Source organism: Dactylosporangium darangshiense (genome assembly GCF_039537565.1).
Taxonomy (GTDB): domain Bacteria; phylum Actinomycetota; class Actinomycetes; order Mycobacteriales; family Micromonosporaceae; genus Dactylosporangium; species Dactylosporangium darangshiense.
Map to the genome: position 1 here is coordinate 1 of NZ_BAABAT010000041.1, position 57,259 is coordinate 57,259.

Sequence of the window (57,259 nt, forward strand, 5' to 3'; positions counted from 1 at the left end):
CGCCGGTCGGGGCGGGCGCGGTGCCGCCGGTCTTCGACGGGATCGGGATGATGCCGTACTCGAAGCCGGCCTTCTTGGCGTTGCCCAGCTGCCAGGTGCCGTTCTCGGCGAACGCGAACTGGCCGGTCGCGAACTCCTGCCAGCTGGTGGTCTGGGTGTTGTTGATGACCGAGTTCGGCGCGTAGCCGTTCTTCAGCCAGTCGTTCCACAGGCTCAGTGCCGACACCGCTTCGGGCGAGTCGAGCTTGCGCAGGCCGGCGCCGGAGCCCCAGTACCACGGCAGGAACTGGAAGCTGCCCTCCTCGGTGCCGATGGCCGAGAAGGTGATGCCCTTCTTGCCGGCCGCCTTGACCTTGCCCAGGGCCGCGGTCAGCGACGCCCAGTCCTTGACGGCGGCCGGGTCGACGCCGGCGGCGGTCAGGACGGCCTTGTTGTAGTACAGCGCGAGGGTGTTGGCTCCGATCGGGATGCCGTAGGTCTTGCCGCCGGTCTGGCCGGCCGCGACGAGGTTCGGGGCGATGGCCGAGATGTCGAGCTTGTTGTCGTCGGTCGTGGTCAGCACGCCCGCCTCGGCCAGCGTCGAGACGACCGGGTTGTCGACGATGAGCACGTCCGGCGAGTTGCCCTGCTGCGCGGCCAGCAGGGCCTTGTTCGTCAGGTCGCTGGTGTCGTAGCCGGTGCGCTTGACGGCCACGCCGGCGTCGGTGCCGCATTTGCCGAGCAGCTGGACCCAGGCCGACGCGTCGTCGTACTGCGGGTACGGGTCCCAGATCGTGTAGGTGCCACCGGCGGCGGAGCCGGACCCGGTGTCGCCGCCGGAGGTCGAGCAGGCGGCCAGCCCACCGAGCAGGGTGAGCGCTAACAGGGAAGCACGCAGCTTGGTACGCACGAGAAGCCCCTTTTGGCAGTCGGGGTGAACGGGGGTGTGTCGCGAATCGGTTCGCGAATCGGTTCGCAGGGACGATAGGCACGGCGACACCGCCGGGTCAAGCCCTCGTTGACAGCTCGTCCGCAAGCGGCCTAGGCTCGGCGCGAACCGATTCGCTGGAGGGTCATGAACATCGGCGAGATCGCCAAGCGCGCAGGCGTGGCCCGCAGCACGGTGTCCTACGTCATCAGCGGCAAGCGGACCGTGTCCGACGAGATCCGCCGGCGCGTGCTCGCGGTCATCGAGGAGCTCGACTACCGCCCCAACGCCGCGGCGCGCGCACTGAAGGAGGGCCGCACCCGCACGCTCGGCCTGGTCATCCCGCCGGCGAGCCAGCGACTGACCGACATGCAGCTCGGCTTCGTCGCCAGCGTCGTGGAGGCCGCCGCGCACGCCGACCTGGACGTGCTGCTCTCCCCCTCCGGCGGCGACCACGAGCGGTCCTTCGAACGCGTCATCACCGGCCGGCGGGTCGACGGCGTCATCCTCATGGAGATCCGTCTCGAGGACGACCGCGTCACCCGGCTCCGGCAGGCCGGCCTGCCGTTCGTCACGATCGGCCACACCGCCGACGCCGGCGACGTGTGGTGGATCGACGTCGACTACGCCACGCTCATCGCCCGGTGCGTGCACCACCTGGCCGACCTCGGCCACCGGCACCTGGCGTTCGTCAACCGCTCCGCCGAGCTCGTCGCCGCCGGATACGGCCCCGGCCACCGCGCCCTAGCCGGGTTCGGCGCCGCGGTCGCCGAGCGCGGCCTGACCGGCGTGGACATCTGCTGCCCCGACGAAGCGGCGGGCGGCGAGGCGTGCGTCGAGCGCCTGCTCGACGCCCACGCCGACGTCACCGGGATCGTGACCATCAACGAGGCCGCACTGCCCGGCATCCAGCGCGCGCTGCAACACGCCGGCCTCGCCGTGCCCCGCGACTTCTCCATCGCCGGCGTCGCGGGGCGCCACTGGGCCGAGGACTTCCGCCCGCCGCTGACCGCGGCCGACGTGCCGGCGCTCGAGATGGGCGACCAGGCCGTACGGCTCCTCCTGGAGCGCATCGCCACTCCCGAGGCGCCGCCGCGCCACGTCCTGCACGCCCCGCCGATCTCGCTGCGGGCCAGCACCGGCCCGGCCCCGTTCCGCTAGTTCAGGCAGGGACAGTTGTTCATCAACGCCTCGACGTTGTCGACGTAGTTCCAGTTCGGGATGCCGGCCCGGCCCTTCGTCGGGTCGATCGCGCCGGGCCCGTAGTTGTAGGCCGCCACGATGCTGTCCAGCAGCGACACGCCGCCGGCCGGCGCCGGGACGCTCAGGTCGTAGCTGGCCTGGTAGTAGGCGTCGCCGAAGTACTTGACGAGCCAGGCCAGGTACTCCCCGCCGATCATGACGTTGCCGGTCAGGGTGTTCAGGTCGTACGAGCTGCCGAACCTGTTGTTCATCCAGGTCGCCGTGGCCGGCATGATCTGCATGGTCCCGACCCCGCCGTCACACGCGACGATCGTCGACTGCCAGCCGCTCTCCTGCCACGCCACCCCGTACAGCAGCCTCGACGGCACCCTGATCGACGGCGCGCTCGTCGGCCAGAACTGCTTGGCAGCGGCCGCGTCCAGGGCGGCGCGCACGTCGGCCGCGGGCGCCTTCGGGCCGGTGTAGGTCGGGCACTTCGCGCCCGGCGCCGGCGAGCTCGGCGGCGCGGCGGGCGGATGCGGCGCCGGGGGCAGCGACTGGGACACCTTGGCCGGATCGCGCGACGGCACGACCGGCGACTTGGTCGTGGTCGGGCGGTGCGACGGCGCTGCGCTGCGGCTGGCCGAGGGCCCGGGCTCGGCCTGCGCGAGCGCGGCCACCGGCTCCGGCGCCACGCTGGTGGATTCGGCAGGCCCCGCCTGACCGGCACTGTCGTTGTTGCCGCCCCCGCAGGCCGCCACGGCCAGCAGAGCCGCCGCGATCACGGCGCACACCGCTGTTGTCCGTCCGACACCCGGCACGTTCGTACCTCCGTTTACATCAAGGCGCGCTGATCACGATTCGATCGAGAGACGGCGCGCGACCGTCCGGGTTGCCGAACGTCACGCTGTTCGGACCCTTCTTGAGATTGATCGCCACCGCGGTCCGGACGCAGCAGTCGGCGCCCCCGGTCGCCGTGACGCTGACCGATCCGCCGCCGGCCACGGTGACCACGGCCGTGCCCGAGCCGCCGGTGCCGCTGTTCACCAGGTACAGCGTGAGCGTGTACGTCCCGTCGCTGGGCACGGCGACATCCGCGAAGGTGAGGGTGCCGTTGCGCTTGGCACCCGGCCCCTGGCGGCCGAGATTCTGCACGATCCGTCCGCCCGACGCACCGGCGTAGGCGACGATCTCGGCCGGCCCGCCCAGCTCGGCCGAGGCGGTCTCCGCCTCCAGGCCGATCGGCTGGAACGCCGGTCGGGTGGACGCGCGCGACGGCGTCGGGGACGCACGCCGGTCGAGGTGGGCCTCGCCGCCGTCGGCGGACTCCTCGACGGTGGCCGGCTCGCTACCGGGAGCGATGACCGCCTCCTGGCCCGCGATGCCGCGGTTGCCGGACGGCGCCGAGCACGTGGCGACCGTCGCCGCAATCGCCGCGCACAGCACCAGCCCGCCCGCGGCCACCCAGAGCCGACGATGACCGCCGCCGCCCTCGCGCCGGTGGTCCGGCGGCGCGGGCGTCGCATTCCCGTCGTCGTCCTCGACCTCGACGTCGACCGGGTCAGGCGCGGCCGGTGGCGCGACGGTGACGCTGCGCGCAGGACGGATGGCGGGCTCAGGGAGCCAGCTGCCTATGCGCAGCCGACTGCCACCCCCGCCGTCACTGGTCACGAAGGGTGAATCTAGCCCCTTCCGGCCGGCCGTGCCGACCCGGACCACCTGCGACGATGAGGAGTAGCGCGGCGAGCGCGCGCCCCGCTTGTTAGCCGGACAATGTCGCCGCGACCGTCCGAACACGATGGCGCAACGCCGCGCGAGCCTCAACCGGCCCGCGCCGGCCGCCGGTTCCACCTCGCGGACCGCGGTGACGTCACCGGCGCGGGTGCGCTTCAGGCGGACCGTCGCGGCCGACACGACCAGCGACACATCCAACGGTGCACCGCGCAGGGGGCATACCCAATCATGGCGGACGGCATGCGGAGATGCTTATATTGCAATGCTTTCAGTCGCGGCCGGGCGGTGTGAGCACCTAACCTGTGCGCGATGGAAGACACCCGGACGCGAGGCCGCGGGCTCGAGCTGCTCGCCGTGCTGCTGGTCGCGGCGGTCGTCGCCCGCGGGTGGGTCGGTGGCGCGTTCGGATCGCCGCGGGCCCAGGAGTGGGTGACCGTGTTCGTCGCGATCGTCGTGCAGGCGATGCCGTTCGTGGTGCTCGGCACGCTGCTGTCCGCGGCGATCGCAACGCTGGTGCCGGAGCGGTTCTTCGCCCGCGCGCTGCCGTCCCGGCCGGCCCTCGCCGTGCCGGTGGCCGGGGTCGCCGGGCTCGCGCTGCCGGGCTGCGAGTGCGCGTCCGTGCCGGTCGCGGGCGCACTCATGCGCCGCGGCGTCACACCGGCCGCGGCCCTCGCCTTCCTGCTCGCCGCGCCGGCGATCAACCCGGTGGTGCTGGCGGCGACCGCGGTCGCGTTCCCGGGCCGGCCGGCGATGGTGCTCGCCCGGCTGGTCGCGAGCCTGGCCACCAGCCTCGCGATGGGGTGGCTCTGGCTGCGGCTGGGGCGCGACGAATGGCTGCGCACGCCGAGGCGCGCCGCGGTCGACGGGAGCCGGGCTTCGGCATATTTCGCGGCGGTACGCCAGGACGCCGCCGATGCCGCCGGCTTCCTCGTCATCGGCGCCGCCGCGGCCGCGTGCCTCAACGTGCTGGTACCCCAGCGCTGGCTGCACACGGTCGCCGAGCATCCCGCCGTCGCCGTCGTCGCCCTCGCGGGCCTGGCGGTGCTGCTGTCGATCTGCTCCGAGGCCGACGCGTTCGTCGCCGCGTCGTTGTCGCAGTTCTCACTCACCGCGCGGCTGGCGTTCCTCGTCGTCGGGCCGATGGTCGACCTGAAGCTGTTCGCCATGCAGGCGGGCACGTTCGGCCGCCGCTTCGCCGTCCGCTTCGCCCCGGCGACGTTCGCGGTCGGCGTCGCCCTGGCCGTGCTGACCGGCGGCGTGCTGCTGTGACGGGCCGGGGCGGGGTCCAGTCCGTGGTGCTGCTGCTGATCGGCGGCGCGCTCATCCGCACCGCGTGGACCGGCACCTACGTGCGCTACGTCAAGCCGGGCCTGCAGTGGTACCTCATCGTCGCGGGCGCCGTCCTCGTCCTCGTCGCCGCGGTCAACCTCGCCCGCCTGTTCGGCACCGCGGCGCGCACGGGCCACGAGGAGCACGGGCACGAGCACGGCCGGTTCGAGCCGTCCTGGCTGGTCGTCGCGCCGGCCCTGGTGCTGCTGCTGGTCGCGCCGCCCGCGCTGGGCTCCTACGCCGCCTCGCACGGCGGGACCGCCCTGGCCGCCGCGGGCACGTCCGACTTCCCGCCCCTGCCCGACGGGGACCCGGTCCGGGTGTCGCTGCTCGAGTACGCCGCCCGGTCCGTCTTCGACGAGGGCCGCACCCTGCAGGGGCGCAACGTCACGATGTCCGGGTTCATCGTCATCGACGGCGACCGGCGGTACCTCACCAGAATGATCATCACGTGCTGCGCCGCCGACGCCCGTCCGGTCAAGGTCGGCCTCGCCGGCGACGTCCCGCCCGGGACCGCCGCGGACACGTGGCTGGAGGTCACCGGCACGTACACGCCCCGGACCGACCCCGACCCGATCGACGGCGAGCCGATCCCCTACGTCGCCGTCGGCTCCGCGCACGCGATCCCGGCGCCGAAGCAGCCGTACGAGACATGAGGGCGCCGGCACGCATCCGCCTCGCCGCCGCGGCCGCCACCGCGGCGGTCGCCGTGCTGCTGGCGCTGCCGACGCCGGGCGCCCCGCCGGCGGTGCGGGCCCCCGCGGCCGACACGCTCGCGAGCGCCTGGCCGGGCGCGCGCACCGTCGACGTACCGGCGACGCTGCCCGACGGCACCACCTTCACACCGGCGGCCGTGCTCGACCCGCACACCGTCGTGATCCAGATCGCCGACGCGAACCCCGACACCGCGACGCTAGCCCTGCTCGACCCGGCCGATCCGGCGAACCCGAAGCGCCTGGAGACGATCCCGATCGCCGGCGGCGGCTCGGTCGACGCCGTCGCCGTCGACGCCGGGCAGGTGTACTGGATGTCGAGCGTCGCCGACGACCAGGGCAGCAGCCGCGGCACGCTGCACCGCGCCGACGCCGCCGGGCGCGCCGCCGTCCTCACCACCGACACCGGGCACGCCACCTTCACCGGCGGCATGCACGACCTGCAGGTCGCGAACGGCCGCATCTGGTGGACCGCCACCCGCGGCACCACGGTGCCGACCACCGACGTGCGGTCGGTCGCGCTGACCGGGGGTACCGTCGACGTGCGCCCCTTGGAGGGCACCTATCACCTCGCGGGCTGGCCGTGGGCCACCGACGACGGCATCGGCGGCCAGCCTGTTGCCCAGCTCGACCTCGTGACCGGGCAGCGCAGGACGTTCACGGAGCCGCCCGGCCAGGACGTGTACTGCGGCGCGACCTGGTGCCGGACCGTGATCTCGACCCAGCAGGGCTCGGTCGTGACACTGCGCCGCACCGACGGCACCGGCCAGACGCCGCGGATCAACGCCGACGGCGAGGTGCCGCTGTTCGTCGACGTCGCGGCGCTGGACCGCTTCGAGTTCCTCAGCGCGCCGATCTCCACGCAGGCGGCCACGACCAGCGAGCGGCTGAGCGTCTACGACCTGGCCGCCGGCCGGCGGGTCGGCATCGCCGTGGCCACCGCCGAGGGCCTGGCCGGGACCTGGTTGTGGTGGGCCACCGGCGACAACGAGACGATGACCTGGCACCTGCTCGACCTTGCCACCCTCACCTAATGCGCTGACCACGAACGTTCACGGTGTTGGACGACACGCCCGCTTCTGTGGATATGGCGCACCGCGCGACCTGCGGCATGCGCGGAAGTCGGCCCGTGCCGCAACCGGCCGCCGACTGTCACGACTAACGAGGCCCAGCGCGCTCGATCGGCGGCCTGAGCGTGCACCTCGGTCGAAAGGACGCGACGTGTCCATGTCGATGAGCTCAAGGCACCCGGTGCATGCACCGGGTGCCTTGAGCAGCAGCGCGGCGACCCGTGGTCGAAACGGGGACGGGGTGGAAGGTCGTGAGCCACCCGCTCTGCCTGGCCGGAGCCTCCTCCGGCTCTCTGAGCTACCGCCGCGTCAGGCCCACCTTCTCCGATCTCGGCGCAGTCCGCAACCTCATTCAGGCCTGACCGGAGAAGACACCGGCGTCCCGCATCACGGCGGCGAGCAACGGCGACGCGACGACCACGCCGTGGACCAGATCGGGTGCGGGCTCAGGCAGCTCGGTGCGGTCCTGCCGGTACGGCTGCGTCCATCCGGACCGCTCAGGATCTACGCCATGCCGCTCACAGGCCCGCCGCACCAGCCCGGCGGGGCAGTCGTCATCGCCAAGGACCACGTCCCACGGTAGCGGCAGGTCCGCCCACACGCGGACATCGATGTGCTGGTCGTTGCCCTCCCGAGCGTGCCAGGCCGCAACGTCCGCAGCGACGAGCGCGGGAACCTTGCCCGGGCAAGAGGCCTCCACGAGGTCGTCGTAGCCGAGTCCGCGGGTCAGGTTCAACCACCCGGTCCGTGCCTGGTTGAACGCACGCGACGCGGCGTTCCACGTCAACGACGACCTCCTCGCCGTCCCGCGCGCCCGCGCGAGCTGATCGCTAGGCCGATCAAGGCCACCAGGGCACTGGCTACCGCGCCGGCGGCACGCCGTTGGCCCGTTCAGGGCGCCAGGGTGGACAGGTCCAGGCTGTGCCACGCCGCGGCCGGGCGGGCGCCGGTCGACCACCACAGCGTGTGGTCGCGGGCCATGACCTGGTCGACGCCGTCGGCCACGGTGACGAGGCGGCCCGTCGTGAGGTCGACCAGCGCCAGCCGCCGGGACGCGTCGAACGCGTCGCGGGTGCCCGCCTGGGTCACCGCCTCGAACCGGTCCAGCAGGGCGACCTCGGGCACGGCCGGGAAGGTGCCCACTCCCCCGACGCGGCGGCGGCCGGTGCCGTCCGGTCGCAGCACGTCGTAGCCGGTGTCCCCGCCGGTGCCGGCGCTCACGATCGAGCGGCACCAGGCCGGCCCGCAGTCGACGGTCTCGGCCGGGGAGCGCACGATCGTGATGCGTTGCCCGGTGTCGAGGTTGCGCAGCTCCTGGCGGCCGCCGCCCTGCCGGACGTTGGTCGCGGTCTGCAGCCACGGCCACGCCGAGAGCTCGTACGCGCCGTCGACCGGCGTGACGGTCACCGGGCCGCCGGACACCGCGACCGAGCGCACCTGCGTGTCGGTGCCGTCCGGGGCGGTCGCCGCCCAGTACACCCGGCCGTCGTGGACGACCAGGTCGTGCTCGGCGCCGAGCAGCTCGGCGTCGCCGGTGTCGGCGGTGAGGGGTACCGCTGCCGCATCCCCGGCCCGCGAGGCGCGCCACAGCCGATGGGTGAGGGGCTGGGTCGCGGTGGCCGTCGACTCGGCCCAGACGAGGTCGTCGCCGGCGCGGGTGAAGCCGGCGAAGCGCGGGAAGCGGGCCTGTTCGACCCGCTGCAGCTCCCGGACGCGGTCCCCGGCGCGCAGGACGACCCGCTGCGCGGTGCCGTCCGGGGTCGGCGCGACGCCGACGGAGGTGGTCGCGTCGAGGTAGAGCGCGGGCACGAACGGCGCGCCGTCGGGCAGCGACCCCGGCGTGTCCGAGACGGCGGCGCCCGGCCACGCTTGACGCAGGACGAGCTGAGCCGGCGCCGAGCGGCCGGGCCGGGGCGGGCCGCTCACCACGAGCCAGCCGCCGACCAGCAGCGCGACGACCATGGCGATCGTGCGGATGGCGGTCGCGCGACGCTCACCGGGCACGCGGCCGACGATAGCAGCGGGCCGGCTTCCTCGACCTGCTCGAGGACTACAGGGAGACGAGGTGGGCGATCGCGTCGGCCACGGTCGTCGGGTCGACGGTCTGGTGGAAATGGCCGCCGTCGAGGCGCACGGTGTACCAGCCGCGCTCGGCGGCGTCGGCGGCGACCCGCTCGTACGCCGGGCTGAACTGGATGTAGCCGCGCGTCAACGGCTCCCAGCCGGGCGGGTTGGGCACCGGGTGCTCGTAGTAGCTCAGCGGCAGGCGCGGCTGCTCGTCCGTCACGGCCCGCTGGGTCGCCTCGTCGGGGAACAGGCGTGCGACGCCGTCCGCGTCGTTCCACCAGTCCGTCCAGCGCGGCAGCAGCCCGGCCTCGGCCGTGCCGCGCAGCTGCGCGAGCCGCTCCGGCGTCGCCTGGCTGGTCGGGCCGTCTCGGGCCGGCAGTGCCGCCTCCACGAACACGACCCCGACCACGTCGCGCGTGCGTTCGAGCAGGTCCCGCACGATCACCGGCACGAAGCGGCCGGCGCTGCTGTGCACGACGACCGCGAACGGCTGCTCGGGCGGCAGCTCGCCGACGGCGGCGGCGACGGCCTCGGTGACGCGCGGCCAGAACGGGGGTCCGCCGTCGCCGATGCCCGTGAGCGACGGCACCGCGACCGTCGCGCCGGTGGCCCGCAGCTCCCCGGCGACCGCGGCCCAGGATGCCGGGCCGACGAGAGGGCTGTGCACGAGCAGGTACGCGATCCGCATGTGCCCTACGCCGCCCCGTTCGCTCGTCGGGCCAGGAGCTGGGCGCGCTGGGCCGGGGTGAGCGCGGCCAGGCGCATCCGGGCGGCCCGGGTGCCGGTGACCACGGTACCCGCGAGCCCGGCGACGAGGGCTGCCGCGACGCGCTCGGCGGGCTCGGCCGACGGGTCGCGGACCTCGGCGTATCGGGTCGCGTGCCCCGTGTCGGCCAGGGCGGCCTCGAGGAGGGCGGCGAGGCGCTCGGGCGTGCAGTCGGCGGCGTCGGCCCAGCGGGCCAGGCCGTGCGCGGCGAGCCGGGCGGCGTTGTCCGGGCGGTCGGACCCGTCGGCGAGCACCACCTGCGGCGCGCCCGCGGCCAGGGCGGTCGCCGCGGTGCCGATGCCGCCGTGGTGCAGCACCACGCCGGCCCGCGGGAAGGCGGCCGGGAACGGCAGGCGGGGCACCCAGTGCGCGCCGGGCGGGAGCGGGCCGGGCAGCATCGCGCGGTCCGGCGCCACGACGAGCGTCGGCCGGTCGAGCCGCGCCGCCGCCTCGACGGCGAGGGCGTAGAAGCGGTCGTGCATGCGCCCCGTCCCGCCGGTCACGAGGATCGGTCGCGGCGCACCGGGCGCGAACGCCGGCAGGTCCGCAACGTCCGGCACATCGGCGTCGGAGCGGATGAAGCCGGTCAGGCGGACCCGCGCCGGCGAGCGCTCGCCGGCCTCGTCGAACCAGCGCGGCCACGCCCCGACGATCAGGTCCGGCAGCTCGAACCAGCCCGCCCAGTGCGCCATCGGGGCCAGCCCGGCCGCGGCGCGGATCCCGTCGAGCTCGCCGCCCAGGCCGTTTCGGACATTGACCAAGGCGGCTTTCGTCGTGCGTATCTGCGTCGGCGACAGGGCGACCCAGGCGCACGGCGCTCCGGTCGATTCGGCGGCGATCAGGGTCGACAGCGCCGACGTGTGCCGGCCGACCAGGACCGTTTCGCCGGGGCGATGAAACTTACGCAGCAGGTCGACCTCGCGGCGAATTTGATCAATGAGCCCGCCCTGCCGGTAGAAGTCGCCGAGCGCCGCAGGTCCGCGCGCCTGCAGCAGCTGCGGGGTGCGAAGTTCGTGCCGCTCATGTGATTCACCGGTGTCGATCGGCTCGAATCGCAGACCTGCGTCGCGGGCGGCCGCCGCGTACGGTGCGTGGGTCAGGAGCACGACGTCGTGCCCCTGTCGGCGCAGTTCTCGGCCGATCGCGACGAAGGGGTTCACGTCACCGCCGGTGCCGTGGGTCAGCAGGATCGCCGTGGTCATGACGGATCACTATCGCCGCCGTGACGGCCGGTGGTCAAAGTACGACCGGACGGTTGACACCCGAACGGAGCGCTGACTACCGTCGTCGGTAGTCGAGAGAGCGCTCTCAGCTGGGTGCTGCCCACTTCTGGAATTCCCAAGCGGCGATGGGGCCGATTGGCGTCCGTGGATCGTGTACGCCCATTTCGCGGGGGGCTTGACGATGACCGACGTTTCGACGCTCACGGCTGCGCTGCCGGCGCAGCGGCGGGCGGCGCTTGCCGTCTTATTGGCGCGCCGTTCGGCGTCCGCGTTTCCCGTCAACGAGCAGCCGTTCAACGGCTGCTCGTTCGAGCAGGAGCGGCTGTGGCTGCTGCGCCAGCTCGACGCCGGCGACGCGGTCATGCCGAACGCGACCTTCGGCCTGCGGCTGTGGGGCACCCTGGACGCGGGCGCGATGGGCGCCGCGTTCGCCGCCGTCGTCGCGCACCACGAGGCGCTGCGCACGGTCATCGACGCCGGGCCGAGCCAGAGGGTGCTTCCGACCACCGGCCTCGCGCCACTACGCGTCCTGGATGCGGCCGGGAACCCGGAGCGGGCCGCCGCGCTGACCGCCGAGGCCGCCGCCGAGCGCTTCGACCTCGCGACCGGGCCGCTGTGCGCGCTGACCCTGATCCGCCTCGACGAGGACGACCACGCGCTGCTCTTCGCCGGCGACCACGTTGCCCTCGACGAGCAGTCCGTTGCCATCGTGCGTCGCGACCTCGCCGCCGCCTACGCCGCCGCGCTCGCCGGCCGGGCCTGGGACCCGCCCGCGCCGGCCGTCCGCTACCGCGACTACGCAGCCTGGTCGACCGCCCGGATGAGCGGCGAAGCACTGCACCGGCGGCTCGAGTACTGGGAACGGATCCTCGCCGAGCCCCGCCCCCTCGTCGGACCATCCATGACGCACGGGACCGCCGGCACCGCCAGCGTCCGCACCACCCTGCCGGCGGGCGGGCTCGACCGGCTCCGCGCCGCCGGCGGGCCCGGGACCACGCCGTTCGTCGCGCTGCTCACCGCCCTCGACGTCGTACTGGCCCGGCTCGCCGGCGAGCCCGACGTCACCGTCGGCACCGTCTACTCCGCTCGCGAGCGCGCCGAGCTCGAACCGCTCGTCGGCTGCTTCCTCAACCCCCTCGCGCTGCGCACCGACCTCGCCGGCGCGGACGCCTTCGCCGAGGCCGCCGGCCGCGTGCGGCGCGCCGTCACCGGCGCGATCGCCAACGGCGCACCGTTCCAGCACGTCGTGGCCCGGCTGCGGGACCGGACGGCAGTTGTGCGCCCGTTCTTCCGCGTCACGCTCGCCGTGCACCGCCACGCCGAGGACCTCGGCGCCTGGCCGGGGATCGACGCCGAGGTGTGGCACCACGAGGTCGGCACGGACACCCTCGACCTCGCGGTGGAGGCGGTCCCGACCCCCGACGGCGGCGCCGCGCTGACCTTCCGCGGCCCGGCCGGCGAGCACAACACCGAGGCCCTCGAAGACCTGGCGGAACGGTTCCGGGCCCTCGCCGCCGCCGTCGGGGCCGACCCGTCGGCGCCGCTGTTCCCGGCCGAGCCCGTCCGCCCCTGCGACCTGCCGACCGGGCCCGGCCCGGCCGGTGCCACGGTCCTCGAGATGTTCGCCGATCGCGTGGCCGCCGACCCGGACGCCGTGGCGGTCGACGCCGGCGACGCGACGCTGACCTATGCCGAGCTGGACCGCGCCTCCGCCGGGCTCGCCGCGGTGCTGCGCGAGCGCGGCGTCGCCCGCGGCGACGTCGTCGCCGTGTGCCTCGGCCGCGGCGCCGGGCTCGTCACCGCGCTGCTCGGCGTGTGGCGGGCCGGCGCCGCCTACCTGCCCCTGAACCCGGCCGACCCGGCGGCCCGCCGGGACGAGGTGTGCCAAGCGGCCGGGGTCCGCCACGTCGTCACCGACGCGGACGTGACCCCGGACGGCATCGAGGCGGTCCCGCCGGCCGACCTCGAGCCGGGCGACCTCGCCTACGTCATCTTCACGTCCGGCTCGACCGGCACACCCAAGGGTGTCGCCGTGCCGCACGCCGCGCTCGCCGCGCGGGTGCGATGGATGACCGGCGCCTACGGGCTCTCGCCCGCCGACCGGGTGCTGCAGTTCGCCGCCGCCACCTTCGACACCCACGCCGAGGAGGTGTACCCGGCCCTGGCCGCCGGCGCGACCCTCGTCATGGCGCCCGGCGACAGCGCTGCCCTGCCCGACTTCCTCGCCACCCCCGCCGGCGCCGCGCTGACCGTCCTCGACCTGCCGACGCCCTACTGGCACGAGCTCGTCGCGCTCGGCACCGCACTGCCGTGGCCGGACCGGCTGCGCCTCGTCATCATCGGCGCCGACCAGGCGCAGCCGCACGCGGTCGCGGCGTGGCGGGCGCGGTTCGGCGACCGGGTGACGCTGCTCAACACCTACGGCCCGACCGAGGCGACCGTCATCGCCACCGCAGCGCGCCTCGGCGCCGCCGACGCCCGCCGCCGCCCGCCGATCGGGCGCCCGATCGCCGAGACCGCCGCCTACGTGCTCGACGAACGCCTCCGGCCCGTCCCCGGCGGCATGCCCGGCGAGCTGTACCTGGCCGGCGCCGGGCTCGCCCGCGGCTACCTCGGCCGCCCGGGGGCGACGGCGCAGCGGTTCCTGCCGGACCCGTTCGGCCCGCCCGGCACCCGGATGTACCGGACCGGCGACCGGGTGCGGCTCGGCCCGGACGGCGAGCTGGAGTTCCTCGGGCGGACCGACAACCAGCTCAAGATCCGCGGCTTCCGCGTGGAGCCGGGCGAGGCCGAGGCCCGCCTGCAGGCCCACCCGCTGGTCCGCTGGGCGGTCGTGGTGCCCCGCGCCGTCGACGGCGAGCCCCGGCTCGTCGCCTATCTGATCCCCGCCGAGGACGGGGCGAAGGACACAGCCGCGGTGGTACGCCGTGATCTCGCCGCGGCACTGCCCACGTACCTGGTGCCGGAGGCGTTCGTCGTGCTCGACGCGCCGCCCCTGACCGCCAACGGCAAGGTCGACGTCGCGGCGCTGCCGGACCCCGGTGCGCCCGACATCGCCACGCAGTACACGCCGCCCCGCACTGACGGCGAGGAGCTGGTCGCCGGCGTCTTCGCCGAGGTGCTCGGCCGCGACCGGATCGGCGTCCACGACGACTTCTTCGCCGCCGGCGGCCACTCCCTGCACGCGATCCGCGTCGTCGGCCGGATTCGCGCCGCCACCGACCTCGACGTGCCGGTCGCCGCCCTGTTCGAGCGGCCGACCGTGGCCGCGCTGACCGAGCACCTCGAGGCGATGATTGCTGAGGACGCGGCGTCGTGAGCGGTACGGAGCGAAGCGGAGCGGCCGCTCACCATCGATACAGCTTTCGCTCACGTCGGCACCGCAGCGAAGCGGAGGTGTCGTCGTGAGCCCGACCGGCTCCGCGCTGGCGAAGCGCTGGAAACGCACCGCCGACGACACCCCGGCCGCGATCGAGCGCCGCCCCGACGGCGCGCCCGTCCCGCTGTCCTTCGCACAGGAACGCCTGTGGTTCCTCGACCGGTACTCCCCCGGCACCACCGCCTACACCGTCTGGCTGGCCGTGCACGCCGAGACCGTCCTCGAGCCGGTGCCGCTGCGCGCCGCGCTCGCCGGCCTCGTCGCCCGCCACGAGAGCCTGCGGATGCGCTTCCCGGCCGGCCGCGACGGCGCGCCTGAGGTCCTCATCGACGCACACGGAGACGCCCGCCTCGCCCTGGCCGACGCCGACGACCTGGCCGCGGCCCGGGCCCGGGTCGAGGAGCTCGTCGCCGTGCCGTTCGACCTCGCCGCCGGCCCGGTGTGGCGGGCGCTGCTGGTCCGGGTCGGCGGGCCCGAGCCGTCGTCGGTGTTCTGCCTGGCCGCGCACCACATCGCCGTCGACGGCTGGTCGACCGAGATCGTCCGGCGGGAGCTGCTGGAGCTGTACGCCGCCGCCCGCGACGGCGCGCCGCCGCCCGTCGCCGGGTCGCCGATCGACTTCGGCGACGTCGCCCACTGGCAGCGCGAGCGGCACGCCGGCGCCGCGTCCGAGGAGCTGCGGTACTGGCGGGAGCGGCTGCGCGACGTGCCCGCCGTGGACCTGCCGACCGACCGGCCCTACCCGCCGGTGCAGTCCAGCGCCGGCGCCACGCACGAGTTCCGGCTCGACGCCGCCCTCACCGCCGCCGTGCAGCGCACCGCCGCGGCCGCCGGCGCCACCCCCTTCATGGTGCTGCTCGCCGCGTTCCAGGCGACCCTCGGCTGGTACGGCGGCCAGTCCGGCTTCGCCGTCGGCTGCCCGATCGCCGGGCGGGACCGGCCGGAGACCGAGGGCGTCGTCGGCATGTTCGTCAACACTCTCGCCATGCGCGCCGACCTGTCCGGCGACCCGACCTTCGCCGAGCTGCTCGCCCGGGTCCGCGGCACCGCCCTGGAGGCCTACGCGCACCAGGACGTGCCGTTCGAGCGGATCGTCACCGAGCTGCAGGTCGACCGGGACGTGCGGCGCCCGCCGGTGTTCCAGGCCGGGTTCGCGATGCAGAATTTCGCCGGCGAGGTCCCCGAGCTCGATGGCCGTCCCGTGCGGATCCTCCCGGTGCCGGCCGCGACCACCCGTCACGAGCTGGCCCTCTACGTCGGCCCCGACGGCGGCGAGCTCGCCGGCCGGTTCACCTACGCCACCGCGCTGTTCGACGCCGCGACGGTCGCGGGGATCGCCGAGCGGTTCGCCCGCCTGCTGCGCCTGGCCACCACCGACCCGGGCGCGCGGCTGTCCACCCTGGACCTGCTCGACGACGGCGAGCGCGAGCGCCTGGCCGAGTGGAGCGGCGCCGCAGCGGCCCGCGCGCCGTTCAGCCCGATGTGGACGCTGCTGTCCGACCCGCTCGACGCGTGGGCCGAGCGCACGCCCGATGCCCCCGCGGTCGTCTGCGGCGCGGACACACTCACCTACGCCGAGCTGCGCGCCCGCGCAGACGGGCTGGCGCGGCGGCTGCGCGCCCTCGGCGTCGGCCCGGACGCGCGCGTCGCCGTCTGCCTCGAACCCTCGACGGACCTGCTGGTCGCCCTGCTCGGCGTCCTGCGCGCCGGCGGCGCCTACGTGCCCCTCGACCCGGCCACGCCGCCGGCCCGGCTGCTGCATCTGCTCGGCGACGCCGGCGCCGGCACACTCGTCACCGGGCCCGCGATCGCGGCGAGCGTGCCGGGTTACACCGGACATCTGCTGACCGGCACACAGGGTGCGGACGGGCCGCAACCCGTGCGGGCGTGCCCGGACGACCTCGCCTACGTCATCTACACCTCCGGGTCGACCGGCGCGCCCAAGGGCGTGGCGGTCGCGCACCGGCAGGTGGTGCGCTACCTGCACGGCATGCTCGAGCGGCTGCCGATCGAGCCCGGCTCGACGTTCGGGCTGCTGCAGTCCCTCGCCTTCGACTTCGGCGTGACGATGGTCTACCTCGCCCTCGCCACCGGCGGCGCCCTGCACCTGCTGCCCCGCCGGGCCAGCGGTGCCGAGCTGGCCGGGCTGATCCGCCGCCACCGCATCGACTACCTCAAGCTGACCCCGTCGCACTTCGCCGCCCTCGCCACCGACGCCGGCGCGGCGGCGCTGCTGCCCCGCCGGGCGCTGCTCTTCGGCGGCGAGGCCTCCGCCGCCGCGTGGACGCGGGAGCTGGCCGGGCTGTCGGACACGATCGTCATGAACCACTACGGCCCGACCGAGACGACCGTCGGCGTCACCACGCACCTCGTACATCCCGAGGCCGCGCCCGACGGCGAGACCACGCCGATCGGCCGGCCGCTGCCCGGCGCAACCGTCCACGTCCTCGACCGATGGATGCGCCCGCGGCCGCCCGGCGCGATCGGCGAGCTCTACCTCGGCGGCGACCGGCTCGCCCGCGGCTACCTGGGCCGCCCCGCCCAGACCGCCCGCGCCTTCGTCCCCGACCCGTTCGGCCCGCCGGGCAGCCGCCTCTACCGCACCGGCGACCTCGCCCGCCTGCTGCCCGACGGCAGCGTGCAGTTCCTCGGCCGCCGCGACGACCAGGTCAAGGTCCGCGGCTACCGGGTCGAGCCCGGCGAGATCGAGGCGGCGCTGGGCGGGTGCCCCGGCGTGGCCCGCGCGGTCGTGCTGCTGCGCACCGGGCGCCTGGTGGCCTACCTGGAGGGCGCCGGGGACACCGCGCAGGTGAAGCGGCGGCTCGCGGAGACGCTGCCGGACTACATGGTGCCGGCGCGGTTCGTGTGGCTGGACCGGCTGCCGCTGCAGGCGCACGGGAAGGTCGACCGCGCGGCGCTGCCGGAACCCGAGGAGGGGCCGGCCGAAGGCGGGTTCGAGGCGCCGGACGGGCCGGTGGAGGAGGCGATCGCCGCCGTCTGGGCCGAGGTCCTCGGCGCCGAGCACGTCGGCGCCGGCGGCGACTTCTTCGGCCTCGGCGGGCACTCGCTGCTCGCGCTCACCGCCGTCAGCCGGCTGCGCCGCCGCCTGCCGGACGGCGTGCGCGCCGCCACCGTCCTCGAGCTGTTCCAGCACCCGACCGTGCGCGGGCTCGCCGAGGCGCTCGGGCGGGCCGACGAGCCCCGCGGGCTGCTGCACGAGCTCACCGCCGTCGAACCGGGGCGCCGCCGCTCGTCGCTGGTCTGCGTGCCGTACGGCGGGGCGAGCCCGGTCGTGTACCGCCCCCTCGCCGACGCCCTGCCCGAGGGCCACGCGCTCTACGCCGTCGCCGTCCCTGGGCACGACGTCGGCGAGGTCGGCGCCGAGCCGCAGGAGCCTCTGGCCCTCGAAGCCCTCGCCGAGGCGTGTGCCGAGGAGATCCGGCGGCGCGTCGACGGGCCGATCGTCGTCTACGGCCACTGCGGCCCCGGCGGCGCCCTCGCCGTCGAGATCGCGTTGCGGCTCGAGGCGGCCGGGCGGCCGGTCACCGCGCTGTACCTCGGCGGGATCTTCCCCTACGGCCGCCCCGGCGGGCCGCTCGGCCGGCTCGCCCGCCGGCTGCGCCTCGAACGGGCCCGCAGCGACAACGTCTACGCCACGTGGCTGCAGGCGATGGGCGGCGGGGTGGGCGAGCTCGACGAGGCCGAGCGGCGCTTCGTCATCCGGGCCATGCGCCGCGACGGCGAGCTCGCCGAAGCCTACTTCTCCGAGCTCATCGAGCGGCGCGACCGCACCACCACCCTGTCGGCGCCCGTCATCTCCGTCGTCGGCGAGCGCGACCCGGGCACCGAGTACTACCAGGAGCGCTACCGCGAGTGGGGGTTCCTGAGCCCCCGCACATCGCTGGTCGTGCTGGACGAGGCCGGGCATTACTTCCTGCGGTACCGCGCGGAGGAGCTCGCCCAGATCGTCACCCGGGTGCATCCGGCGCTCGTCACGAAGGACACCTCGCAGCTGCCGGCCCCGGGCGACGAGGGCGCCACGTGGTGGCTGCAGGCCGGGCCCGCCGCCGAGCCGGAGAACCCCGCGCCGAAGCCCAGCATGCGGCGGTTCCTCGCCGTGGCGGCCGGGCAGCTCGTGACGCAGACCGGCACCGCGCTCACCGAGTTCGCCATCCCGATCTGGGCCTACGTCGGCACCGGCTCCCTGCTGCGCTTCGCGCTCTTCGCCGTCGTCGCGGTCCTGCCCGGCATCCTCGTCGCGCCCCTCGCCGGCGCGGTCGTCGACCGCGGCGACCGGCGGCGCATCCTCATCGCCGCCAGCGGCGCGGCCGGCGGGGTCCAGGCCGTGCTCGCGGTCCTCGCGCTCACCGACCGGATGTACGCGCCGGCGCTGTACGGGCTGCTGTGCGCCCTGTCCGTGGCGCTGACGTTCCAGCGGCTCAGCTACGCCTCCGCCGTGCCGCAGCTGGTGCCGAAGCACTACCTCGGCCACGCCAACGGCGTGGTGCAGGCCGCCGCCGGCGTCGCGCAGTTCCTGGTGCCCCTCGCCGCCGTCGGCCTGCTCGCGCTCGTCGGCATCGCCGGCATCCTCGAGATCGACGTGGCCAGCTACGCCGTCGCCATCGCCGTCCTGCTCGCCGTGAAGTTCCCGGCCACGATGGCGTGGCGGCGCCGCGAGCCGCTCGGCGCCGAGATCCGCAACGGGTTCCGCTACTTCTGGCGCCGCCCCGGCCTGCGGGCCATGCTGCTGTTCTACGTCAGCATCAACGGCTTCCTCGCCGCCGCCCTCGTGCTCGTCTCCCCGCTGGTGCTCACGATCGGCTCGGTCGCCGACGCCGGCCGGATCGCGATGGTCTCCGGCGCCGGCGCGATCGCCGGCGGCGTGCTCATGTCGCTGTGGGGCGGCCCGTCCCGGCACCGGATGCGGGGCATGCTGCTCAGCGTCGTCGGCTTCGCCGGCGCGGCCGCCGTTGTCGGCGCCCGGCCCGACCTGCTCACCATCGCCGTCGGCGTGTTCGGCCTGTCGTTCGCGCTCGTGCTCATGAACGGCATCTGGATGACGATCGTGCACACCAAGACGCCGCAGCGCTACCACGCCCGGGTCATCGCCCTCAACCAGATGGTCGCGCTCACCGTGCTGTCGGCCGGGTTCTTGCTCGCGCCGCTCGCCGGCGGGGCCCTCGAGCCGCTGCTGCGGCCCGGCGGCGCCCTCGCCGGGACCGCCGGCGCGATCATCGGCGTCGGGCCCGGCCGCGGTATCGCGCTGCTGTACCTCGTGTGCGCCGTCCTGCTGGCCGCGTTCGCCGGCGTCGCCCTGCGCGCCACCCGGCTGTCCACGTTCGACCGCGACGAACCCGACGCCGAGCCCGACGACGTCGTCGGCCTCGCCGCGCTCGCCGGCCGCGCGCCCGCCGCCGACCAGGAGGCCTCCCGATGAGCGACCCCGCCGACCGGTACGACGTCGTCGTCAACGACGAGGAGCAGTACTCGATCTGGCGCAGCGGCGCCGACCTGCCCGCGGGCTGGCGCCGCGACGGCACCACCGGCACCGAGCAGGCCTGCCTGGAGCACATCGACCGGGTCTGGACCGACCTTCGCCCCCGCAGCGCGCGCACGAACGAGAGGTGACACCGATGACCGCCCAGCCCGACGACCTCGAGGCCACCGTCGCACACATGTGGACCGAGCTCGGCTTACGCCCGAGCGACCCCGCCGACGACTTCTTCGTCCTCGGTGGACAGTCGCTCACCCTGGTCAAGTTCCTCACCATGGTCCAGCGCGACCTCGGCGTCGAGGTGCCGATCGAGGCCCTCTTCTCCACCGACCTGACCGTCGCCGCGGCCGCCGGGGCGATCCGCCAAGGCCAGGCGCCGGCCGCCGACGAGGACGTCGCCGCGGCCCTGGCGGAGCTGGACAAGCTCAGCGACGAGGAGATCGCCGCGCTGCTCGCCGAGCCGGTCGACTGACGATGCGCGTCCTGCTCGCCCAGAACATGCGGTACCTGCCGAGCCACGGCGGCGCCAACAAGGCCAACCGCGTGTGGCTCGAGGGGCTCGCCGCCGCCGGGCACGAGTGCCACGCCGTCGTGCCGCTGCACGCCACCGAGCACCGGCTCTCGCGCGCCGAGATGCGCGACTACCTGCTCGGCCGCGGCGACGTGACCGAGCTCGCCGACACCGGCGCCGCCCTCGTGCTCACCGCCGCCGGCGTCCACGTCCACATGGTCGACGACCCCGCGGGCCTGGCCCGCTACGCCCGGGACCTCATCGAGGCGACCGCGCCCGACCGCGTGCTCGTGCCGTCCGACGACCCGGGGCTGCTCATGCTCGGCACCGCCCTGCGCGCGGCGCCCGACCGGGTCGTGTACATCGCGGCGACCCTGCAGCAGATCCCGTTCGGGCCGCGCACGTTCTACCCGAACGTGCCGGGCCTCGGGCTGGTGCGCAAGGCGGCGTGCATCGTCGCGGCGAGCGAGTCGGCCGCGGAGTACCTGCGCCGCTGGGGCGGGCTCGACTCCGTCGTGCTGCACGCGCCGGTCTTCGGCACCGGGCCGTTCCCGCGCCTCGCCGCCGGCGAGCCCACCGTCACGATAATCAACCCGTGCGGGTTCAAGGGGCTGCCGGTCCTGCTCGCGCTCGCCGACCGCTGCCCGGACGTGCGGTTCCTGGCGGTGCCGACCTGGGGTACCACGGCGGAAGAACGACGGCAGCTGGAGGCGCATCCGCGGATCGAGGTCGCGCCGCCCGCCGACGACGTCACCGAGATCCTCGCCCGCACCCGGGTGCTGCTCATGCCGTCGCTGTGGGACGAGACCTTCGGGTTCACCGCGATCGACGCGATGCTGCACGGCATCCCCGTCCTCGCCAGCGATGTCGGCGGGCTGCGCGAGGCGACCCTCGGCGCGGTCGAGCTGCTGCCGGTGTCGCCGATCACCGAGTACCGGGCGCAGACGGAGGCCGAGGCGTACCCGCAGCCGGTCATCCCGCCGCAGGACGTCACACCGTGGCTGGCGGCGCTGCGGCGGCTGCTGGACGACCCGGCACACCACCGGGCGGTCGCCGACCGGTGCGCGCGGGCGGCGGCGGGCTTCGTCGCCGGCCTCGACGCCGGCCGCCTCGCCGACGTGCTCGCCAAGCCGATGGCGGCCGGGGACCCGGTCATCGATCCCGCGCCCGAGGGCGACGCCGACGCGCTGAGCCCGCAGCGGCGGGCCGCCCTGGCGGTGCTGCTGGCCCGGCGGCGGACGGCGGCACCGGCCGGCACGCAGGATGCCTCGGACGACGACCTGCGGCGGATGCTCGAGATCCGGCACTTCGAGACGGCGCTGCTGGACCTGTTCGGGCGGGGCGAGATCCACGGTACGACCCACACGTGCCTCGGCCAGGAGTACATCCCGGTCGCCCTGCGCACCCTGCTGCGCGACGGCGACCACGTGTTCAGCAACCACCGCGGCCACGGCCACTACCTGGCCCGCTTCGACGACCCCGAGGGCCTCCTGGCCGAGATCATGGGCCGGTCCGGCGCCGTCTGCTCCGGTGTCGGCGGCAGCCAGCACATCCTGCGCGACCGGTACCTGTCCACCGGCGTGCAGGGCGAGAGCCTGCCGGTGGCCGCCGGCGTCGCGCTGCACCTGGCCCGCCGCGAGCCCGGCGCGCTCGCCTGCGTGCACGTCGGCGACGGCACGTTCGGCGAGGGCGCGGTCTACGAGGCGATGAACCTCGCCGTCCTGTGGCGCCTGCCGCTGCTCATCGTCGTGGAGCACAACGGCGTCGCCCAGTCGACACCGACCGAGGCGCAGCTGGCCGGCACGATCGCCGGCCGGGCCGCCGCGTTCGGGATGCGCTACGCCGCCGTCGACGGGTTCGAGCCCGGCGCGATCCGGGCGGCGCTCGGCACCGAGATCGAGCGGGTCCGGGCCGGCGAGGGGCCGCTGCTGGTCGAGTTCGCCACCCGGCGGCTCGGGCCGCACAGCAAGGGCGACGACACCCGCCCGGCCGAGGAGGTGGCGCGGCTGCGGGCCGAGGACTGGCACCCGTGGTACGCCGCCCGGCTCGGCGAGCGCTTCACAGCCCTCGAAGGGCGGGCCCGCGAGCGGATCGCGGCAGTCGTCGCCGACGTCACCGCCCGGCCGCCGGTGGAGCCGGCGTGACCGCGCGGCCGGAGCGGGTGGTGGAGAACCTCAACGCCGCCCTGCACGCGGCCCTCGCGGCCGACCCCGACCTGTACCTGCTCGGCGAGGACATCGCCGACCCCTACGGCGGCGCGTTCAAGGCGACCCGGGGCCTGTCGACGGCGTACCCACGGCAGGTCGTCACCACGCCGATCAGCGAGGCCGGGATCGCCGGCGTGGCCGCCGGGCTCGCCCTGGCCGGCAACCGCGCGATCGTCGAGATGATGTTCGGCGACTTCGTGACGCTCGCCTTCGACCAGATCGTGAACTTCGCCGCGAAGTCGGTCACGATGTACGGCCGGGAGGTCCCCGTCCGCGTCGTCGTGCGCTGCCCGACCGGCGGCCGGCGCGGCTACGGCCCCACGCACAGCCAGAGCCTGCAGAAGCACTTCATCGGGGTGCCCGGCCTCGACGTGCACGAGATGTCGCCGTTCCACGACAACGCCGCAACGTTCGCCGCGATGCTGGCCACAGGCCGGCCGTGCGTCCACTTCGAGGACAAGGTGCTCTACGGCGAGCGGATGTACCGCGACGGCATCGTCGACGACGTGTTCCGCTTCGACCTCGCACACGAGCACGCGCGGGTCTTCGCCGAGGAGCCCGACACCCCCGCCGAGCACGTCGTCATCGCCACCGGCGGCACCGCGAACCGGGCCCTGCGCGCCATGCGGGACCTGCTGCTGCTCGACGAGCTCGACGTGCGCCTGCTGGTGCCGTCGCGGCTGTACCCGCTCGCCGTCGAGGGCATGCTGCCGGCGCTGCGGCGCGCCCGGCGGGTCTTCGTCGTCGAGGAGAGCACCGCCGGCGGCACCTGGGGCGCCGAGGTCGCCGCCGTGCTCAACCGCGAGCTGTGGGGCACCCTCGAGGCGCCCGTCACGCTCGTGCACTCGGCGGGCGGCGTCGTGCCGGCCGCCGTCCACCTGGAGCGCCGGGCGCTGGTCTCGGCCGAGTCGATCCGCACCGCGGTGCGAGGAGCCTGACGTGAACGACATCGTGATCCCGCGGCTCAACACCAACGACGCCACCTACATCCTCGTGGAGTGGCTGGTGGCGGAGCGGGCCGAGGTGCGCGCCGGCGACCCCGTCGTGGTGGTCGAGACCTCCAAGGCCACCGAGGAGCTCTCGGCGTCGGCGGACGGTTTCGTGTACCACCTCGTCGGCCCCGGCACCGAGTGCGGCGTCGGCGCCGTCGTCGGGCAGATCCGGCCCCAGGCGGCGGCCGTCCCGGTCCCGGCGCCGGTCGCGGTGGCCTCGGGGGCCGCCGCGACGGACCTCGTGATCACCGAGCCGGCGCGGGCCCTCATGGCCGAGCACGGCATCAGCGAGGAGCGGGTGCGCGCGCTCGGCCGCCGCGTGGTGCGGACCGACGCCGTCGCCGAGCTCGTCGGCAGCGCGACCGGCACCGTGGCCCTGGGCAAGGCGCAGCGCGCCGTCGCCGATGTGGTCACCGCCTCGCACCGCAGCGTCCCCGACGCGTTCGTGGCGATGAAGGTGCGCGTCGACGGCGCGCTCGCCCTCGGCCGGGAGCTGACCCGCCGCGAGCGCTGCCTCGTCGGCCTGCCCGAGCTGCTCGTCAAGGCGGTCGCGAGCCTGGAGCCGCGGTTCCGGCACTGCTACGCCGCGCTCGTGGGCGAGGACCGGCTGCGCCTCGCCGACGCCGCCCACGTGGGCATCACCATCGACGTCGGCACCGGCCTGCGGGTCCCCGTCGTGCGCGACGCGGCCGCCCGGCCCTGGCGCGACCTGGCCACCGCGGTCATGCGCTACCGCCTGGGCGCGATGAAGGGCGAGGCCGACGCCCGGGACCTGCGCGGCGCGAACATCGTGGTGGCCCTGCACACCGACGACGCGGTCACGTTCGCCGTGCCGATCGTGTTCCCCGGCCAGGTCTGCGCTGTGTCGCTCGGCGCGACCCAGCGGGAGCTGGACCTGGCCGATGACGGCACGGTGACCGCCCGCACGGTGGTCCAGCTCGGCCTGGCGTTCGACCACCGCGTCATCAACGGCCGCGAGGCCGTGCAGTTCCTGTCGGCGATCCGCGAGCTGCTGGAGTCGCCGGCGGGCCTCGAGCCGCTCGGCTGAGCGGCCGGCCGTCAGGCGCCGGCACGGGGCTCGCGCAGGCCGGCGTCGACGGCCTCGCGGACCATGCGGTTCGCGGCGTCGGGCTCGCCGCGCATCACCCGTCCGGCAGCCAGATCCAGACCCGGTCGAGGCGGCAGGCCAGCAGCCCCGGTGCGGCCAGACAGGTCGGCGGCTCGTGCCAGGGTCCGGCCTCGCCGAGCACCGTCACCGCGCCCGTGGACAGGTCGAGGCGGGCGACCAGCGAGCCGGCCGCGGTGTTGCGGGTGGCCACCAGGACGTCCGAGTGAGACAGGGAGCCGACCACGTCCCAGCCGGGGATGCGGCGCACGACCCGGCCGGTGGTCGCGTCGAGGACGATGATGCCCGCCGACCGGTCGGGGTTGTCCCGCGTCGGGTCGCTCGCCCACATGTGCCCGTCGTCGAGCTGGGCAACGCGGGCCCAGCCGGCCAGGCGCCACCGCTCGCGGCCGGTGTCGGGGTCGAGGATCGTGAAGTCGCCCTGGGTGCCGAGGCACAGCAGCCGCCCGCACCAGCGCAGGGCGATGCCATCGGGCTCGTCGGTGCGCCGCCACAGCTGCCGCCCGGTGCGCAGGTCGAACACGGCGCTGTCCAGGAACAGGCCCCGGCCCGCGTTGAAGGCGAGCAGCCGGTCGCCGGCGACGAAGAAGCCGGTGAAGGAGCCGGTCCCGGCGATCCGGGCCGTCCGCACGACCTCGCCCGTCTCGCCGCTGCGCACCGACAGAACGCCGTCGGGGTCCACGTCGGCGATCTCGGTTCCGGCGCCGTCGAACACCAGCTCCCGCCAGCCGGCGGGCGGGCCCAGCGACCAGCGCAGGTCGCCGGTGCGGATGTCCACGCCGGCCAGGCGCCGGTCGGGGTTCGGGTCGCCCGGGGTCGGGTCCGGGTTGGCGACCACGACACCGGCGGCACCCGCGACGCCGTAGATCGACGGCACGTAGCCGGCCCGGCGCCAGAGCGCGGCGCCGGTGGCGGCGTCGAGCCCGGCCAGGGACGCGGTGCCGCTCGCCGCGTCCTGGACGGCTAGCACGACTCGGTCGCCTTCCACGGTCACGATCTGGGTGCCGGTGCCGGCCGGGACCGTCCAGCGCCGGGCGCCGTCCGGCATCCGGTACGCCGCGACGGCGGTCCTCGTCAGCAGGTAGAGCGCGCGGCCGTCGCCGCGCACGTCGATGACGTCGTCGCCGGCGAGCACCAGCGCCGGCGACAGCGGCGCGCCGGGCGCGGCGCCGGCAACCAGCACGAGGACCGCCACCAGCAGCAGTCCCAGCGGCCACCGGCGGGCCGGGCGGCCGCCAGCGGCCGGGACGGCCCCGGCGTCGAGGTCGATCGCGCCGTCCATGCCTCTCAGGGTGCCACTGATCGGCCTCAGTAAACGTCTCGGAGGTAGCGCTTCTCGGCGGAGAGCTGCTTGACGTAGGCGGCCGCGGCGCCCTCGTCGAGGTGGCCGTGCGTGGCGACGATCTCGCGCAGGGCCAGGTCGACGTCCTTGGCCATGCGGGTCGCGTCGCCGCAGACGTAGAAGTACGCGCCGTCCTGCAGCCAGGACCACAGCTGGGCGCCGTGCTCGCGCATGCGGTCCTGCACGTACACCTTGGCCCGCTGGTCGCGCGAGAACGCCAGGTCGAGGCGGGTCAGTGTGCCCTGCTCCCGCAGCGCGGCCAGCTCCTCGGCGTAGTAGAAGTCCGTGGCGCGGCGCTGCTCGCCGAAGAACAGCCAGTTGCCGCCGCGGGCGCCGCGGGCCTGGCGCTCCTGCAGGAAGGCGACGAACGGGGCGACGCCGGTGCCGGGGCCGACCATGATGACCGGGACGGCGTCGTCGGCCGGGAGGCGGAAGTTCGGGGAGCGCTGCAGGAACACCGGGACGGGCGCGTCGGGCTCGGCGTCGGCCAGGAACGTCGAGCAGACGCCCTTGCGGACGCGGCCGAGCTCGCTGTCGAAGCGGACGACCGACACCGTCAGCGACACCTGGGTGGGCGCCAGCAGCGGCGAGGACGAGATGGAGTACTGCCGCGGCTGGAGGCGCTTGAGCACCTGCACCCACTCGCCGGCGCCGGCCTTCACCGCGTGCTCGGCGATGACGTCGACGGCCTGCCGGCCCCAGGTGTACTTCGCGAGCTCACCCTGATTGTCCGGGCGCAGCAACGCGCGCAGCGGCGAGTCGTGGCCGCGGTCGGCGACGAAGCGCAGCAGGTCGGGGGTGATCCGCGTGATGTCCAGGCGGCGCAGCAGGGCTTCGCGCAGCTCGACCTCGCCGCCGACGTCCACTGTGGACAGCGGGTCGAGTCCGGTCACCTCGAGCCACTCCTGCACCAGGTCCGGGCAGTTGACCGGCCACACGCCGAGCGCGTCGCCGGCCGCGTAGCCGAAGTCCTCGGACACGTCGAAGGTGAACTGGCGCACCTCCTTCGCCGAGCCGGGCAGGCTCAGCAGGCGGTTGCCGCGCAGCGTGCCGGTGACCGTCTCACCGCGGCCGGAGCGGGGCCGGGCGGGCGCGGCGGCCGGGGCGCGCAGGGCGGCGAGGACGGCGTCGAGCCAGCCGTGTGCGGCGTCGCTGAAGTCGGGCTCGCAGTCCACCCGCGGTGCCAGCGGCACGCCGCCGAGCTCGGTGAGGCGGGCGTCGAGGCGCCGGCCGTGCCCGCAGAAGTCGGCGTAGCTGGAGTCGCCGAAGGCGAGCACGGCGTAGCGGCGCCCGTCCAGGCGTGGCGCGTCGCCCTGCAGCGAGTCCCAGAAGGTCGTGCCGTTGTCGGGCGCGTCGCCGTCGCCGAAGGTGCTGGTGATGACGAGCAGGTCGTTGCCGCCGCGCAGCAGCTCGCCGGCGGCGGCCGTCATGGCGCGCACGTTGGCCTGCCAGCCCTCGTCGGACAGGCGGCGGCCGACGTGCGCGGCGAACTCCTCGGCGTTGCCGGTCTGCGATGCCCAGAGGATCTCGATGGTACGAACTGAGCCGGCCGCCACCGCGGGCGCGAGCGGCCGGTGGTAGGTGCCGGCGAGGAAGCCGTCGACCCAGGCGGCGCGCCCGGCGTCGAAGGGCGCGCCCGGCGGCAGCTTCGGCACGACGCCCGGCGCCGGCGGGTTGGCGGTGAGCGCGTTGATGAAGCCGGACAGGTACTGCCGCTCGCCCTCGGTGAGCGGCGGCGGGGCGAGGTCGAGCCCGAGCGCGTCCATCGCCGCCGGCGCGGTGCTCGTCGCGGGCGTCACGGCCGCGGCGGAGACCCGCGTGAGGCTCACCGCGCACACCTTGAGCTCGGGCTGGAACGAGATCGGGTCGACGGCGTCGGAGGTGACGGCGTTGATGCTGCGGTACTCGCCGAACAGGTCGTTCCAGTGAAACGGCGCGAACAGGGCGCCCGGCTGCACGCGGTCGGTGACGGCGGCGGGCAGCACCGCCCGGCCGCGGCGCGAGGCGAGCTCGACCTCGTCGCCGTCGGCGATGCCGAGCCGCTCGGCGTCGCCCGGGTGGATCTCGACGAACGGGCCGGGGTTGAGCTTGTTGAGCTTCGCGACCTTGCCCGTCTTCGTCAGCGTGTGCCACTGGTGCTGCACGCGGCCGGTGTTGAGCAGGAACGGGTAGTCGTCGTCGGGCAGCTCGGCCGGGTCCAGGTGCGGGCGCGGGAAGAACACGGCCCGGCCGCTGGGGGTGGCGAAGTTGAGCCGTGGCCGGGTGCCGTCGGGCGCGGTGCGGACGGGCTGGCTGGCGCCGTCGTTGCGGTACCGGATGGGATTGCGGCTCTTCGCCTCGGGCGGCACGGGCCACTGCAGCGGGCCCTCGCGCAGCCGGTCGTAGCTCACCCCGCGCAGGTCGTAGCCGGTCTGCGGGTTGTGGAAGCCGCGGATCTCGGCGAAGACGTCCTCGGCGGACGCGTAGGCGAACGCGTCGCCGTAGCCCATGGCGACCGCGACGCGGGCGATGAGCTCCCAGTCCGCCAGCGCCTCGCCGGGCGGGTCGGCGACCTGCCGGACCAGGGTCAGGTTCCGCTCCGAGTTGATCATGATGCCGTCGATCTCGGACCACATGGCGGCGGGCAGGACGACGTCGGCGTAGGCGTTGGTCTCGGTCTCGGCGTACGCGTCCTGGGTGATGACGAGCTCGGCGCGCTCGAGGCCCTCGATGACGGTGCGGCGGTTGCCGACGGAGGCGACGGGGTTGGTGCAGATGATCCAGCACGCCTTGACCTCGCCGGCGGCCATGCGCTCGAACAGCTCGACGGTGCCCTTGCCGACGTCGGTGCGCAGCGTGCCGCCGGGCACGCCCCACGCCGCTTCGACGAAGACGCGGTCGGCCTCGACGAGCACCGAGCGCTGGCCGGGCAGGCCGGGGCCCATGTACCCCATCTCGCGGCCGCCCATCGCGTTGGGCTGCCCGGTGAGCGAGAACGGCCCGGAGCCCGGCCGGCAGATCGCCCCGGTGGCCAGGTGCAGGTTGACCAGGGCGTTGGTGTTCCAGGTGCCGTGGGTGCTCTGGTTGAGCCCCATGGTCCAGCAGCTCATCCACTCCCCGGCGGCGCCGATCATCGCCGCGGCCCGCTCGAGGTCGGCCGCCGGGATGCCGGAGATCTCGGACACCCGCTCGGGGGTGTAGTCGGCCAGGAACGCCGGCATCGCCTCCCAGCCCTCGGTGTGCTCGGCGACGAAGGCCTCGTCGACGTGGCCGCCCTCGACCAGCAGGTGCAGCAGGCCGTTGAGCAGCGCCAGGTCGGTGCCGGGGCGCACCGGCAGGAACAGGTCCGCCTTGTCGGCGGTGGCGGTGCGGCGCGGGTCGGCGACGATGAGCTTCGCGCCCGCCTTGACCCGGTCCATCATGCGCAGGAACAGAATCGGGTGGCAGTCGGCCATGTTGGAGCCGATGACGAGGAACAGGTCGGCGCGGTCGAAGTCGTCGTAGGAGCCGGGCGGCCCGTCGGCGCCGAGCGACAGCTTGTAGCCGCTGCCGGCGCTGGCCATGCACAGCCGCGAGTTCGACTCGATCTGGTTGGTGCGCACGAAGCCCTTGGCGAGCTTGTTGGCCAGGTACTGCGCCTCGAGCGTCATCTGCCCGGACACGTAGAAGGCGACCGCGTCCGGCCCGTGCTCGTCGATGATCGCCCGCAGCCGCGCAGCGGTGTGCTCGATCGCCGCGTCGACGCCGGTCGGCGCCGCCGGCCCGGCACGCTCGGCCCGGACCAGGGCGGTGCCGAGCCGCCCGGGCCCGGCGAGCATCTCCGCGCTCGTCGCGCCCTTGGTGCACAGGCGGCCCGCGTTGGCCGGGTGGTCCTTGTCGCCGTGCACCTTGAGCACGCGGCGGCGGCCGTCGGGGTCCGTCGCCACGTCGAGGACCATGCCGCAGCCGACCCCGCAGTACGAACAGACCGAGCGGGTCTGCATCACGGCGCCGACGTTACAAACGGTCAGTTACACACGTGTCACGCAGAACTTTCGCCGGTGGTTTCGCCGACCCCACAACATCACAGTCGTCGCTGTGAGCGGCCCGGATCGGTCAGGCGCCGGCGGCGTCCAGCTCGGCCAGCATGTCCGGGGTGAGCTCGACGCCCAGCGACGCGGCGGCGGAGTCGTACTGCCCGAGCGTGCGCGGTCCGACGAGCGTGACGCGGCGCGGGTCGTCCTGCTGCCGCAGCCAGGCCAGGGCCACCTGGCTCGCGGTCACGCCCAGCTCCGCGGCGAGCTTGCCGGCCGCGGCCAGCCGGGCGTCGGAGTCGGCGCCGGCGTAGGCGCGGAACACGTCGTGGGCGCGGCGCTTCTCCGGGTCGTCGTAGGCGCCCTTGAGCATCGGGGAGTACGCCACCAGGGTCAGGTCGTCGTGCGCGCGCAGGTACCGCAGCTGCTCGCCGTCGACGATCGCGTACTTGTCGGAGCGCGGGTGCCGGCGCAGGTAGGAGTGCTCCTGCTGCAGCGCGACCGGCGCCGGCCAGCCGTGGCGGGCGCACAGCTGCCGGATGCGCTCCAGTCGCCAGGTCGGCACGTTGGACCAGCCGATGTGGCGCGTCTTGCCCGCCGCGACCAGGCCGGCGAGCGCCTCGAGGGTCTCCTCCAGTGGCGTGCGCAGGTCGTCGACGTGCACGTAGTACAGGTCGACGTGCTCGACGCCGAGCCGGCGGAGGCTGCCGTCCAGGGCGTGGCGCAGCGTCGCGGCGCCGGCGCCCGCGTACTGCTCGGCCGCTGCTGCCCGGCCGGCGCGCACGGCGGCCGGGTCGGCGACCCAGGCGCCGCCCTTGGTGGCGAGGAACACATCGTCGCGCCGGCCGGTGCGGGCCATCCAGCGCCCCAGCAGCGCCTCGCTCTCCCCGCCGGTGTCGCCGTCGCGGACCCACCAGGCGTAGCAGTCGGCGGTGTCGAGGAACCGGCCGCCGTCGGCGTGGTAGCGCTCGAGGATCTCGAACGACTCGGCCTCGCCCGTCGCGGTGCCCATGAGCATGCAGCCGAGCGCCAGCGAGCTGACCCGCTCGCCGGTGCGCCCCAGCGGGATCGTGTCAATCATTCACCCGACGCTAGGGGCTGGAGCGCGCTCCAGGTCAACGCCGTCCTCGGGGGCGTTGTCGCGGTACCAGCGGATCTTCTCCCGGATCCGGCCCTGCTCGTCCCGCAGGGCGGCGATCTTCGCCTCGAGCTCCCGGTCGTGCTCCTCGAGCAGCTCGGCGCGCTCGGCGAACGTGTCGTCGCCGCCGCGGGCCAGCTCGGCGTAGCGCAGCATGCGCTGGATCGGCATCCCGGTGTCGCGCAGGCAGCGCAGGATGCCCAGCCACGCGAGGTCGTCGTCGGTGAAGACCCGCTGCCCGCCGGCGTTACGATCGACGCTGTCGAGCAGGCCGATCCGCTCGTAGTAACGCAGCGTGTCGAGGCTGAACCCGGTCCTGGCGACGGCTTCCCGCGGGGTGTACGACATCCCCCATTTCTACCCCGAGCTGGGCACCGTCTGTGAACCAGACAACACGCAGGCCTACAGAAGGTTTCCCAATGAGAAATTCTTCCCAGTGAGGGGCCCAGCACTGGAGTGATGACCGTCAACGCGCGACCATCCTCCCGTGACAGAAACAACGGTCGTGCTTGTCCTGGTGATCGTGACCGCCCTCGGGTTCGACTTCACCAACGGCTTCCACGACACGGCCAACGCGATGGCCACCTCCATCGCGACGAACGCACTGCGGCCCAAGGTCGCCGTGTTGCTGTCGGGCATCCTGAATCTCGTCGGCGCGTTCCTCTCGGTCGAGGTCGCGCTGACGGTGACCAACGCGGTCGTGAAGATCCAGAACTCGAACGGCACACCGAAGGCGGAACTGCTCGAAGGCGGCGGCTTCGCCCTCCTGCTCATCGTCCTGGCCGGCCTCGTCGGCGGAATCGTCTGGAACCTGCTCACCTGGCTGCTCGGCCTGCCGTCGAGCTCGTCGCACGCGCTCTTCGGCGGCCTGGTCGGCGCCACGATCGCGGGCCTCGGCTGGGCCGGCGTCAACTGGAACGGCAACGGCACGAAGCTCGACGGCCTCGTCGGCAAGGTGCTGCTGCCCGCGGTGATGTCCCCCGTCATCGCGGCCATGGTCGCCGCCGCCGGCACCTGGCTGATCTACAAGGTGACGATCGGCGTGGCGCAGCGGTTCACCGACAACGGCTTCCGCTGGGGCCAGATCGGCTCCGCGTCGCTCGTGTCGCTCGCGCACGGGACCAACGACGCCCAGAAGACGATGGGCGTCATCACCCTGGCGCTGATCGCGACCGGCGACTGGACCGACACGAAGAACATCCCGTTCTGGGTCAAGGCCGCCTGCGCCCTGGCGATCGCGCTGGGCACCTACCTCGGCGGCTGGCGGATCATCCGCACGCTGGGCAAGGGCCTCGTCGAGATCGCGCCGCCACAGGGCATGGCCGCCGAGTCCGCCTCGGCCGCGGTCATCCTGGTCTCCAGCCACCTCGGCTTCGCCCTGTCCACGACGCACGTGGCCACGGGCTCCATCCTCGGTACCGGCCTGGGCAAGCCCGGCGCGATCGTGCGCTGGTCGGTGGCCGGCCGCATGGTCCTCGCCTGGCTCATCACGCTGCCCGCCGCGGCCGTCGTCGGCGGCGTCATGTGGTGGATCGGCCACCTCGTCGGCGGCCTCGCCGGCGCCGTCGTCGTCTTCCTGATCCTGCTCGCCCTCGCCGCGTACATGTACCGGCGCTCCCGCAAGACCCCGGTCGACCACAACAACGTCAACGACGAGTGGGACGCCACTCCCGAGCTGGCCGAGGCGGTCCGCTGATGCTCCACAACCTGCAATTCGCCCTGCAGTCGGCGTGGCGGGTGCTGCTCGTCGGCCTCGTCCTGGGCGCGGGCCTGCCGACGCTCTTCGCCGCCGGGGTGCGCTCGCTGGCCTGGGGCGCCGGCGGCGACGCCGAGGTCCACGCCGACGGCACGACGGGCCCGAAGGCGCAGCCGATCGGCACCGTGCTCGGCTGGCTCTGCTTCGCCGTCGTGCTGTTCGGCGTGGCGCTGGGCATCACGTTCATCGTGGCGAGCGGCTTCGGCAAGGCGCTGAGCTTCGAGCACATCTACCCGACGATCGTCGACAAGAAGTAGGGGGATCCCGGTGGGCGAGTCCCGTTCCAACTTCCTCAGCCGCACCGTCGACTGGCTGCGCGCCGGCTACCCCACGGGGGTGCCGCGCCAGGACTACGTCGCCCTCCTCGGCCTGCTGCGCCGCAAGCTCACCGAGGAGGAGGTGCACAAGATCGCCGGGGACCTGGCGGAGCAGTCCCAGCGCACCGCGGACCCCATCACCACCGAAGACATCGAAGCCATGATCAACGATGCGGTACTGCAGCAGGCGACCCCGGAGGACGTCGTGCGCGTCTCCGCCCGACTCGCCGCCGGCGGCTGGCCCCTCGCCGACCCGCCGACCGACTGAGAACTCCTCGCGTTGCGGGCCGCCCGTTCTCGGGCGGCCCTTTTTACGCGCGGACCTGGCGTGGCCCGGGAGTCACGGTCCGGACCACCGCGGACGTCGCGGTAGCTCGGAGCGTTCTGCTCAGGGGCTGACGCCGAACGTGATCCGGTAGTTGCAGTTTCCCTTGCACGCCATCGTGGCCGAGTCGTCGAAGGCATACGAGTACGCGTACGGCTCGGCCCGCTTGAACACCTGCGTGTAGTCGACCGGCCACTTCGCCGGGATGCAGTGCTCGCGGCCGGCCCAGGCGCCGCGGCAGCAGTACGTGTCGCCGCCGAACGCCGCGCACGGGTTCTTGCACGCTCCGTTGCCGGTTCGCATCGCCTCCGGGCAGTCGACCGCCTTGGTACAGCCCGCAGCGACGCAACCACTCGCTGACACCGGATCCTTGCCGGTCGAGTGCCCGACGTTGATCCACATCGGCAGGTTCGACCCGTCGACCATGCTCACGTCGTAGAAGTCCATGCCGCCCCACGCCGCGAGCGTGAACTCCGCGAGGGTCGCGGGCGTGGCGCCGCTGCCGGTGCATTGGAAGCGGCCGCCGCAGTCGCCGGTCTGGCAGTGCCCGGTGCCGGCCGCGTTGAACTCGCATCCGGTGCGGCCCCAGAACCGCCCGCCCCAGCCGCTGGGCACCACCACGGTCACGCTCTGTCCCGGGTCCATGACCCACCCGGTGGCGGCGAGCGGGTGCGCCTTGTCCGGCGTCGCGGCCGCCCAGATCCGCTGCCCGAGCGCGTTGACGAGGGTGACGGTGCGTGCCCCGGCCGGCACGCTGGGTGCACGTGAGGCGGATGCGCTCGGGGAGGCCGCGCTCAGCCTGCCGACGCCACTGTCCGCAACGGCCCCACCACTGCCGGCGCTCGACGCGTCGCAGCACGCCGAGGGCTGCGAGGCCGGCGCGGTGGATCCGGACGAACGGGTCAGCGCGAACGTGATGACCGCGGCCGCCACCAGCAGGAGCGCCGCACCCGCACCGGTGAGCGCCGCCCGAGAGAGTCGCATGACGAGGAGACGGCGGCGGAGCACCCGGATAACGGTTTTCGACCGGTGTTCGAATCTGTTGGTCAGCGCGGGATTCACAGTCATCTCTTGACGCTTGCTGAGCATATTTGTTCAGATGAGTGCACTTCAACGGTCCGCCATCGCCGAAGGGGAATGCATCGATGCGAAGACTGGACAGACGACTTGGCCACTCCCTCGTTGCCGCCGCGGCGGCGCTGCTCGTCGGGCTCGCCGGCCCGGCCGGGAGCGCGGCCGCGGTGACGCCGCCCGCCGACGCGCCGGCCTGGCACGTGGGCATCCCGCCGCTGGCGACCAAGTGGACGTCGAAGGTGGGGCCCGACAACGCGCTGCCGGAGTACCCGCGGCCGCAGCTGACCCGGGACAAGTGGCAGAACCTCAACGGCGTGTGGGAGTTCGCCCGCGCCGACGCCGGGCAAGCCGTCCCCGCCGGGCAGAGCCTGAACGAGCGCGTGCTGGTGCCCTACCCGATCGAGTCGGCGCTGTCGGGCATCCAGCGGCACGAGGACCGGATGTGGTACCGCCGGACGTTCACGGTCCCGAAGACCTGGGGCGTGGGGTCGGGCCAGCGGCTGCAGCTGCACTTCGGCGCCGTGGACTACGACGCCAAGGTGTACGTCAACGGCACCCTCGTCGCCACGCACCGCGGCGGGTACGACGGCTTCGACGCCGACGTCACCGATGCGCTGGCCGGCACCGGGCCGCAGGAGCTCATCGTGTGGGCCGAGGACCTCACCGACGCGACGGGCCAGCCGATCGGCAAGCAGCGGCGCACCTCCGACCACGGGATCTTCTACCAGGGCAGCAGCGGCATCTGGCGTACCGTGTGGATGGAGCCCGTGCCCGCGGCCTCGATCTCGGGTCTGACGACGACCCCCGATGTGGCCGGCGGTGCGGTGTCGGTGAGCGCGACGGCCGCGGGCGGCGCCGGGCTGCGGGTCAAGGCGGTCGCCAAGGCCGGCAGCAAGGTCGTCGGCACGGCGACCGGCGCGGCCGGGACCGAGCTGCGCGTGCCGGTGCCCAACGCGAAGCTGTGGTCGCCGGACTCGCCGTTCCTCTACGACCTGCAGGTCACCCTGCTCGACGGCGGCGACAAGGCCGTCGACTCGGTCGGCTCGTACTTCGGCATGCGCCAGATCGGCACGGCGCGCGGCGCCGACGGGAAGCTGCGCATCGCCCTCAACGGCAGGATCCTGTTCAACCTGGCCAACCTCGACCAGGGCTTCTGGCCCGACGGGCTCTACACCGCACCGACCGACAACGCCCTGAAGTTCGACCTCGAGCAGGACAAGGCGATGGGCTTCAACGCGGTGCGCAAGCACATCAAGGTGGAGCCGGACCGCTGGTACTACTGGGCGGACAAGCTCGGCCTCATGGTCTGGCAGGACATGCCGGCCGCGAACACCGGCCCGATCCCCGAGCAGTGGCGCGGGCAGTTCGAGTCCGAGCTGCACGAGATGGTCCGCGAGCACAGCTCCTTCACCTCGATCGTGGCGTGGGTGCCGTTCAACGAGGGCTGGGGCGAGTGGGACCGGGCCGCGACCGGCCGCATCGCCGACGACGTCAAGGCGCAGGACCCGACCCGGCTCGTCGATGCGCACAGCGGCGTGAACTGCTGCAACTCCCACGGCGACGCCGGGCGCGGCGACGTGGTCGACTTCCACCAGTACCTCGGGCCGGCCTCCCCGTCGCCGTCCGGCGACCGGGTCGCCATCGACGGCGAGCACGGCGGCTTCGGCCTCAAGACGTCCAACCACATGTGGTTCGGCGACGGCCAGGCGTACGAGATGGAGCCCGACGAGGCGACGCTGACCAGCAAGTACGTGCAGAACCAGGAGGCGGTCATCACCTCGGCGAAGGCGTGCGGGATCAGCGCCTCGATCTACACCCAGATCACCGACGTCGAGGCCGAGCTCAACGGCTTCTACACCTACGACCGCCAGGTCGCGAAGATGGACCTCAACCAGGTCAAGGCGATCAACAAGAAGATCATCGCGCAGGCCGACGGCTCGGCGACGAACGTGCCGCAGCCCTCGCCGGGCACGCCGGGCCTCACCGGCATCGCGTTCTACCCGCTGGACGGCACGGCGCAGGACGCCGCCGGCGACCACGACTCCACCGTGGTCGGCGGCGCCGCGTTCGTGGCCGGCAAGAACGGCGACGGCGTGCAGTTCGACGGCGCCACCGGCTACCTGGACGCGGGCGCGCCGGTGCTGGACACGGCGTCGGACTACACGGCGGCGGCGTGGGTGAAGCTGGACCGCGCCGACGGCGGCTTCCAGACCGTGGTCAGCCAGGACGGGCCCACGAACAGCGACTTCTACCTGCAGTACTCCGGCGCCGACCAGCGCTTCGCGATGAGCTTCGCCGGCGTGCGCGCGCTGGCGCCGGTCAAGCCGAACCCGGGCCAGTGGTACCACCTGGCCGGCGTCCGCGACACCGTCAAGGGCGAGCTGCGCCTCTACGTGGACGGCGAGCTCGCCGGCACTGCGAGCGCCTGCCTGCCGCAGTCCGGCCCGACCGGCCACACCGTCATCGGCCGGGGCAGGTTCGGCGGGAACCCGGTCGACTACCTGGACGGCACCGCCGACCAGGTGCACCTCTACGACCGGGCGCTGTCCGCCGACGAGATCCGCCAGCTGTACGCGTCGGGCAGCTGAGAGCCGGCCGGCCCGCCCGGCGTCCGTTCCGGGCGGGCCGGCCTACCTCTCGACCTGCTCGGTCCGGGTGGCGGTGACGACGTGGCGCTGCTCGGAGCCGCCGACCACCCGGGACCAGCTGTCGGAGACGAGCCGCGTGTCGGCGCCCGCCGGCTCGAAGCGAAAGCTGAAGCCGCCGTACATCCCGGGCACCGGGAACCAGACCTGCTCGCTCTCCAGCAGGACCTCGAGCTCCGGCAGGCGCAGCGCCTGCTCCCGCACGAGGCTGCCGGCGCGGCCCAGGATCACCTCGTGGAAGCGCTCCTGGATCGCGGCCAGCACAGCCTCGGGCACGTCGTCGCGGCGCGGCGGCTCCAGGACCTCGAGCAGGTGCCAGTGGCCGCGGCCGAGCGCGATGTCGACGGGCCGGGCGCCGGTCGCGGTGCGCAGGCCGCGCCACGCCCCGGATCAGCCGCTCGGCGAACTCGACCGGCGCGCCGCCGTACGCGGCGTGATGCAGCGGCGCGTACCAGGCCGTGCCGCCGGGGCGCCAGAAGTTGACGAACTCGTCGTGCCGCTGGAGGACCCTGAGCATCGCCACCCAGTCGCACGCCCGGCCGGCGTCGGCGAGCCGGTCGCCGGCCTCGCACGCCCAGTCGCTCCAGTCGTCGCGCCGGGTCATGCCGTTCCAGGTGGGTGTCACACCGCCCAGGTTAGGCGGCACCGGAGCGCACACCTCATGGGCGAGGTGCAGCGGCCCGGGCGAACAGCACGGCGCTGGGCCGCTGCTCGTCCGGGTCGAGCAGCCACTGCGCCTCGACCGCGAAGCCGGCGCCGCGCAGCCAGCCCGCGACCCGCTCGGGGACGCGGCGGTACACGTGGATCTGCATCGGGTGCCCGCCGTAGCCCTCCGTCTTGGGCCGCGCGCCCTCGCCGGCGTGGAAGCCGAGCAGCAGCGGGGCGCCGGGCCGCAGCGGCCGCCCGAAGCCGGCGAGGATGCCCGGCACCGCGTCGTCGGGGACGTTGACCAGCGACCACCAGGAGAGCAGCCCGCCCAGCGGTGCGCCGGCGAGTTGCGGGTCGGTCATCGAGCCGGCCTCGAAGCGCAGGCCAGGGTGGTCGCGGCGCGCGACGCCGACCATCGCCGGGGACACGTCGACGCCGAACGCGTCGACGCCGAGGCCGCGCAGGTGCGCGGTGACGTGGCCGGGCCCGCAGCCCATGTCGGCGACCGGCCCGCCGCCGCCCGCGCGGACCGCCTCGGCGAACACGGCGAGCGCGGCCAGGAGGTGCGGCTGCCCGGCGAGGGCGTCGCGGACCTGCTCGGCGTACGCCTCCGCGACGGTGTCGTAGGAGATGCGGTTGTCGTCGATCCAGTCCCCCGTCACGGGTCCCGAGGATAGATGCACTGGAAGAAAATCGGTCGGCACGCCGATGTGGTCAAGATCGGCTGGGGCCTAGCATGCGGGCCATGGTGGAGGCAGAGCTGGTTGCGGTCGCGTTCGCCGGGGACGGGGCCGGCGAGGGTGAGCTGTCGTGGGGGCAGCAGGACATCTGGCGGGCGATGGTGCGGCAGGAGTCGTGGCTGCCGAACGGGGCCTGGGGCCCGCTCCCGCCGGGCACGACGCTGGACGATGTCGTGGATCGTCTGCGGTACCTCATGAGCCGCTTCCCCACCGCCCGCACCCGGCTGCGGTTCGCCCCCGACGGCACCCCGCGCCAGGTGGTGTCCGCGGCCGGCGAGATCGACCTCGAGATCTTCGACGCCGGCGACGCCGACCCCGCCGAGCTGGCCGAGCGGCTGCGGCTGCGCCTGCAGGACGCGCCCTACGACTTCGAGCGGGACTGGCCGATCCGGATGGCCGCCGTCCGCCGCGGCGGCGAGCTCACACACCTCATCGTGGTCATGTGCCACCTCGTCACCGACGGGTTGGGCGCCCTGGTGCTGCTCGAGGAGCTCGACAAGCGCCCGGACGGGCCCGTGCCCGGCATGCAGCCGCTGGAGCAGGCCCGCTGGCAGGCCACGCCGCCCGGCGCGCGGCAGAACGCGATGGCGCTGCGCCACTGGGAGTCGATCCTGCGCGAGATGCCGCTGCGACGGTACGCCGAGCCGGCCGATCTCCCCGAGCCGCGGCACTGGCGCGGCGAGTTCCGCTCCCCCGCCCTCAGCCTGGCGCTGCGCTCGCTCGCGGCCCGCACCGGGATCGCCTCCACCACGATCGCCCTCGCGCTGTTCGCGGTGGCCCTGACCCGCGTGACGGGCCAGGGCCCGGCGGTGATCCGCCCGATGGTGAACAACCGCTTCCGCCCCGGCCTCGACCGGGTCGTGTGCATGCTCGCGCAGTACGGCCTGTGCCGCCTCGACGTCGCCGGCATCACGTTCGTCGAGGCGTTCGACCGGGCCCGCCGCTCGGCGCTGGGCACCTACAAGCACGCCTACTACGACCCGGCCACCATGGACGCCCTGCTGGACCGGGTCGCCGCCGACCGCCCCGGGTTGCAGCTGCCCTGCTACTTCAACGACCGCCGCGACGACCCGACCGCGGCGGGCGCCGAGCCGTCGCAGGCACCCACCGCGGCCGAGGTGCGGGCGGCCGCGGGCGCCGGCGAGTTCCGCTGGACCACGCGGCAGGACGTGCCGTTCGAGCCGCTGATCGTCCACCTCGACGAGGTGCCGGGCGGAACGCAGGCGACGATCTTCCTCGACACCCACGTCCTCGGCCCCGCCGACGCCGAAGCCCTGCTCCGCGGCCTCGAGGCGGCCGCGGTCGAGGCTGCCCTCGACCCGGACGCCCCGACCGGGTCCACGGACGAGGTAAACGCGTGGACCGCCGGCGAGGGCGGGGTTACCGTCTGCGCATGATGAGCTGGCGGCACGTCACCGAGGACGACTTCGCGCTGCTGGGGAAGTGGCTGGCCGAGCCGCACGTGGCCCGGTGGTGGAACCACGAGACGTCGCCGGAGGCGGTGGCGCGGGACTTCGGGCCGTCGCTGCGGCGCGAGGAGCCGAGCGAGGACCTCATCGCCTCCCTCGACGGGGCGCCGATCGGGCTGCTGCAGCGCTCGTTCCTGCACGACTATCCCGAGTACCTCAACGACCTGACGCCGCTGACCGAGGTACCGCCGCGGGCCATGTCGATCGATTACCTCATCGGCGACCTGGGCAACACCGGGCGGGGGCTCGGGCCGGCGATGATCAGCTCGGCGCTGGCGGAGATCTGGGCGCAGTTCGCCGACGTGGAGTGCGTGATCGTTCCCGTGCACGCGGACAACGTGCCGTCGTGGCGGGCGCTGGAGAAGGCCGGGATGGTGCGCGTGGCCAGCGGCGAGATCGAGCCGGACAACCCGATCGACGACCGCCGGCACCACGTCTACCGGGTGGATCGGCCGGTCGGCTGAACCAGCGCGGGCCAGTCCTGCGCGGCGGCCCACTCGGCGAACGTGTGCCAGCCGACCTCGGGGTGCTCGCGGCGCAGGGCGGCGACGTCGACGTCGAGGCCGGACGTGTTGAAGTACGCGAACATCGCCGCCAGGTCCGCCGAGCGCTCGCGCACGTACTCGAGCGGGACCTCGCGGTGCCCGATCGGCCGGCCGACGGCCTCGCCGAGGATGTGCGCCATCTCGGCCGGGGTCCGCTCGTCGGAGGCGATGTCGATGCGCCGGCCGGCGAAGCGGCCGGGCTCGCGCAGGGCCAGGGCGGCGAAGGCGCCGATGTCGGCGGCGGGGATGAGCGTGAGCGGGCGGTCCGCCGGCATCGGCCAGGCGAAGACGCCCTGGCGCAGGCCCTCCAGGGTCCAGCCGCCGGCGTAGTTGTCCATGAACGCCGCCGGTGCGATCACGGTCCACGGCACGCCGGAGGCGCGCAGGTGCCGCTCGACGAGGTGCTTGCTCTCGTAGTGCGGCACGCCGGTGCCGCGGTCGGCGTGCGCGGCCGAGGTGAGCACGACGTGGCCGACGCCGGCGGCGGACGCTGCGTCGATGAGGGCGCGACCCTGGCGTACCTCCGCGGCCAGATCGGTGCCGAAGGGCGTGGTGACGGCGAACAGCCCGCCCGCGCCGGCGAGGGCAGCGTCGAGCGACGCTTGGTCGTCGAAGTCGGCGCGGCGCACGTCGGCACCGAGGTCGCGCAGCGCGGCGGCGGCCGGGCCGGCGGGGTCGCGGGTCAGGGCGCGCACGGGATGGCCTGCAGCAAGGAGTGCCCGGGCGGCGGCACCGCCCTGGGCGCCGGTGGCCCCGGCTACGGCAATGGTGATCATGGTTCCTCCAAGGGGTACGATTGCTGCGTCACGCAGTAGATTAGCTGCGTCGTGCAGCGATTTGGAGTGTGATCCGGGTGACAGACGCCGACGGTGCTCGTGCGCGGTCGTACGAGGAGCTGGCGCTCGCCTCGCGCCGGTACAACGCGGCGTACGTCCTGTTCAACCAGGCCATCGCCGACCATCTGGGTCTGCATCCGACGGACGTGCAGGCGCTGAGCCTGCTGACCGCCGAGCCGGGGCCGCTGACGGTCAAGCAGCTCGCCGTCCTGACCGGGCTGACCACCGGCTCGGCGACGCGGCTGGTCGACCGGCTCGAGCGCGGCGGCTACGTGACCCGCACCCCGGACGCCTCGGATCGCCGGCGCGTGCTGGTCGCGCCCGTTCCCGCGCGGCTGGCCCGGGTCACCGCGGTCTGGGACGAGCTGGGCCGGGACTGGGAGGCGCTGCTCGACGAGCACACCGAGGCCGAGCTCGAGGTGATCACGCGGCACCTGCGGCGGGCGTACGACCTGAGCCACGTGCAGATGGCCCGACTGCGTTCGCTACCGCGTCCCGACTGACTCCAGGTCGTAGCCCTGCGGGTAGGACTTGGCCTTGATGCCGTCCGCGAACAGCGGCTCGCGGCGGGGGCGGGAGCACCGCAGGACCACGGCCCGGGCGCGCAGGGCCAGATGCACGCCGGCGCGCGCCCACAGCGGCGGGCGCGGCACGGCGTACGCGGTGCGCAGCGGCTCGTCGTACAGCGCGCCGATGAGCGCGTCCGCGGCGCCGCGCAACGGGCCCGGGATGCGCCCGCGCAGCAGGTCGCGGGTCACGCGCTCGATCCGCTCCGCCTCCGGGGTGTGCACGAGGTGCTCGCGTTCGTAGGCGTCGAAGAACTCGGCCAACGCGGCGTAGCCGGACGGGATGTCGCGCACGCCCATCCGCCGGCCGACCTCCCGGTAGTACACCGCGGCGGCCTCGCGCTCGTGCGGGCTGGGGGCCCTCCAGCCGTACCGTCGCAGGAAACGCATGGGGATGACCACCAGCGCGGCGAGGACGTAGGTGCTGTCGCCGTTGTCGAGCTCGAAGCGGCGATGGGCCTCGTTGAGCCGCCGCAGCGCCACCCGGCCGCGGGGCGTCTCCAGGCCGCCCCGCAGGATCTCGAACATGATGATCCCGGTGTCGTCGGCGCGCTTGCGCGGCTCGCGCACGATCTCGCCGGTCCCCACGAGCAGCCGGGCCACCCGCGGCAGCGCGAACGAGCGGTTGAACGCCAGGTTGAAGGCCAGCCGCATGTCCCACGGGAAGTCGTGGAACAGCGTGAGCCGATGGATCTCCTCGTAGTCGCGCGCCGGATCGAGCCGCTCGATACGGCGAAGGTTGTCGAATCGTCCCCGCATGGGGATGCAGTCTACGAAGCATGGCGTACAACAGGAGGATGAGCGATCAGCCCCGCGAGCGCACCGCGACCTACCACCTGCTGCACGCCGGCTACGTCGGCGACAACGTCGCCAGCACCGTCGCGCTCGTCCGCGACGGCGACGTCGTGCTCGTCACCGACCCCGGCATGGTCCGCGACCGCGAGCTCATCCTCGGCCCGCTGCGCGAGCAGGGCGTCGCGCCCGAGGCGGTCACCGACGTCGTGTTCAGCCACCACCACCCGGACCACACGCTGAACGCCGCCCTCTTCCCCGGCGCGCGTTTTCACGACCACTGGGCGATCTACGAGGGCGACCTGTGGACCGACCGTGACGCGGAGGGCTGGGAGCTCACGCCGTCCATCCGCCTCATCCGTACCCCGGGCCACACCCCCGAGGACATCACGACCCTCGTCGGCACCCCCGGCGGCGTGGTCGCCTTCACCCACCTGTGGTGGTCCAGCGACTCGGAGGGCGACCCCTTCGCCACCGACCTCGACGCCCTGCACGCCGGCCGCGCCCGGGTGCTCGCCGTCGCCGACGTCATCGTCCCCGGTCACGGCCCGGCGTTCCGGCCGACGGACCGGACCCCTCGGTAGCGTTCATGTAACGCTGCGCAAGATCCCGCAGGAAGTCCCGCAACTCCGGCGGGTCCAGCACGGTGAACGGCACCTCGAACTTGCCCAGATACGTGACCAGGTCGTACAGCGAGTCGGTCCCGGTCGCCAGCTCGCACCCGTCGTCGCCGAGGTCGGTGATCCGCCCCGACGTCGGCGTGCTGCGCTCGGCGATCACCGCCGCCGGCGCCGCGAATCGCACCCGCACCCGGTAGCGGAACGGCGCCGCGGTGACGCCTTGCAGGACGTGCGCGGCTGCGTCACCGCCGGGTGGTTCCCGCGGCACGAAGCGCATCGGCGCCTCGCTGCGGTCCGGCCTCGGCAGCGGCCGGATCCGGTCCGCGCGGAACGTGCGCCAGTCGCGACGGTCGGTGTCCCACGCCAGCAGGTACCAGCGGCGCCCCGTGTACACCAGGGTGTGCGGCTCGACGTCGCGGACGCTCTCCTCGCCGCCGTGCGCCGCGTACGCGAACCGCAACCGCTCGTGCCCGTGCGCCGCCGACGCGATGCGGGTCAGCGTGTCGAGGTCGACGGCGGGCCCGCCGCCGGCCGCGGACACCGTCGCCGACTTCAGCGCGTCGACGCGGGGCCGCAGCCGCCCCGGCAGGGTGCGCTCGAGCTTGGTCAGCGCCCGCAGCGACGCGTCCTCGATCCCCGCGACACTGCCGGCGGCCGCCGCGCGCAGCCCGACCGCGACCGCGACGGCCTCGTCGTCGTCGAGCACCAGCGGCGGGAGGGCGTTGCCGGGCCCGAGCCGATACCCGCCGCCCGGCCCGGTCGTGGCTTCGATGCGGTACCCGAGCCGTCGCAGCCGGTCCACGTCGTTGCGCACGGTCCGTGTCGTGACGTCGAGCCGCTCGGCCAGCTCGTCGCCCGCCCATTCGCGTCGCTGCTGCAGCACGGAGAGCAAGCGCAGCACCCTGACCGAGGTTTCCAACATTCCTCGAGTTTAGGAACGTGATGTTCCGCAACGCCTCCTAGCGTGGTTGGCATGACGCTTCGAGGCATGGCCACCGTCAACTACTTCGCCGCCGACTGGACCGCCGCCCGCGACTGGTACACGCAGGTGACCGGCGTGGAGCCCTACTTCCTGCGCGACGGCTACGCCGAGTGGCGCCTGGGCGACCACCAGGCCGAGCTGGGCCTGATCGACGCCCGGTTCCGCCCGTCGGACGTTGCGACCGGCCCGGTCGGCGCGGTCCTCTACTGGCACGTCGACGACGTGCACGGCACGCTCGCTCGGTTGCTCTCCCTGGGCGCAACGCAGCACGAGCCGGCCCAGGACCGCGGGCACGGCTTCGTGACCGCGACGGTCGTCGACCCCTTCGGCAACCTGCTCGGCATCATGTACAACCCCCACTACGTCGAGACGGCGGCCTCGGCATGACCATCACCTCCTCGCAGGACGGCCGGCTGGTCTTCGCGGACGTCGATGAGTGGGACGCGTGGCTCGCGGCGCACGGCGGCTCGGTCACCGAAGCGTGGCTGGTCGTGACCAAGCGTGGCCGTCCGGGCCTGACCGCGGCGCAGGCCGGGGACGTCGCCATCTGTCACGGCTGGATCGACAGCCAGCGACGTGCTCTTGACGACGTTTCGTTCCTGCAGCGGTACTCGCCTCGCCGCCCCGGCAGCCCCTGGTCCCTGGTCAACGTCGAACGCGCCGAGGCTCTGACCGCCGCGGGCCGGATGCGCCCGGCGGGCTCGGCACAGATCGCGGCCGCCCGGGCCGACGGCCGCTGGGCGGCGGCGTACGCACCGCAGCGCACCGCCTCGACCCCACCCGAGCTGGCCGCGGCCCTGGCCGGCGACCCGGCGGCGGCGTCGGCGTTCGCGGCGCTCGGCCGCGGCGGCCAGTACGCCCTGTTCCTGCCCCTGCTCAAGGCCCACACCCCGGCGGCCCGGGCAACTGCGCTGCGTCGCGCCCTGACCACGTTGAGCACTTCACCGGGGAACGAATCGCGGTAGAAAAGCCGCGTGGCGTTGCGTTGCGCCGCCTCGACGAACGGTGACCGATAGGCTGGGTCGCATGTCGGTCACCGATGAGTTCGAGCAGGCCCAGGTCGATGTCAAACAGCTGGCGCAGCGCCCCGGCAACGACGTGCTGCTGCAGCTCTACGCCCTGTACAAGCAGGGCACGCAGGGCGATGTGAGCGGGGGCCGGCCCGGCGTGTTCGACCTGGTCGGCCGGGCCAAGCATGACGCGTGGAAGGGCCTGGCCGGCACCGCGCCCGAGGACGCCCAGCGCCGCTACGTCGACCTGGTCCGCCGGCTGCAGGGCGCCGCCTGAAAAAGTTCGGCGCAAAGCGTCCGGAATCCGGGTACCCGTCGGTCGTAATAGAGAAGGAGCACTTCCACCACGACCACGAGGAGGCCGGAAGGCCATGGCACTGCCGGAGATCGTCAGCCGCAACGAGTGGCTCACCGCGCGGCGCACGCTGCTGGAGGAGGAAAAGGAGGCACGGCGGCGGCTGGACCGCATCAACGCGGACCGGCGCCGGCTACCGATGGTGAAGATCGACAAGCCGTACCGGTTCCAGGGCCCGTCCGGCGAGGCGAGCCTGGCCGACCTGTTCGAAGGCCGGCCGCAGCTGATCGTGCAGCACGTGATGTTCGACCCGAGCTGGGACGACGCCTGCCCGAGCTGCTCGGCGTCGATCGACGAGATCGCCCCGGCGCTGCTGCGTCACCTCGCCGCCCGTCGCACCACGTTCGCGCTGGTGTCGCGCGCGCCCTACGACAAGATCGCCGGCTACAAGGAGCGCCGCGGCTGGGACGTGCCGTGGTACTCCTCGTTCGGCGACGACTTCAACTTCGACTTCGACGTCTCCTTCGACGAGTCGGTGAAGCAGCCGGTGTACAACTACCGCTCACTGCCCGTGGTCCCCTCGCCGGAGCTGCCCGGCTTCAGCTGCTTCCTCACCGAGGGTGACGAGATCTACCACACCTACTCGACGTACGCCCGCGGCACCGACTTCGGCGGCGCCTACGCGCTGCTCGACCTGACGGCGCTCGGGCGCCAGGAGCAGTGGGAGGAGCCGAAGGACCGCGTCCCCGACGCTCGAGACGCGGTGCCCGACTTCGCGTAGTTCTCCTGTTTCGGTGCGCTTGCCCGGCTCACGTCGTCGTTCGCAACCGTTGCTGCATCGTCAGCCCACCGCGCGTCTTGGCCACGAGGACGGATCCCTCAGGTTCGTGCTCGGGGTCAGGCGCGCGGCGTACCACTGCGCGACCTCCGCGGTGAACCAGTCCACCGGCGCCGCTTCGAAGTCGGTGACGTACAGCTGGTAAGGCCCGAACGCCGGCATCCACAGGCCGTTCTTGAACTGCTCGTTGCCGCTGAGCCACTGCGCCGGGTAACCGCCCACCGCCCGGTCCGCGTGGAACGAGGGGCTGGCCATCGACCGGCCATCGGCCCAGATGAAGACGATCTTCCCGTCGGCCCGCGTGATCGTCAGCCCCGAGTAGATCCAGACGGGCGATCCGGCCGGCCCGCCGTAGCGCAGCCGCGTCTGACACTCCGACCACGACGCGCCCTCGGGCAGCTCGGCGAGCCGCAGCGGCATCACGCAGCGTTGCACCCGATCCACCCGCACCGCCCGGATCACGTCCCAGAACAGGTCGCGGTCGTCCCACCGCGTCGCCACGACCCCGGCCGAGCCGGTGTCGCTGGAGCCCCACTCCATGGCCCGGGTGTCGCCGCCGTCGAGGCCCGCCACCCACTCCCTGGCGCGGTCGGTCTCGGTGGTCAGCGCGATCATGAACACCAGCTGGTCGTCGCGCCCGACGCCGGTGACCTTCTCGTACCCCTTGCCCGACACCCACTCCATCGCCACGACCCGCTCGCGCAGGCGTGGCGGTATGCGGGACATGTCGATGTCGAAGTGCAGCAGCGCCGGGTCGCTGCCGACGCCACCGGGCGGCGCCGCCGTCTCGAGCGGCAACGACGTCGTCGCGGCCCCGCCGGCGGTGAGCCCGAGCAGCAGCGCTCCGGCGGCGACGATCGCTGCGGCAGCGGTACCGAACAGTCTCCGGCGGCGAATCCCCCGCGCAGTGCGGACGGCCTTGTCGTGCAGCCCATCGACCGCGAGCGTGCGGTCGGCGCGCTCGGTCAGGGTGGCGCTCACCCGGCTCTCGAGGTCGGTCACGTGTTCACCTCTTCCGTTCGGCGGGCGCTGGGCCGATCGGCCGTCTGGCGGTGTTGGCAACGCCTGCGGCTCGCCGCGACTCGCGCGCGGAGCGTCATGTGTTCACCTTTTCCGTGTAGTCACCGCGCAGGCGGTGCAACGCGCGCATGGCGTGCGTACGGACCGTGACGGCGGAGCAGTCCAGGATGCGCGCGATGGTCGCGTCGTCGAGGTCCTCGTAGTAGCGCAGGACGACCACGGCGCGTTGCTGGTCGGGCAGCGCGCGGATCAGCCGCCACAGCGCGTCGCGCTCGGCCGCCTCCGCGTCCAGCTCCCGCGGCCCTGCGACGTCGACGTCCATCGGCGCCGGCAGCTCCCGGTTGGCCCGCCGCCGCCACCACGACCGCGACGCGTTGAGCACGAGCCGACGCAGGTAGACGTCGGGGTCGTCCGTGCGGCGGATCCTCGACCAGCGCAGGTACGCCTTGGCCAGCGCCTCCTGCACCAGGTCCTCGGCGCGGTGGTCGTCGCCGGTGAGCAGCGCGGCGAAGCGCACGAGGGCCTGCCCGCGCGCCGCGATGTACTCCTCGAACGTCGGCACACCACACAGAGTCCCCGTAGACCCCCGCGCGTTGACACGACCCGAGCCCGAAAATGGGCCGGTGGAGCACGTGCCGTACCCGAAGATCCCCGCCACGCTGTCCAACGCCTCGTCCGCCGGCCCGTGGATCGCCACCGAGAAGATCCACGGCGCGCAGCTCGTCGTCGCGTACGACGGCCACACCCTGCGCGTGGGCAAGCGCAAGGCGTGGCTGCGCGACGGCGAGACGTTCTTCGGCTGGCAGCTACTGCGCGGCGCCCTCCTGCGCACGGCCCGTACCGCCCTCGCACACGGCGACGCCGCCGCCGTCCGCCTCTACGGAGAGCTGTACGGCGGCCACTATCCGCACCCGTCGATCTCCCCCGTCCCGGGCGCAAGCCCGGTACAGACCGGCATCTGGTACTCCCCGGACATCCGCTTCGCCCTGTTCGACGTGCTCTTCTCGCCTTCGCCGAGCGGGACCGGCGTCGTCGGCGCCTACGCCGACGTGGCCGAGATCGCCGCCGGCGGAGGCGTCGACGTCGTTCCGCTGCTGGCCCGCGGCCCGCGCCCGGTCGTCGACGCCGTGCCCGTCCGGTTCGCCTCGCGGGTGCCCGCCGCGCACGGTCTCCCATCGCTCCCCGAGAACCTTGCCGAGGGTGTCGTACTGCGCCCCGACGCCCGCCTCCCCCTGCTCGACCGCCCGATCGTCAAGCGCAAGATCCCGGAGTTCGACGAGGCGCGCTTCGCCGAGGCCCGGCCGTGGGACCCGCACATCCCGCCGGCCGACGTCGCCCGCCTGGCCGCCACGCTGGTCAACCCGCCGCGCGTGGCCGGCGCCCGCTCGAAGGTCGGCCCCGACGACCCGGCGGCCCTCGAAGACGAGATCATCCTCGATGTCATGATCGACCTGACCGACGCCTTCCCGATGCTCCAGTCGCGGCCCGACCTGGAGGAACAGGTCCGCATTGCGGTCCGCCGCACCCTGCCCGCGGTGGCACGTTTCGGGGATTCGACGCAGCGTCGCCGCCCGTAACGTTGATGTCAACGGGGCAACAACACCACTTCCAAGTCCAGGGGGACGACCATGAGCGACATCGACACCGGCTCGTACGACGGCGGCAACGACGTGGACTACGGCCACTACGAGGCGGGCCAGGAGCACGACGCTCTCGACCAGCTGCACCAGGCGCAGGGCTCGGAGGCCGACTACAACAACCAGTACGGCGTGTACGAGAACGACCACCACGCCGCCGAGTCCACCGACTTCTCGCAGGGCCACCACGTCGAGTACGACCAGGCCCCGGCCGTGCACTACGAGTCGGACGACTACACCAACTACTCGCACGACGCGACCGAGGACGACCACGTCTTCGCCGCCGAGGGCAGCGAGCACGCGCACCAGGCCGAGTTCGGTGAGCTCGACGCCCTGCAGCAGCGCTTCGACGCCGCCTTCGCCGAGGGCACCGAGTACCACGGCGGCGAGGCCGGCCTCGGCACCGCCTCCAGCTGACAACTGCCCTGACCCCGCCGGGCGCGGCCTTTGGTCCGCGCCTCGGCTCGAACTCCCGGTTGCCAGGCGTGACCTTGGGTGCCCGCCCCGACTTCAGGGGCCTGCAACTCGTTGACGCCAGGCCGGCCTGAGCCCGGACCTCGGTTCGCGGCTCGGTGAACGGCACCACATGCCCGCCGTCTGTGTGGCCGGGACAGCTTCGAGCCCAAGACAGTCAGCCCCTGGCTACAGGCCGGTCACCCGCGTTGGCGGGTGACCGGCCTTCGCCATTTCCGGGGTTGCGCTTGCCCGCGTTGCCCTGTGCGCCCCACTTTCAGGTGCGGGACTCCACTCGCGGCGAATTTCCGGATCGCGGCGTGACTTCACGCATCGTGGCGGTTGCGGAGGGGATGCTCCACTCGACTACCGGCTTCGTGCCAGGCTCCGTCACGGTCCGAACCTGCCGCGTGCGCGCCGCGTACCTATGGTCCATGTCAAACGTTCGACGTGCACTCGTCGCCATCTCGGTCACGGCGATTGCCCTGGCCGGTTGCGACAACGCCCCGAAGGCCGCCGATCGTGCGGCGGCGGACGCAAGCCAGAGCGCCGAGCCGGACACCGTCGAGGTGGCCGCTTCGGCGACCCCCGAGGAGGAGCCGCCGGCCGCCGCGCCGGTGCGCACCGCGCTCGATGCGCACCTCGGTGACGTCAAGGCAGCGCCCGATGACAAGTTTGCCTATTTCGCGTACCGGCCGGACCCCGACGGGTCGCGCCACGTCCGGTACACGCGCACATACCACGGGTTACCGGTGTACGGCGGGGACGTGATCGTCCACGTGAGCGCCACCGGGGAGTACAAGGGCAGCTCGAACGGCCTTGCCGAGCCGCTCAAGCTCGACATCGTGCCGAAGGTGTCGGCGCAGGAAGCCTCGGCCAAGGCGAAGGCGCAGTTCGGAGGCCGGATCACGATGGTGCAGGGCCAGAAGCTGCTCGTCGACGCCTCGACCGGCACCGGCCGGCTCGCCTGGGAGGACGTAGTCGTCGGCGTCGCCAAGGACGGCCGCACGCCTTCGCGACTGCACGTGCTCACGGACGCGCGCTCCGGAGCCGTGATCGGCCAGTGGGACGAGATCGAGACGATCGCCGGCACCGGCAACGGCCTGTACAGCGGCAAGGTCACGCTCGAGACGCAGAAGTTCGGCAACCAGTACCGCCTCATCGACACCACCCGCGGGCGCGCCTCGGTCTGCGACATGAAGCACGCCGACAACGGCGGCTGCACGCAGCTCACCGACGCCGACAACACGTGGGGTAACGGCAAGGCCGACGACCCGCAGACCGCCGCCGTCGACGCCGCGTACGGCGCTCAGCTGACGTACGACTACTACCTGAAGTTCTTCGGCCGCAAGGGCGTGGCGAACAACGGCCGCGGCGTCGTGTCGCGGGTCCACGTCGGCGACCAGCTCGAGAACGCCTTCTGGGACGGCAAGCAGATGAACTACGGCGACGGCCGGGGCAACGCGCACCCGCTCGTCGAGATCGACGTCGCCGCACACGAGATGACGCACGGCGTCACGCAGTTCAGCGTCCCGGATGACCTGACATATTCCGGCGAGTCCGGCGGCCTCAACGAGGCGACGAGCGACATCTTCGGCACCATGGTCGAGTTCTGGGCCGCGAACCCGAACGACCCCGGCGACTACGAGATCGCCGAGCGCCTGGACCTCAACGGCAACGGCACCCCGTTGCGATACATGTACAACCCGTCGCTGGACGGCGTCTCCCACGGCTGCTGGTCCGCGACCACGAAGGACGTCGACGTCCACTACTCCTCGGGCGTGGCCAACCACTTCTTCTTCGACCTCGCCGAGGGCACCGGCAAGACGAAGTACGGCACCTCCCCCGTCTGCGGCAACGCCTCCGGCGTGACGGGCATCGGCCGCGACAAGGCGCAGCAGATCTGGTACCGGGCGCTCGACGTCTACTTCACCTCCAGCACCTCGTACGTCAACAACGCCAGCCCCGGCAACACCGCCCGCGCCTACACCCTGTCGGCCGCCGCCGACCTGTACGGCAAGTGCAGCCCCGAGTACAAGGCGGTGCAGCGGGCCTGGACCGCGGTCAACGTCCCCGGCGCCGACGCAGCGTGCTGACCCGGTGATCCACTGCCACTGACCCAGCTCCTGCACCACGAACGACGGCCCGCACGGGGCCCACCCCCTCGGGGTCCCGCGCGGGCCGTCGTGCTGGCACCCGTCCCGCCGACCGGCCTGACGAGCTCACGCCGCGGTGACGTGCAGCAGGTTTCCGCCGTGCGCGCCGCCGATGACGAGCACCGCGAGGATCACGAGATCGGCGAGGCCAAGCACGACACCGAGCCCGGCGAATGCGCGGCCACGCCCGGTGACGGCGGGCCGACGCAGCGACCACAATCCGAGCACGATCGCGAGCGGCCCGAACACGACGTTGAAGAGGAACAACCCCGCTACGCCGAGTGCGAGCGACGCAACGATCCGATCGTCCGGCCGCCGCCGCCCGGCGGTTGTCCGCTCGGGACCGGTGTCTGCCGGCTCGCGCCCGGGGTTCGCCGGGTCGGCGTCGCCGGCGATCGGATCGGTCCGCGACCGTCCTGCGCTATCGTGCCGCGCGCCGTGTGCTTGCCGGGTTTCGCCGTGTGCGGTCACCTTCGGGTCCATTGTGGACAACCCTCTCATCGGTCGCGGAGACGGCGCGGGGGCCAGCGGCGGGCGATGATCAGTACCGCTGCGGCCGAAACGACGCCGAGGACCATGAGCACCGGTTGCCCGGTCAGCGCCGCCGGCCCGACAACGAGCAGGGCGACGAGCACCGCACCGACCAGCATGGCCATTGACAGCCTCTTTTCAGTGGACAGTTGTGCACTCACTTGCAGACTAGGGACACACCAGTTCGGTGCACAGGTGTTTACTGAGTGACGTGGCCCATACCCGCCAGGAGCAGAAGGCGCAGACGCGCCAGGCGCTGCTCGACACCGCGCTGCGCCTGCTCGAGGAGCGCAGCCTGGACAGCCTCGGCCTGCGCGAGATCACGCGCGAGGTGGGCATCGTCCCGACGGCGTTCTACCGGCATTTTCCCGACGTCGCGAGCCTGGGCGTAGCGCTGGTCGAGCAGTGCCTGGGCGGGCTGCGCGTGGCGGTACGCACCGTCCGCGACGGCATCGCCGACAGCGACGCCGTCATCGGGCGCTCCCTGGAGGTGCTGCTGTCGCAGCTGCACGAGCGGCGCGAGCATTTCCGGTTCATCGCGCGCGAGCGCCACGGCGGGGTCGCCGCGGTCCGGCAAGCGATCCGCGAGCAGCTCGACCTCTCGGCCGCCGACCTGGCGACCGACCTGCTCACGCAGCGGCTGCCCCACGAGGCCCGGCTGGACCGCTGGCAGCCGCAGGACCTGCGGATGCTGGCCGAGCTCATCGTCAACCACATGGTCCTGACGGCCGCCGCACTCCTCGAGGTCCCGGCCGGCGACCGCGCGGCCGAGTCCGACGTGCTGGACCTGGCGGAGCGCCAGCTGAGGCTCATCGCGCTCGGCAGCCGCCACTGGCCCGGCCCATAGCACGCGGCGCACTGGCGCAAGGAGACGCGGCGGCGGAACAACGACCGATCGCGACCGCGCAGTCCTGACCGCGCCCGCAATACAACGAAATCGCATCTTTCCCGCATCACCGGCCCTAACGTGGCATAACCTCCCGGTCGGGAGCGCTCCCACGGCGCGTCCCGGTACCGAGGAGCCCCATGAAACGCCCACTCCGCCTGCTGACGGCCGCCGGCCTGATGCTCGCTGCCTCGCTCGCCGCCGTCGGTGGCGGCACCGCGCAGGCGAACACCCAGATCTGCGACAAGTACGGCTCGACCACCATCCAGAACCGCTACGTCGTCATGAACAACCGTTGGGGCGCCGACACCCCCCAGTGCATCAACGTGACGAGCACCGGGTTCGCGATCACGGCGGAGCACCACAAGGCGACCAACGGCGCGCCGGCCGCCTACACGGCGATGTACCTCGGCTGCCACTACGACGCCTGCTCGCCCGGCACCAACCTGCCGATGCGGCTCTCCGGAATCCGCAGCGCGACCAGCAGCGCCGGCTTCGCGTACCCGGACAGTGGCGTCTACAACGTGTCCTACGACGTCTGGCTCGACCCGGCCCCGAACACGCACGGCACCAACCGGCAGGAGCTCATGATCTGGTTCGCCAAGCGCGGCCCGATCCACCCCGTCGGTTCCCGGGTCGCGTCCGCGACCATCGGTGGCCGCGTCTGGGACGTTTGGTCCGGCTTCAACGGCTCGAGCGACGTCGTGTCGTACGTCGCCAGGTCGCCGATGACCAAGTGGAGCTTCGACGTCATGGACTTCGTCGACGACGTCAGGACACGGAGCAAGGTCACCACCGCGTGGTACCTGACCAGCATCCAGGCCGGCTTCGAGCCCTGGGTCGGCGGCACGGGCCTGGCGGTCACGACGTTCAGCGCCGCCGTCTCCGCGGGCGTGCGGACACCGCACGGCTCCCCCTCGCCGTCGCGTTCGCTCGCACCGTCGCGCTCCGCGGCGCCCGCGCCCACCAGCGCCGCACCGTCCGCGAGCCCGCGTTCCGCCGAACCGGCCAGCCCGGACCCGGCTGCCACCTCCCCCGCTCCGGCGGCCGTGCCGACCTCAGGCGATCGGCAATCCGGATCGGTCGGGTGGTTGGTGCTCGGCGCGGTCGTCGTGGTGCTGCTCCTGGCCCGCGGCTGGCTGTGGACCCGACGGCGACGCGGCCCCCAGCCGGGCTGACACGCCTGCTGCGACCGCACGGCCGCACACCCCGCCCGAGCGGCGACAGGTGTGCGGCCGAGGAGTGGTCTCAGGCGTACAGGCGACCGGCGAAGCGGCGGCCGAAGCCGTCGCCGACGTTGGCGGTCACCGTGTAGTCGTAGTGGCCGGCCGGCGTCGCGGTCAGGGTGCCGGTCCACGTGCCGCCGGGCGCGACCGTGGCCGTCGACGTCGAGCCGCCCGACGCGCCGGTGGCGACGTTGCGGCCGATCGTGAAGGTTGCCGGCGCCGTGCCCTGGTTCGTCAGGGTCAGGGTCAGGCCCAGCCGGCCGTTGTCGGCCACCGACGCCTCGGGGTGGGCCTTCGACGTGTTGGTCCAGGTGCGCACGTCGCCGGTGAAGCCGCGCAGGTAGCCGTCCGGGCCGTGCAGGTCGATGTCGTAGGGGCCGCCGCCGTACGTCAGGGCGCTGAAGTAGTCCGACGCGCTGCCGGCGGTGGGGCAGGTGTAGTTCCAGGCCTGGTAGGTGCGGTAGTTCACCGTGTACGCGGTGAAGCCGGCGCCCAGGGTGCCGTTATTGACGACCTTGAACCAGAAGCGGTTCGTGGTGGTGTCGGTCCACGACGTCGTGGTGAAGCGGTAGCCGATCGCGTTCGCCGGGCGGTCGCCGGACTCCGGGGCCGGCATCGTCGAGCTCGACGGGGCGGTCGCGTTCGGCAGGCCGTCCTGGCCGTCGCACGCGGCGACCAGGGCCCTGGTGTCGGGCAGGGCGGGGAACGTGGTGACGGGCGAGGAGAAGCGCAGCGCCGAGGTGAGGTCGCCGCAGACCGCGCGGCGCCAGGCGGAGATGTTCGGCTCGCGCACGCCGGTCCACTGCTCGACGAAGCGGATCGGCGACGTGTGGTCGAACACCTCCGAGCAGACCCGGCCGCCGGTGCTCCACGGCGAGATGACGGTCATCGGCACGCGCGGGCCGAGGCCGATCGGCTTGCCGCCGACGAACTCGTCGGGCGTGCCGGCCGGGGGGACCGGCGGGGCGACGTGGTCGAAGAAGCCGTCGTTCTCGTCGAAGTTCAGGAACATGACCGTGCCCGCCCACACGTCCGGGTGCGCGGCCAGCGCGGACAGGAAGCCGCCGACGAAGTCCGCGCCATATGCCGGCGGGTACGACGGGTGCTCCGACCGCGACGCCGGCGCGACGATCCACGAGACCTGCGGCAGCGTGCCCGCGTTGAGATCGGCGGTGAACGCGCCGAGAGCCGAGGCGGCCCGGACCATGCCGCGGGTCCAAAGCGGCGAGTCGTGCGCGGCGCTCTTGAACTGGTTGAACCACGCGAGCGGGTTGTCGTCGTAGTTGTCCTGCTCCTGGTACACCTTCCAGCTGACCCCGGCCGCCTGCAGCCGCTCCGGATAGGTGGTCCAGCTGTAGCCCTTCTCGCTGTTGTCGGTCACCGGCCCGCCGGCGGTGCCGTTCGGGTCGATCCAGCCGGTCCACTGGTACAGCCGGTTCGGGTTCGTCGGGCCCTGCACGGAGCAGAAGTACTGGTCGCACACCGTGAACGCGTCGGCGAGCGCGTACTGCCACGGGATGTCGGCGCGGGTGTAGTACCCCATCGTCTTGTCGGTCTTGGCCGGGATCCAGTTGTCGTACTTCCCGCTGTTCCACGCGCTGTGCGTGCCCGACCACGAGTGGTCCAGGTCGCTGATGCGCTGCGCGTCCGTCCTGGTCGTGTCGAGGCGCCACGGCAGCAGCACGGATCCGAGCAGGCGCTTCTGGTGCCACACGTCCGAGCCGGAGGGGAACCGCAGCGCGCTCGTGTCGCCGAACCCGCGCACGCCACGCAACATGCCGAAGTAGTGATCGAACGACCGGTTCTCCTGCATGAAAATGATGACGTGCCGGACCTGGTCAAGGCTTCCAGCGGCCGCCGGCGCGGCGGCGGCCAGCTGTGCCGCGCCGACCAGCCCGGCGCCGGCCGTGGCACCACCGGCGGCGCCGGCCGCGGCGGCACCCAACAGAGTACGCCGACTCACAGGGGACATATGCGCTCCTCGATATTTCGGACGGGCGCGAAGCAGCCTCCTACCGGCAGGTGACGACGATCGGTCTCCCCGTTGAACGCCACAACGTCGTTACGCGGATTCAAATCCGTCATTGCAACGACCACAGCGAGCGGCACGGCCCCCAAGAGGACCGTGCCGCCAACTGGAAGGGACTGGCTACTAGGCGTAGGCCTCCAGTTCGTAGATCCGCGCCGCGTTGTCCGTGGTCTGGGTCGCTGTGATGACGTTCAACCGGACGTAACGGCCGGTGACGTTGACCGCGTGCGTGGTGACGTCCGCGGTGTTGCCGCGCGGCGACGCCACCGTCGTCCACGTGCTGCCGTCCGTGGACACCTGCAGGTCGAAGTCGCGGGTGTCCCACGTCGCCGACTCGCCGCCGGCGCCGGCGTGCTTCACGACGATCGAGCTCAGGTGGACCGACGAGCCCATGTCGACCTGCAGCCACTTGCTGGACCCGAGCGAGCACCACTTGTCGGAGTTGCCGCCGGAGACGCTGCCGTTGACCGCCTTCTCCGGGCCCTCGCTGCTGGCGCAGGAGGAGTCGGCGGTGGCCGGCTTGTTCAGCAGGAGGTTGCCGGCGGGGCCGGTGCTGTAGACCTCGAACTCGTAGATGCGCGCCGCGCCGTTGCCGTCGTTGGCGGGCGTGGAGATGTCCATCCGCACGTAGCGGGCGGTCCGCTGGGCGAACTGGTGCAGGGTCCGGCTGGAACGGTTGCCCGTCACGGAG

The 57,259-nt window shown here is 73.5% G+C and carries 51 protein-coding genes (1 of these 51 cut by a window edge); 28 read left to right on the forward strand and 23 right to left on the reverse strand.

All coding sequences use genetic code 11. The annotated features are described in order from the left end of the window. On the reverse strand, positions 1–889 hold an 889-nt coding region (locus tag ABD901_RS44565), incomplete at its 3' end, for a sugar ABC transporter substrate-binding protein (protein WP_345137401.1). A gap of 165 nt (positions 890–1,054) precedes the next feature. On the opposite strand from ABD901_RS44565, the gene ABD901_RS44570 reads away from it, so the two are divergent. Beyond that, entirely contained in the window at positions 1,055–2,068 is a 1,014-nt protein-coding gene (locus ABD901_RS44570) for a LacI family DNA-binding transcriptional regulator (protein ID WP_345137403.1), read from the forward strand. Here the strand turns inward: ABD901_RS44570 and ABD901_RS44575 are convergent. Beyond that, positions 2,065–2,874 (reverse strand): transglycosylase SLT domain-containing protein, encoded by an 810-nt coding sequence (locus tag ABD901_RS44575; protein ID WP_345137404.1) that lies wholly within the window; start codon positions 2,872–2,874, stop codon positions 2,065–2,067. The two genes, ABD901_RS44570 and ABD901_RS44575, sit on opposite strands and share 4 nt — an antisense overlap. Positions 2,875–2,929: 55 nt before the next feature. Continuing rightward, positions 2,930–3,760, reverse strand: a complete 831-nt coding sequence (locus ABD901_RS44580) for a carbohydrate-binding protein (RefSeq protein WP_345137406.1) — start codon at positions 3,758–3,760, stop codon at positions 2,930–2,932. Positions 3,761–4,132: 372 nt separating this feature from the next. On the opposite strand from ABD901_RS44580, the gene ABD901_RS44585 reads away from it, so the two are divergent. Genes ABD901_RS44585 through ABD901_RS44595 form a run of 3 tightly spaced genes read left to right on the forward strand, consistent with a single transcriptional unit; the run spans position 4,133 to position 6,899 of the window. Further along, complete coding sequence (locus tag ABD901_RS44585) at positions 4,133–5,092, forward strand: permease (protein ID WP_345137407.1); 960 nt, start codon at positions 4,133–4,135, stop codon at positions 5,090–5,092. A gap of 23 nt (positions 5,093–5,115) precedes the next feature. Continuing rightward, positions 5,116–5,808 (forward strand): TIGR03943 family putative permease subunit, encoded by a 693-nt coding sequence (locus ABD901_RS44590; RefSeq protein WP_345137409.1) that lies wholly within the window; start codon positions 5,116–5,118, stop codon positions 5,806–5,808. Beyond that, a complete protein-coding gene (locus ABD901_RS44595; protein ID WP_345137411.1) occupies positions 5,805–6,899 on the forward strand; it encodes a hypothetical protein in 1,095 nt (364 codons plus the stop codon). The genes ABD901_RS44590 and ABD901_RS44595 overlap by 4 nt, the downstream gene beginning before the upstream one ends. 388 nt (positions 6,900–7,287) lie before the next feature. On the opposite strand, the gene ABD901_RS44600 is transcribed toward ABD901_RS44595, so the two are convergent. From ABD901_RS44600 to ABD901_RS44615, 4 genes are all read right to left on the reverse strand, one after another. Continuing rightward, positions 7,288–7,722: a hypothetical protein gene (locus ABD901_RS44600; RefSeq protein ID WP_345137413.1), complete on the reverse strand. Its 435-nt coding sequence runs from the start codon at positions 7,720–7,722 to the stop codon at positions 7,288–7,290. A 104-nt stretch (positions 7,723–7,826) separates the two neighbouring features. Next, on the reverse strand, positions 7,827–8,939 hold the full coding sequence (locus ABD901_RS44605; protein WP_345137415.1) for a hypothetical protein: 1,113 nt from the start codon (positions 8,937–8,939) through the stop codon (positions 7,827–7,829). 46 nt (positions 8,940–8,985) lie between these two features. Next, the gene (locus ABD901_RS44610) at positions 8,986–9,690 is read right to left on the reverse strand and encodes an alpha/beta hydrolase (RefSeq protein WP_345137417.1); all 705 of its coding nucleotides are present in this window, start codon (positions 9,688–9,690) and stop codon (positions 8,986–8,988) included. A gap of 5 nt (positions 9,691–9,695) precedes the next feature. Then, positions 9,696–10,970: a glycosyltransferase gene (locus ABD901_RS44615; protein WP_345137420.1), complete on the reverse strand. Its 1,275-nt coding sequence runs from the start codon at positions 10,968–10,970 to the stop codon at positions 9,696–9,698. Positions 10,971–11,172: 202 nt separating this feature from the next. On the opposite strand from ABD901_RS44615, the gene ABD901_RS44620 reads away from it, so the two are divergent. From ABD901_RS44620 to ABD901_RS44650, 7 genes are all read left to right on the forward strand, one after another. Further along, the gene (locus tag ABD901_RS44620) at positions 11,173–14,310 is read left to right on the forward strand and encodes a non-ribosomal peptide synthetase (RefSeq protein ID WP_345137421.1); all 3,138 of its coding nucleotides are present in this window, start codon (positions 11,173–11,175) and stop codon (positions 14,308–14,310) included. Between the two features lie 85 nt (positions 14,311–14,395). Then, entirely contained in the window at positions 14,396–19,807 is a 5,412-nt protein-coding gene (locus tag ABD901_RS44625) for a non-ribosomal peptide synthetase/MFS transporter (protein ID WP_345137422.1), read from the forward strand. After that, a complete protein-coding gene (locus ABD901_RS44630) occupies positions 19,804–19,998 on the forward strand; it encodes an MbtH family protein (RefSeq protein WP_345137423.1) in 195 nt (64 codons plus the stop codon). Before ABD901_RS44625 ends, ABD901_RS44630 begins: the two co-directional genes overlap by 4 nt. A gap of 5 nt (positions 19,999–20,003) precedes the next feature. Then, a complete protein-coding gene (locus tag ABD901_RS44635; protein WP_345137424.1) occupies positions 20,004–20,336 on the forward strand; it encodes a phosphopantetheine-binding protein in 333 nt (110 codons plus the stop codon). A gap of 2 nt (positions 20,337–20,338) precedes the next feature. Then, entirely contained in the window at positions 20,339–22,519 is a 2,181-nt protein-coding gene (locus ABD901_RS44640) for a thiamine pyrophosphate-dependent enzyme (RefSeq protein WP_345137426.1), read from the forward strand. Beyond that, complete coding sequence (locus ABD901_RS44645) at positions 22,516–23,520, forward strand: transketolase C-terminal domain-containing protein (protein WP_345137428.1); 1,005 nt, start codon at positions 22,516–22,518, stop codon at positions 23,518–23,520. The genes ABD901_RS44640 and ABD901_RS44645 overlap by 4 nt, the downstream gene beginning before the upstream one ends. A 1-nt stretch (position 23,521) precedes the next feature. After that, on the forward strand, positions 23,522–24,622 hold the full coding sequence (locus ABD901_RS44650; RefSeq protein WP_345137429.1) for a 2-oxo acid dehydrogenase subunit E2: 1,101 nt from the start codon (positions 23,522–23,524) through the stop codon (positions 24,620–24,622). A gap of 94 nt (positions 24,623–24,716) precedes the next feature. On the opposite strand, the gene ABD901_RS44655 is transcribed toward ABD901_RS44650, so the two are convergent. From ABD901_RS44655 to ABD901_RS44670, 4 genes are all read right to left on the reverse strand, one after another. Beyond that, positions 24,717–25,982, reverse strand: coding sequence for an outer membrane protein assembly factor BamB family protein (locus tag ABD901_RS44655; RefSeq protein ID WP_345137432.1), 1,266 nt, complete (start codon positions 25,980–25,982; stop codon positions 24,717–24,719). A gap of 26 nt (positions 25,983–26,008) precedes the next feature. After that, on the reverse strand, positions 26,009–30,004 hold the full coding sequence (locus tag ABD901_RS44660; protein WP_345137589.1) for a bifunctional nitrate reductase/sulfite reductase flavoprotein subunit alpha: 3,996 nt from the start codon (positions 30,002–30,004) through the stop codon (positions 26,009–26,011). A gap of 112 nt (positions 30,005–30,116) precedes the next feature. Beyond that, a complete protein-coding gene (locus ABD901_RS44665) occupies positions 30,117–31,115 on the reverse strand; it encodes an aldo/keto reductase (protein ID WP_345137433.1) in 999 nt (332 codons plus the stop codon). Beyond that, complete coding sequence (locus ABD901_RS44670; RefSeq protein WP_345137435.1) at positions 31,116–31,520, reverse strand: MerR family transcriptional regulator; 405 nt, start codon at positions 31,518–31,520, stop codon at positions 31,116–31,118. A gap of 139 nt (positions 31,521–31,659) precedes the next feature. On the opposite strand from ABD901_RS44670, the gene ABD901_RS44675 reads away from it, so the two are divergent. Genes ABD901_RS44675 through ABD901_RS44685 form a run of 3 tightly spaced genes read left to right on the forward strand, consistent with a single transcriptional unit; the run spans position 31,660 to position 33,513 of the window. Further along, positions 31,660–32,868, forward strand: a complete 1,209-nt coding sequence (locus ABD901_RS44675) for an inorganic phosphate transporter (protein ID WP_345137437.1) — start codon at positions 31,660–31,662, stop codon at positions 32,866–32,868. Then, complete coding sequence (locus tag ABD901_RS44680) at positions 32,868–33,185, forward strand: hypothetical protein (protein ID WP_345137439.1); 318 nt, start codon at positions 32,868–32,870, stop codon at positions 33,183–33,185. The genes ABD901_RS44675 and ABD901_RS44680 overlap by 1 nt, the downstream gene beginning before the upstream one ends. 10 nt (positions 33,186–33,195) lie before the next feature. Continuing rightward, a complete protein-coding gene (locus ABD901_RS44685; RefSeq protein WP_345137441.1) occupies positions 33,196–33,513 on the forward strand; it encodes a DUF3349 domain-containing protein in 318 nt (105 codons plus the stop codon). A gap of 120 nt (positions 33,514–33,633) precedes the next feature. On the opposite strand, the gene ABD901_RS44690 is transcribed toward ABD901_RS44685, so the two are convergent. Continuing rightward, a complete protein-coding gene (locus ABD901_RS44690) occupies positions 33,634–34,554 on the reverse strand; it encodes a thaumatin family protein (RefSeq protein ID WP_345137443.1) in 921 nt (306 codons plus the stop codon). Between the two features lie 161 nt (positions 34,555–34,715). On the opposite strand from ABD901_RS44690, the gene ABD901_RS44695 reads away from it, so the two are divergent. After that, positions 34,716–37,232, forward strand: coding sequence for a LamG-like jellyroll fold domain-containing protein (locus ABD901_RS44695; RefSeq protein WP_345137445.1), 2,517 nt, complete (start codon positions 34,716–34,718; stop codon positions 37,230–37,232). A 42-nt stretch (positions 37,233–37,274) separates the two neighbouring features. On the opposite strand, the gene ABD901_RS44700 is transcribed toward ABD901_RS44695, so the two are convergent. Together ABD901_RS44700 and ABD901_RS44705 are read right to left on the reverse strand one after the other, a co-directional pair. After that, positions 37,275–37,565, reverse strand: coding sequence for a hypothetical protein (locus ABD901_RS44700; protein ID WP_345137447.1), 291 nt, complete (start codon positions 37,563–37,565; stop codon positions 37,275–37,277). Positions 37,566–37,948: 383 nt separating this feature from the next. Further along, positions 37,949–38,599: a class I SAM-dependent DNA methyltransferase gene (locus ABD901_RS44705; RefSeq protein ID WP_345137449.1), complete on the reverse strand. Its 651-nt coding sequence runs from the start codon at positions 38,597–38,599 to the stop codon at positions 37,949–37,951. A gap of 83 nt (positions 38,600–38,682) precedes the next feature. Between ABD901_RS44705 and ABD901_RS44710 the strand changes: the two genes are divergently transcribed. After that, a complete protein-coding gene (locus ABD901_RS44710) occupies positions 38,683–40,074 on the forward strand; it encodes a condensation domain-containing protein (RefSeq protein ID WP_345137451.1) in 1,392 nt (463 codons plus the stop codon). Further along, positions 40,071–40,610, forward strand: coding sequence for a GNAT family N-acetyltransferase (locus tag ABD901_RS44715; RefSeq protein ID WP_345137453.1), 540 nt, complete (start codon positions 40,071–40,073; stop codon positions 40,608–40,610). The genes ABD901_RS44710 and ABD901_RS44715 overlap by 4 nt, the downstream gene beginning before the upstream one ends. On the opposite strand, the gene ABD901_RS44720 is transcribed toward ABD901_RS44715, so the two are convergent. Next, entirely contained in the window at positions 40,583–41,467 is an 885-nt protein-coding gene (locus ABD901_RS44720) for an NmrA/HSCARG family protein (protein ID WP_345137455.1), read from the reverse strand. The two genes, ABD901_RS44715 and ABD901_RS44720, sit on opposite strands and share 28 nt — an antisense overlap. Before the next feature lie 77 nt (positions 41,468–41,544). On the opposite strand from ABD901_RS44720, the gene ABD901_RS44725 reads away from it, so the two are divergent. Then, positions 41,545–42,030 carry a MarR family winged helix-turn-helix transcriptional regulator gene (locus tag ABD901_RS44725; protein WP_345137458.1) on the forward strand — a complete coding sequence of 162 codons (486 nt, stop codon included), beginning with the start codon at positions 41,545–41,547 and terminating at the stop codon, positions 42,028–42,030. Here ABD901_RS44725 and ABD901_RS44730 read toward each other — a convergent pair. Continuing rightward, positions 42,013–42,852, reverse strand: coding sequence for an oxygenase MpaB family protein (locus tag ABD901_RS44730; protein WP_345137460.1), 840 nt, complete (start codon positions 42,850–42,852; stop codon positions 42,013–42,015). The two genes, ABD901_RS44725 and ABD901_RS44730, sit on opposite strands and share 18 nt — an antisense overlap. A gap of 38 nt (positions 42,853–42,890) precedes the next feature. Between ABD901_RS44730 and ABD901_RS44735 the strand changes: the two genes are divergently transcribed. Beyond that, positions 42,891–43,469, forward strand: a complete 579-nt coding sequence (locus tag ABD901_RS44735; RefSeq protein WP_345137462.1) for an MBL fold metallo-hydrolase — start codon at positions 42,891–42,893, stop codon at positions 43,467–43,469. On the opposite strand, the gene ABD901_RS44740 is transcribed toward ABD901_RS44735, so the two are convergent. Continuing rightward, positions 43,414–44,427, reverse strand: a complete 1,014-nt coding sequence (locus ABD901_RS44740; RefSeq protein WP_345137464.1) for a helix-turn-helix transcriptional regulator — start codon at positions 44,425–44,427, stop codon at positions 43,414–43,416. The two genes, ABD901_RS44735 and ABD901_RS44740, sit on opposite strands and share 56 nt — an antisense overlap. A 51-nt stretch (positions 44,428–44,478) precedes the next feature. Between ABD901_RS44740 and ABD901_RS44745 the strand changes: the two genes are divergently transcribed. The 4 genes from ABD901_RS44745 (at position 44,479) to ABD901_RS44760 (ending at position 46,573) form a co-directional block, all read left to right on the forward strand. Beyond that, positions 44,479–44,874: a VOC family protein gene (locus tag ABD901_RS44745; RefSeq protein ID WP_345137466.1), complete on the forward strand. Its 396-nt coding sequence runs from the start codon at positions 44,479–44,481 to the stop codon at positions 44,872–44,874. Then, a complete protein-coding gene (locus tag ABD901_RS44750) occupies positions 44,871–45,452 on the forward strand; it encodes a YdeI/OmpD-associated family protein (protein ID WP_345137467.1) in 582 nt (193 codons plus the stop codon). The genes ABD901_RS44745 and ABD901_RS44750 overlap by 4 nt, the downstream gene beginning before the upstream one ends. A 61-nt stretch (positions 45,453–45,513) precedes the next feature. Continuing rightward, the gene (locus ABD901_RS44755; RefSeq protein ID WP_345137468.1) at positions 45,514–45,774 is read left to right on the forward strand and encodes an acyl-CoA-binding protein; all 261 of its coding nucleotides are present in this window, start codon (positions 45,514–45,516) and stop codon (positions 45,772–45,774) included. Between the two features lie 94 nt (positions 45,775–45,868). Next, a complete protein-coding gene (locus ABD901_RS44760; RefSeq protein ID WP_345137470.1) occupies positions 45,869–46,573 on the forward strand; it encodes a DUF899 domain-containing protein in 705 nt (234 codons plus the stop codon). 60 nt (positions 46,574–46,633) lie between these two features. Here ABD901_RS44760 and ABD901_RS44765 read toward each other — a convergent pair whose 3' ends face one another. Together ABD901_RS44765 and ABD901_RS44770 are read right to left on the reverse strand one after the other, a co-directional pair. Continuing rightward, positions 46,634–47,632 carry a hypothetical protein gene (locus ABD901_RS44765; RefSeq protein ID WP_345137472.1) on the reverse strand — a complete coding sequence of 333 codons (999 nt, stop codon included), beginning with the start codon at positions 47,630–47,632 and terminating at the stop codon, positions 46,634–46,636. Positions 47,633–47,726: 94 nt separating this feature from the next. Then, positions 47,727–48,212: a SigE family RNA polymerase sigma factor gene (locus ABD901_RS44770; RefSeq protein ID WP_345137474.1), complete on the reverse strand. Its 486-nt coding sequence runs from the start codon at positions 48,210–48,212 to the stop codon at positions 47,727–47,729. A 61-nt stretch (positions 48,213–48,273) separates the two neighbouring features. Here ABD901_RS44770 and ABD901_RS44775 point away from each other — a divergent pair, with 61 nt between their 5' ends. From ABD901_RS44775 to ABD901_RS44785, 3 genes are all read left to right on the forward strand, one after another. After that, a complete protein-coding gene (locus ABD901_RS44775; protein WP_345137476.1) occupies positions 48,274–49,227 on the forward strand; it encodes an RNA ligase family protein in 954 nt (317 codons plus the stop codon). A gap of 51 nt (positions 49,228–49,278) precedes the next feature. Then, positions 49,279–49,704 (forward strand): hypothetical protein, encoded by a 426-nt coding sequence (locus tag ABD901_RS44780; RefSeq protein WP_345137477.1) that lies wholly within the window; start codon positions 49,279–49,281, stop codon positions 49,702–49,704. A 470-nt stretch (positions 49,705–50,174) separates the two neighbouring features. Next, positions 50,175–51,836, forward strand: coding sequence for a M4 family metallopeptidase (locus ABD901_RS44785; protein ID WP_345137480.1), 1,662 nt, complete (start codon positions 50,175–50,177; stop codon positions 51,834–51,836). A gap of 126 nt (positions 51,837–51,962) precedes the next feature. Here the strand turns inward: ABD901_RS44785 and ABD901_RS44790 are convergent, their stop codons facing one another. Both ABD901_RS44790 and ABD901_RS44795 read right to left on the reverse strand, forming a co-directional pair. Then, complete coding sequence (locus ABD901_RS44790; protein WP_345137483.1) at positions 51,963–52,379, reverse strand: DUF4190 domain-containing protein; 417 nt, start codon at positions 52,377–52,379, stop codon at positions 51,963–51,965. A gap of 14 nt (positions 52,380–52,393) precedes the next feature. Then, a complete protein-coding gene (locus ABD901_RS44795) occupies positions 52,394–52,552 on the reverse strand; it encodes a hypothetical protein (RefSeq protein WP_345137487.1) in 159 nt (52 codons plus the stop codon). Between the two features lie 86 nt (positions 52,553–52,638). Here ABD901_RS44795 and ABD901_RS44800 point away from each other — a divergent pair, with 86 nt between their 5' ends. Then, on the forward strand, positions 52,639–53,274 hold the full coding sequence (locus ABD901_RS44800) for a TetR family transcriptional regulator (RefSeq protein WP_345137489.1): 636 nt from the start codon (positions 52,639–52,641) through the stop codon (positions 53,272–53,274). 179 nt (positions 53,275–53,453) lie between these two features. Next, complete coding sequence (locus ABD901_RS44805) at positions 53,454–54,491, forward strand: GH12 family glycosyl hydrolase domain-containing protein (RefSeq protein ID WP_345137492.1); 1,038 nt, start codon at positions 53,454–53,456, stop codon at positions 54,489–54,491. Between the two features lie 70 nt (positions 54,492–54,561). Here the strand turns inward: ABD901_RS44805 and ABD901_RS44810 are convergent, their stop codons facing one another. Beyond that, on the reverse strand, positions 54,562–56,511 hold the full coding sequence (locus ABD901_RS44810) for a phosphocholine-specific phospholipase C (RefSeq protein ID WP_345137495.1): 1,950 nt from the start codon (positions 56,509–56,511) through the stop codon (positions 54,562–54,564). A gap of 180 nt (positions 56,512–56,691) precedes the next feature. After that, positions 56,692–57,259 carry the 3' portion of a GH92 family glycosyl hydrolase gene (locus ABD901_RS44815; RefSeq protein WP_345137497.1) on the reverse strand. Its footprint extends 2,561 nt past the window's final position, so only the last 568 of its 3,129 coding nucleotides appear in the window; the start codon falls outside the window, past its right edge — the gene reads right to left on this strand; the stop codon is at positions 56,692–56,694.

Coding starts and splice junctions, on each gene's coding strand:
- ABD901_RS44570 (WP_345137403.1), top strand. CDS start 1,055: ATGAACATCGGCGAGATCGCCAAGCGCGCAGGCGTGGCCCGCAGCACG.
- ABD901_RS44585 (WP_345137407.1), top strand. CDS start 4,133: ATGGAAGACACCCGGACGCGAGGCCGCGGGCTCGAGCTGCTCGCCGTG.
- ABD901_RS44595 (WP_345137411.1), top strand. CDS start 5,805: ATGAGGGCGCCGGCACGCATCCGCCTCGCCGCCGCGGCCGCCACCGCG.
- ABD901_RS44610 (WP_345137417.1), bottom strand. CDS start 9,690: ATGCGGATCGCGTACCTGCTCGTGCACAGCCCTCTCGTCGGCCCGGCA.
- ABD901_RS44615 (WP_345137420.1), bottom strand. CDS start 10,970: ATGACCACGGCGATCCTGCTGACCCACGGCACCGGCGGTGACGTGAAC.
- ABD901_RS44620 (WP_345137421.1), top strand. CDS start 11,173: ATGACCGACGTTTCGACGCTCACGGCTGCGCTGCCGGCGCAGCGGCGG.
- ABD901_RS44630 (WP_345137423.1), top strand. CDS start 19,804: ATGAGCGACCCCGCCGACCGGTACGACGTCGTCGTCAACGACGAGGAG.
- ABD901_RS44635 (WP_345137424.1), top strand. CDS start 20,004: ATGACCGCCCAGCCCGACGACCTCGAGGCCACCGTCGCACACATGTGG.
- ABD901_RS44640 (WP_345137426.1), top strand. CDS start 20,339: ATGCGCGTCCTGCTCGCCCAGAACATGCGGTACCTGCCGAGCCACGGC.
- ABD901_RS44655 (WP_345137432.1), bottom strand. CDS start 25,982: ATGGACGGCGCGATCGACCTCGACGCCGGGGCCGTCCCGGCCGCTGGC.
- ABD901_RS44660 (WP_345137589.1), bottom strand. CDS start 30,004: ATGCAGACCCGCTCGGTCTGTTCGTACTGCGGGGTCGGCTGCGGCATG.
- ABD901_RS44665 (WP_345137433.1), bottom strand. CDS start 31,115: ATGATTGACACGATCCCGCTGGGGCGCACCGGCGAGCGGGTCAGCTCG.
- ABD901_RS44670 (WP_345137435.1), bottom strand. CDS start 31,520: ATGTCGTACACCCCGCGGGAAGCCGTCGCCAGGACCGGGTTCAGCCTC.
- ABD901_RS44680 (WP_345137439.1), top strand. CDS start 32,868: ATGCTCCACAACCTGCAATTCGCCCTGCAGTCGGCGTGGCGGGTGCTG.
- ABD901_RS44690 (WP_345137443.1), bottom strand. CDS start 34,554: ATGCGACTCTCTCGGGCGGCGCTCACCGGTGCGGGTGCGGCGCTCCTG.
- ABD901_RS44695 (WP_345137445.1), top strand. CDS start 34,716: ATGCGAAGACTGGACAGACGACTTGGCCACTCCCTCGTTGCCGCCGCG.
- ABD901_RS44710 (WP_345137451.1), top strand. CDS start 38,683: ATGGTGGAGGCAGAGCTGGTTGCGGTCGCGTTCGCCGGGGACGGGGCC.
- ABD901_RS44715 (WP_345137453.1), top strand. CDS start 40,071: ATGATGAGCTGGCGGCACGTCACCGAGGACGACTTCGCGCTGCTGGGG.
- ABD901_RS44720 (WP_345137455.1), bottom strand. CDS start 41,467: ATGATCACCATTGCCGTAGCCGGGGCCACCGGCGCCCAGGGCGGTGCC.
- ABD901_RS44730 (WP_345137460.1), bottom strand. CDS start 42,852: ATGCGGGGACGATTCGACAACCTTCGCCGTATCGAGCGGCTCGATCCG.
- ABD901_RS44735 (WP_345137462.1), top strand. CDS start 42,891: ATGAGCGATCAGCCCCGCGAGCGCACCGCGACCTACCACCTGCTGCAC.
- ABD901_RS44740 (WP_345137464.1), bottom strand. CDS start 44,427: ATGTTGGAAACCTCGGTCAGGGTGCTGCGCTTGCTCTCCGTGCTGCAG.
- ABD901_RS44745 (WP_345137466.1), top strand. CDS start 44,479: ATGACGCTTCGAGGCATGGCCACCGTCAACTACTTCGCCGCCGACTGG.
- ABD901_RS44750 (WP_345137467.1), top strand. CDS start 44,871: ATGACCATCACCTCCTCGCAGGACGGCCGGCTGGTCTTCGCGGACGTC.
- ABD901_RS44755 (WP_345137468.1), top strand. CDS start 45,514: ATGTCGGTCACCGATGAGTTCGAGCAGGCCCAGGTCGATGTCAAACAG.
- ABD901_RS44760 (WP_345137470.1), top strand. CDS start 45,869: ATGGCACTGCCGGAGATCGTCAGCCGCAACGAGTGGCTCACCGCGCGG.
- ABD901_RS44780 (WP_345137477.1), top strand. CDS start 49,279: ATGAGCGACATCGACACCGGCTCGTACGACGGCGGCAACGACGTGGAC.
- ABD901_RS44785 (WP_345137480.1), top strand. CDS start 50,175: ATGTCAAACGTTCGACGTGCACTCGTCGCCATCTCGGTCACGGCGATT.
- ABD901_RS44790 (WP_345137483.1), bottom strand. CDS start 52,379: ATGGACCCGAAGGTGACCGCACACGGCGAAACCCGGCAAGCACACGGC.
- ABD901_RS44795 (WP_345137487.1), bottom strand. CDS start 52,552: ATGGCCATGCTGGTCGGTGCGGTGCTCGTCGCCCTGCTCGTTGTCGGG.
- ABD901_RS44805 (WP_345137492.1), top strand. CDS start 53,454: ATGAAACGCCCACTCCGCCTGCTGACGGCCGCCGGCCTGATGCTCGCT.
- ABD901_RS44810 (WP_345137495.1), bottom strand. CDS start 56,511: ATGTCCCCTGTGAGTCGGCGTACTCTGTTGGGTGCCGCCGCGGCCGGC.